The sequence below is a fragment of the Mycobacterium shimoidei genome (genome assembly GCF_900417275.1).
Taxonomy (GTDB): Bacteria; Actinomycetota; Actinomycetes; order Mycobacteriales; family Mycobacteriaceae; genus Mycobacterium; species Mycobacterium shimoidei.
This window is the reverse complement of sequence record NZ_UEGW01000001.1, coordinates 3,700,905-3,758,575: the sequence shown is the minus strand read 5'-3', so window position 1 is coordinate 3,758,575 and position 57,671 is coordinate 3,700,905. Positions and strand designations below refer to the sequence as shown.

52 protein-coding genes and 1 tRNA gene (2 of these 53 cut by a window edge) are annotated in these 57,671 nt (G+C 66.0%); 33 read left to right on the top strand and 20 right to left on the bottom strand.

The window, feature by feature from the left end; translation table 11 throughout:
• The 6 genes from MSP7336_RS18125 to MSP7336_RS18100 form a co-directional block, all read left to right on the top strand.
• Positions 1-1,005 carry the 3' portion of a prolipoprotein diacylglyceryl transferase gene (locus MSP7336_RS18125; RefSeq protein WP_113964268.1) on the top strand. 789 nt of this gene lie to the left of the window's left edge, so only the last 1,005 of its 1,794 coding nucleotides appear in the window; the start codon falls outside the window, past its left edge; its stop codon occupies positions 1,003-1,005.
• A gap of 36 nt (positions 1,006-1,041) precedes the next feature.
• On the top strand, positions 1,042-1,374 hold the full coding sequence (locus MSP7336_RS18120; RefSeq protein WP_069396792.1) for an NINE protein: 333 nt from the start codon (positions 1,042-1,044) through the stop codon (positions 1,372-1,374).
• Positions 1,364-1,777: a DUF2752 domain-containing protein gene (locus MSP7336_RS18115; RefSeq protein WP_069396859.1), complete on the top strand. Its 414-nt coding sequence runs from the start codon at positions 1,364-1,366 to the stop codon at positions 1,775-1,777. Before MSP7336_RS18120 ends, MSP7336_RS18115 begins: the two co-directional genes overlap by 11 nt.
• Before the next feature lie 29 nt (positions 1,778-1,806).
• The gene (gene pyk / locus MSP7336_RS18110; protein ID WP_069396791.1) at positions 1,807-3,225 is read left to right on the top strand and encodes a pyruvate kinase; all 1,419 of its coding nucleotides are present in this window, start codon (positions 1,807-1,809) and stop codon (positions 3,223-3,225) included.
• A 26-nt stretch (positions 3,226-3,251) separates the two neighbouring features.
• A complete protein-coding gene (locus MSP7336_RS18105; protein ID WP_113965048.1) occupies positions 3,252-4,094 on the top strand; it encodes an acyl-CoA thioesterase II in 843 nt (280 codons plus the stop codon).
• Between the two features lie 138 nt (positions 4,095-4,232).
• Positions 4,233-5,624: a bifunctional lysylphosphatidylglycerol flippase/synthetase MprF gene (locus tag MSP7336_RS18100; RefSeq protein WP_244917489.1), complete on the top strand. Its 1,392-nt coding sequence runs from the start codon at positions 4,233-4,235 to the stop codon at positions 5,622-5,624.
• 4 nt (positions 5,625-5,628) lie between these two features.
• On the opposite strand, the gene MSP7336_RS18095 is transcribed toward MSP7336_RS18100, so the two are convergent.
• The 6 genes from MSP7336_RS18095 to MSP7336_RS18070 form a co-directional block, all read right to left on the bottom strand.
• Complete coding sequence (locus MSP7336_RS18095) at positions 5,629-6,189, bottom strand: DUF4190 domain-containing protein (protein WP_069396857.1); 561 nt, start codon at positions 6,187-6,189, stop codon at positions 5,629-5,631.
• A 66-nt stretch (positions 6,190-6,255) separates the two neighbouring features.
• Positions 6,256-6,852: an HdeD family acid-resistance protein gene (locus MSP7336_RS18090; RefSeq protein ID WP_069396789.1), complete on the bottom strand. Its 597-nt coding sequence runs from the start codon at positions 6,850-6,852 to the stop codon at positions 6,256-6,258.
• Between the two features lie 101 nt (positions 6,853-6,953).
• A complete protein-coding gene (locus MSP7336_RS18085; protein ID WP_069396788.1) occupies positions 6,954-8,279 on the bottom strand; it encodes an adenylate/guanylate cyclase domain-containing protein in 1,326 nt (441 codons plus the stop codon).
• 9 nt (positions 8,280-8,288) lie between these two features.
• Positions 8,289-8,792: a DUF488 domain-containing protein gene (locus tag MSP7336_RS18080; RefSeq protein ID WP_113964266.1), complete on the bottom strand. Its 504-nt coding sequence runs from the start codon at positions 8,790-8,792 to the stop codon at positions 8,289-8,291.
• Positions 8,793-8,848: 56 nt separating this feature from the next.
• Positions 8,849-9,211 carry a hypothetical protein gene (locus tag MSP7336_RS18075; protein ID WP_372507674.1) on the bottom strand — a complete coding sequence of 121 codons (363 nt, stop codon included), beginning with the start codon at positions 9,209-9,211 and terminating at the stop codon, positions 8,849-8,851.
• A 122-nt stretch (positions 9,212-9,333) separates the two neighbouring features.
• Positions 9,334-9,407: transfer RNA gene (locus tag MSP7336_RS18070), tRNA-Leu, on the bottom strand.
• Between the two features lie 100 nt (positions 9,408-9,507).
• On the opposite strand from MSP7336_RS18070, the gene MSP7336_RS18065 reads away from it, so the two are divergent.
• Positions 9,508-10,113, top strand: coding sequence for an ANTAR domain-containing response regulator (locus tag MSP7336_RS18065; protein ID WP_069397668.1), 606 nt, complete (start codon positions 9,508-9,510; stop codon positions 10,111-10,113).
• A 119-nt stretch (positions 10,114-10,232) separates the two neighbouring features.
• On the opposite strand, the gene MSP7336_RS18060 is transcribed toward MSP7336_RS18065, so the two are convergent.
• Positions 10,233-11,435 (bottom strand): lipid-transfer protein, encoded by a 1,203-nt coding sequence (locus tag MSP7336_RS18060; protein WP_113964265.1) that lies wholly within the window; start codon positions 11,433-11,435, stop codon positions 10,233-10,235.
• A complete protein-coding gene (locus MSP7336_RS18055) occupies positions 11,432-11,872 on the bottom strand; it encodes a Zn-ribbon domain-containing OB-fold protein (RefSeq protein WP_113964264.1) in 441 nt (146 codons plus the stop codon). Before MSP7336_RS18055 ends, MSP7336_RS18060 begins: the two co-directional genes overlap by 4 nt.
• 85 nt (positions 11,873-11,957) lie before the next feature.
• Here MSP7336_RS18055 and MSP7336_RS18050 point away from each other — a divergent pair, with 85 nt between their 5' ends.
• The 4 genes from MSP7336_RS18050 to coaE all read left to right on the top strand — a co-directional run bounded on the left by MSP7336_RS18050 (position 11,958) and on the right by coaE (position 18,649).
• The gene (locus MSP7336_RS18050; protein ID WP_069397665.1) at positions 11,958-12,818 is read left to right on the top strand and encodes an MBL fold metallo-hydrolase; all 861 of its coding nucleotides are present in this window, start codon (positions 11,958-11,960) and stop codon (positions 12,816-12,818) included.
• 79 nt (positions 12,819-12,897) lie between these two features.
• A complete protein-coding gene (polA, locus tag MSP7336_RS18045) occupies positions 12,898-15,561 on the top strand; it encodes a DNA polymerase I (RefSeq protein WP_113965045.1) in 2,664 nt (887 codons plus the stop codon).
• Positions 15,562-16,093: 532 nt separating this feature from the next.
• Positions 16,094-17,536: a 30S ribosomal protein S1 gene (rpsA, locus tag MSP7336_RS18035; RefSeq protein WP_069397664.1), complete on the top strand. Its 1,443-nt coding sequence runs from the start codon at positions 16,094-16,096 to the stop codon at positions 17,534-17,536.
• Positions 17,537-17,548: 12 nt separating this feature from the next.
• Positions 17,549-18,649 (top strand): dephospho-CoA kinase, encoded by a 1,101-nt coding sequence (gene coaE, locus MSP7336_RS18030; RefSeq protein ID WP_113964263.1) that lies wholly within the window; start codon positions 17,549-17,551, stop codon positions 18,647-18,649.
• Between the two features lie 4 nt (positions 18,650-18,653).
• On the opposite strand, the gene MSP7336_RS18025 is transcribed toward coaE, so the two are convergent.
• From MSP7336_RS18025 to MSP7336_RS18010, 4 genes are read right to left on the bottom strand one after another with little or no spacing between them, the layout of a single operon-like run.
• The gene (locus MSP7336_RS18025; RefSeq protein ID WP_069397662.1) at positions 18,654-19,058 is read right to left on the bottom strand and encodes a hypothetical protein; all 405 of its coding nucleotides are present in this window, start codon (positions 19,056-19,058) and stop codon (positions 18,654-18,656) included.
• A 47-nt stretch (positions 19,059-19,105) separates the two neighbouring features.
• Positions 19,106-19,882 carry an Fpg/Nei family DNA glycosylase gene (locus MSP7336_RS18020; RefSeq protein ID WP_113964262.1) on the bottom strand — a complete coding sequence of 259 codons (777 nt, stop codon included), beginning with the start codon at positions 19,880-19,882 and terminating at the stop codon, positions 19,106-19,108.
• Complete coding sequence (gene ligD / locus MSP7336_RS18015; protein WP_113965043.1) at positions 19,882-20,853, bottom strand: non-homologous end-joining DNA ligase; 972 nt, start codon at positions 20,851-20,853, stop codon at positions 19,882-19,884. Before ligD ends, MSP7336_RS18020 begins: the two co-directional genes overlap by 1 nt.
• A gap of 29 nt (positions 20,854-20,882) precedes the next feature.
• Complete coding sequence (locus MSP7336_RS18010) at positions 20,883-21,323, bottom strand: ribonuclease FAU-1 family protein (RefSeq protein WP_181787002.1); 441 nt, start codon at positions 21,321-21,323, stop codon at positions 20,883-20,885.
• Positions 21,324-21,536: 213 nt separating this feature from the next.
• Here MSP7336_RS18010 and uvrB point away from each other — a divergent pair, with 213 nt between their 5' ends.
• From uvrB to MSP7336_RS17995, 3 genes are read left to right on the top strand one after another with little or no spacing between them, the layout of a single operon-like run.
• Entirely contained in the window at positions 21,537-23,705 is a 2,169-nt protein-coding gene (gene uvrB / locus MSP7336_RS18005; RefSeq protein ID WP_113964261.1) for an excinuclease ABC subunit UvrB, read from the top strand.
• 54 nt (positions 23,706-23,759) lie between these two features.
• Positions 23,760-25,175 carry an MFS transporter gene (locus MSP7336_RS18000; RefSeq protein WP_113965038.1) on the top strand — a complete coding sequence of 472 codons (1,416 nt, stop codon included), beginning with the start codon at positions 23,760-23,762 and terminating at the stop codon, positions 25,173-25,175.
• A gap of 10 nt (positions 25,176-25,185) precedes the next feature.
• Positions 25,186-26,052 (top strand): SCO6745 family protein, encoded by an 867-nt coding sequence (locus MSP7336_RS17995; protein ID WP_069397657.1) that lies wholly within the window; start codon positions 25,186-25,188, stop codon positions 26,050-26,052.
• On the opposite strand, the gene MSP7336_RS17990 is transcribed toward MSP7336_RS17995, so the two are convergent.
• On the bottom strand, positions 26,049-27,614 hold the full coding sequence (locus tag MSP7336_RS17990; protein WP_069397656.1) for a mannosyltransferase: 1,566 nt from the start codon (positions 27,612-27,614) through the stop codon (positions 26,049-26,051). The two genes, MSP7336_RS17995 and MSP7336_RS17990, sit on opposite strands and share 4 nt — an antisense overlap.
• 321 nt (positions 27,615-27,935) lie before the next feature.
• On the opposite strand from MSP7336_RS17990, the gene MSP7336_RS17985 reads away from it, so the two are divergent.
• On the top strand, positions 27,936-28,379 hold the full coding sequence (locus MSP7336_RS17985; RefSeq protein WP_069397655.1) for a universal stress protein: 444 nt from the start codon (positions 27,936-27,938) through the stop codon (positions 28,377-28,379).
• Positions 28,380-28,412: 33 nt separating this feature from the next.
• Here MSP7336_RS17985 and MSP7336_RS17980 read toward each other — a convergent pair whose 3' ends face one another.
• Together MSP7336_RS17980 and MSP7336_RS17975 are read right to left on the bottom strand one after the other, a co-directional pair.
• Positions 28,413-29,912, bottom strand: coding sequence for an Hsp70 family protein (locus MSP7336_RS17980; protein ID WP_113964260.1), 1,500 nt, complete (start codon positions 29,910-29,912; stop codon positions 28,413-28,415).
• Positions 29,913-29,953: 41 nt separating this feature from the next.
• Positions 29,954-30,634 carry an MBL fold metallo-hydrolase gene (locus MSP7336_RS17975; protein ID WP_069397673.1) on the bottom strand — a complete coding sequence of 227 codons (681 nt, stop codon included), beginning with the start codon at positions 30,632-30,634 and terminating at the stop codon, positions 29,954-29,956.
• 90 nt (positions 30,635-30,724) lie between these two features.
• Between MSP7336_RS17975 and uvrA the strand changes: the two genes are divergently transcribed.
• Positions 30,725-33,628: an excinuclease ABC subunit UvrA gene (gene uvrA, locus MSP7336_RS17970; RefSeq protein WP_069397653.1), complete on the top strand. Its 2,904-nt coding sequence runs from the start codon at positions 30,725-30,727 to the stop codon at positions 33,626-33,628.
• A gap of 6 nt (positions 33,629-33,634) precedes the next feature.
• On the opposite strand, the gene MSP7336_RS17965 is transcribed toward uvrA, so the two are convergent.
• Genes MSP7336_RS17965 through lysX form a run of 3 tightly spaced genes read right to left on the bottom strand, consistent with a single transcriptional unit; the run spans position 33,635 to position 37,600 of the window.
• Positions 33,635-33,856 carry a hypothetical protein gene (locus MSP7336_RS17965; protein WP_069397652.1) on the bottom strand — a complete coding sequence of 74 codons (222 nt, stop codon included), beginning with the start codon at positions 33,854-33,856 and terminating at the stop codon, positions 33,635-33,637.
• Positions 33,857-33,865: 9 nt separating this feature from the next.
• A complete protein-coding gene (locus MSP7336_RS17960) occupies positions 33,866-34,294 on the bottom strand; it encodes a DUF6653 family protein (protein WP_276003204.1) in 429 nt (142 codons plus the stop codon).
• 36 nt (positions 34,295-34,330) lie between these two features.
• A complete protein-coding gene (lysX, locus tag MSP7336_RS17955; protein WP_069397651.1) occupies positions 34,331-37,600 on the bottom strand; it encodes a bifunctional lysylphosphatidylglycerol synthetase/lysine--tRNA ligase LysX in 3,270 nt (1,089 codons plus the stop codon).
• Between the two features lie 409 nt (positions 37,601-38,009).
• Between lysX and infC the strand changes: the two genes are divergently transcribed.
• Genes infC through MSP7336_RS17935 form a run of 4 tightly spaced genes read left to right on the top strand, consistent with a single transcriptional unit; the run spans position 38,010 to position 40,036 of the window.
• Entirely contained in the window at positions 38,010-38,600 is a 591-nt protein-coding gene (gene infC, locus MSP7336_RS17950) for a translation initiation factor IF-3 (protein ID WP_113965036.1), read from the top strand.
• 28 nt (positions 38,601-38,628) lie between these two features.
• A complete protein-coding gene (rpmI, locus tag MSP7336_RS17945; protein WP_069397649.1) occupies positions 38,629-38,823 on the top strand; it encodes a 50S ribosomal protein L35 in 195 nt (64 codons plus the stop codon).
• Between the two features lie 32 nt (positions 38,824-38,855).
• Entirely contained in the window at positions 38,856-39,245 is a 390-nt protein-coding gene (gene rplT / locus MSP7336_RS17940; protein ID WP_069397648.1) for a 50S ribosomal protein L20, read from the top strand.
• Positions 39,246-39,265: 20 nt separating this feature from the next.
• The gene (locus MSP7336_RS17935) at positions 39,266-40,036 is read left to right on the top strand and encodes a TrmH family RNA methyltransferase (protein ID WP_113964258.1); all 771 of its coding nucleotides are present in this window, start codon (positions 39,266-39,268) and stop codon (positions 40,034-40,036) included.
• Between the two features lie 57 nt (positions 40,037-40,093).
• On the opposite strand, the gene MSP7336_RS17930 is transcribed toward MSP7336_RS17935, so the two are convergent.
• On the bottom strand, positions 40,094-41,173 hold the full coding sequence (locus MSP7336_RS17930) for an oxygenase MpaB family protein (protein ID WP_113964257.1): 1,080 nt from the start codon (positions 41,171-41,173) through the stop codon (positions 40,094-40,096).
• 205 nt (positions 41,174-41,378) lie between these two features.
• Between MSP7336_RS17930 and MSP7336_RS17925 the strand changes: the two genes are divergently transcribed.
• From MSP7336_RS17925 to argH, 12 genes are all read left to right on the top strand, one after another.
• Entirely contained in the window at positions 41,379-42,305 is a 927-nt protein-coding gene (locus tag MSP7336_RS17925) for an adenylate/guanylate cyclase domain-containing protein (protein ID WP_220178576.1), read from the top strand.
• A gap of 9 nt (positions 42,306-42,314) precedes the next feature.
• Entirely contained in the window at positions 42,315-43,109 is a 795-nt protein-coding gene (locus MSP7336_RS17920; protein WP_113964256.1) for a rhomboid-like protein, read from the top strand.
• A 264-nt stretch (positions 43,110-43,373) separates the two neighbouring features.
• Positions 43,374-44,417 carry a phenylalanine--tRNA ligase subunit alpha gene (pheS, locus tag MSP7336_RS17915; protein WP_069397644.1) on the top strand — a complete coding sequence of 348 codons (1,044 nt, stop codon included), beginning with the start codon at positions 43,374-43,376 and terminating at the stop codon, positions 44,415-44,417.
• On the top strand, positions 44,417-46,900 hold the full coding sequence (gene pheT / locus MSP7336_RS17910; RefSeq protein WP_113964255.1) for a phenylalanine--tRNA ligase subunit beta: 2,484 nt from the start codon (positions 44,417-44,419) through the stop codon (positions 46,898-46,900). Before pheS ends, pheT begins: the two co-directional genes overlap by 1 nt.
• 117 nt (positions 46,901-47,017) lie before the next feature.
• Positions 47,018-48,076, top strand: a complete 1,059-nt coding sequence (argC, locus tag MSP7336_RS17905) for an N-acetyl-gamma-glutamyl-phosphate reductase (protein WP_113964254.1) — start codon at positions 47,018-47,020, stop codon at positions 48,074-48,076.
• The gene (gene argJ / locus MSP7336_RS17900; RefSeq protein ID WP_113964253.1) at positions 48,073-49,287 is read left to right on the top strand and encodes a bifunctional glutamate N-acetyltransferase/amino-acid acetyltransferase ArgJ; all 1,215 of its coding nucleotides are present in this window, start codon (positions 48,073-48,075) and stop codon (positions 49,285-49,287) included. The genes argC and argJ overlap by 4 nt, the downstream gene beginning before the upstream one ends.
• Complete coding sequence (gene argB, locus MSP7336_RS17895) at positions 49,284-50,171, top strand: acetylglutamate kinase (protein WP_069397640.1); 888 nt, start codon at positions 49,284-49,286, stop codon at positions 50,169-50,171. The genes argJ and argB overlap by 4 nt, the downstream gene beginning before the upstream one ends.
• Complete coding sequence (locus MSP7336_RS17890; RefSeq protein WP_425325753.1) at positions 50,168-51,361, top strand: acetylornithine transaminase; 1,194 nt, start codon at positions 50,168-50,170, stop codon at positions 51,359-51,361. The genes argB and MSP7336_RS17890 overlap by 4 nt, the downstream gene beginning before the upstream one ends.
• A gap of 38 nt (positions 51,362-51,399) precedes the next feature.
• Positions 51,400-52,326, top strand: coding sequence for an ornithine carbamoyltransferase (gene argF / locus MSP7336_RS17885; RefSeq protein ID WP_113964252.1), 927 nt, complete (start codon positions 51,400-51,402; stop codon positions 52,324-52,326).
• Complete coding sequence (locus MSP7336_RS17880; RefSeq protein WP_069397638.1) at positions 52,323-52,817, top strand: arginine repressor; 495 nt, start codon at positions 52,323-52,325, stop codon at positions 52,815-52,817. The genes argF and MSP7336_RS17880 overlap by 4 nt, the downstream gene beginning before the upstream one ends.
• 17 nt (positions 52,818-52,834) lie before the next feature.
• Positions 52,835-54,043 carry an argininosuccinate synthase gene (locus MSP7336_RS17875; RefSeq protein ID WP_069397637.1) on the top strand — a complete coding sequence of 403 codons (1,209 nt, stop codon included), beginning with the start codon at positions 52,835-52,837 and terminating at the stop codon, positions 54,041-54,043.
• Positions 54,040-55,452 carry an argininosuccinate lyase gene (gene argH, locus MSP7336_RS17870; RefSeq protein WP_113964251.1) on the top strand — a complete coding sequence of 471 codons (1,413 nt, stop codon included), beginning with the start codon at positions 54,040-54,042 and terminating at the stop codon, positions 55,450-55,452. Before MSP7336_RS17875 ends, argH begins: the two co-directional genes overlap by 4 nt.
• Here argH and MSP7336_RS17865 read toward each other — a convergent pair.
• Complete coding sequence (locus MSP7336_RS17865; protein WP_113964250.1) at positions 55,443-57,215, bottom strand: ABC-F family ATP-binding cassette domain-containing protein; 1,773 nt, start codon at positions 57,213-57,215, stop codon at positions 55,443-55,445. The two genes, argH and MSP7336_RS17865, sit on opposite strands and share 10 nt — an antisense overlap.
• A gap of 81 nt (positions 57,216-57,296) precedes the next feature.
• Between MSP7336_RS17865 and MSP7336_RS17860 the strand changes: the two genes are divergently transcribed.
• Positions 57,297-57,671, top strand: partial view of an acyl-CoA synthetase gene (locus tag MSP7336_RS17860; RefSeq protein WP_113965029.1) — the 5' end (the start) only. It continues 2,604 nt past the right edge of the window; the window shows 375 of its 2,979 coding nt (coding positions 1-375); it begins with the start codon at positions 57,297-57,299; its stop codon lies off the right edge, out of view.

The following is a 57,671-nucleotide window of genomic DNA, read 5'->3' as shown; positions in this document are numbered from 1 at the left end:
TTCGTCTTGATTGGCGCGGTGGTCTACCTCATTTTGGCTCCCAAGGGCCGAGAGGATCCGGCGACGCTCGGCGGCAAGGCCGCGCCGAAACGCGAGGCGGTGGCGGCTCGCGAGTTGGTTGGTGTCGCTGCAACATCCGGCGCGGCCCAGGGCGCAGAAGTCGACGAGGAGGCTGATTCTCCAGCGGCGACGCCAGCGGCTGAAGACGAAGCAGTCGACGTAGACACGGTCGACGCGGCGGACAGCGCACCGAAGACGGCAACTGCCGAGGAGGCCGAAGAGACCGAAGCTGAGGCCGTCGCCGAGGAGGCTGAGGAAGTCGAGGCCGAGGCCGTCGCGGAGGAGGCCGAGGGAGCCGAGACCGACGAAGCCGCGCAGGAGCCTGAGGAAGTCGAGGCCGAGGCCGTCGCGGAGGGGGCCGAACAAGCCGAAGCGGAGGAAGCGGCGGAGGAACCCGAGGAAGTCGAGTCCGAGGCCGTCGCCGCGGACCCCGAGGAAATCGAAGCCGAGGAAGCGGCGGCGGAGCCTGAGCAAGTCGAGCCCGAGGAAGTCGCGGAGGAGGCTGAGGAAGCGGCGGAGGAGCCTGAGGAAGCAGAGCTCGAGGCCGTCGCGGAGGACCCCGAGGAAATCGAAGCCGAGGAAGTCGCGGAGGAGGTTGAGGAAGCCGAACCCGAGGAAGCCGAGACCGAAAAACGCGTGGAGGAACCCGCAGTCGCAGAAGCCGACGAAACAGAAGCTGAGGCTGAACCGGAGGCTGAGGCTGAGCAGCCGGAAATCCCGGTCACCGAGCCTGAGGAGCCCGAAGCTGAACAGGCCGACGAGCCCGAGCCCGAGGTGACCGAGCAATCAGTGGCCGCCGAAGGAGAACCGGCCGAGGCCGGCGCTGCGGCGCAAGGCCAAGACCAAGACCAAAAACCGGCGCCACAGGTGACTGAGTCGACCACCGCAACAATGCCGCGATGGAGGTCGCGACTGAACCGGCTGACCCGCAGGTTGGGTCGATAGCGGTGCAGGGCCGCACAAAACTGGCATGCTGATAACGTGACCGATCCTTATCAGGCGCAGCCACCGAGTTACCCACCGGGCAGCCTTCCAGACCCGACGGCACCATACGGTCGGCACCCGGTGACCGGCGAGCCGTTCTCGGACAAATCCAAGATCGTGGCCGGCCTGCTCCAGCTGATCGGCCTGCTCGGAATCGTCGGCATCGGCCGCATCTACCTCGGTCAGGTCGGGTTGGGAATCGCCCAGATGATTGTGGGCTTCATCACCGTGGGTGTCGGAGCGGTGGTCTGGGGATTGGTCGACGCCGTCTTGATACTCACCGATAAAGTCCGCGACCCGCAGGGCCGTCCACTGCGTGATGGAACGTAGCCCGGTAGGAGGCCAACGCCGCGGGTTGTACGCCGTGCTGAGCGCGGGCGCGCTGTTAGCAGGGGCGTTCATCGCCGTCGGATTCGTCGACCCCCATAACCAGAACTCCATGTTCCCGATCTGCCCGTTCCGCCTCCTCACCGGCTGGAACTGCCCCTTCTGCGGTGGGCTTCGGATGACACACGACGTGCTGCACGGTGACCTCATGGCGGCGGTAACCGACAACGTGTTCCTGCTCGTGGGTCTCCCGATGCTCGCGGCATGGCTCCTGCTGCGGCGCCACCGGCGAAAGGCCGCGCTGCCCTTGCCCGTGCTGATGACCATCCTCACCGTCACCCTTGCCTGGACGGTGCTGCGGAACCTGCCTGGGTTTCCGTTGATTCCGACGCTGTATACCGGGTAATTCGTCGACCCCGACTATGCTGTGTCGTCGTGGCGAGGCGCGGAAAGATTGTCTGTACCCTCGGCCCGGCCAGCAACTCTGATGAAGTAGTCAGAGCGCTGGTCGAGGCCGGAATGGACGTCGCCAGAATGAACTTCAGCCACGGCGACTACAGCGATCACAAAGCCGCCTATGAACGGGTTCGGGTTGCCTCGGACGCCACCGGTCGCGCCGTCGGCGTGCTCGCCGATCTGCAGGGGCCCAAGATCAGGTTGGGCCGCTTCGCGGAGGGCTCGACGTACTGGGCGAGCGGCGAAACGGTTCGGATCACCGTCGCCGACTGCATCGGAACTCACGACCGCGTGTCGACGGCCTACAAGCAGCTAGCCCGCGACGCCATGCCCGGCGACCGGGTGCTGATCGACGACGGCAACGTCGGTCTGGTGGTGGAAGACATCGACGGCGACGACGTGGTCTGCACGGTCACCGAAGGAGGCCCGGTCAGCAACAACAAGGGAATGTCGTTGCCGGGGATGAACGTTTCGGCTCCCGCCTTGTCAGAGAAGGACGTCCAGGACCTGCAGTTCGCGCTCGACCTGGGCGTGGACATGGTGGCACTGTCGTTCGTACGCTCACCGTCCGATGTCGAGCTGGTCCACGATGTGATGGACCGGGTCGGGCGCCGGGTTCCAGTGATCGCCAAGCTCGAAAAGCCAGAAGCCATAGACAATCTCGAGGCCGTCGTATTGGCTTTCGACGCAGTGATGGTGGCCCGCGGTGACCTGGGCGTCGAGCTGCCGCTCGAAGAAGTTCCGCTGGTGCAGAAGCGGGCCATCCAAATGGCAAGGGAGAACGCAAAACCCGTTATCGTGGCGACACAGATGCTTGACTCGATGATCGAAAACCCGCGTCCTACCCGCGCTGAAGCCTCTGATGTCGCGAACGCGGTGCTCGACGGCGCGGACGCCCTGATGTTGTCCGGGGAAACAGCGGTCGGAAAGCACGCGCTCGCTGCTGTGCAAACAATGTCCCGGATTATCTGTGCAGTCGAAGAGAATTCGACAGAGGCGCCGCCGCTGACACATGTGCCGCGAACTAAGCGCGGGGTGATTTCCTACGCCGCCCGCGACATCGGCGAGCGGCTGGACGCTAAGGCCCTGGTCGCGTTCACCCAGTCTGGCGACACCGTCCGCCGACTGGCCCGGCTGCACACACCATTGCCGTTGCTGGCGTTCACCGATCTGCCCGAGGTGCGTAGCCAGCTCGCGATGACTTGGGGCACAGAAACATTCATTGTTCCGCACATGCAATCCACCGACGGCATGATCCGGCAAGTCGACAAGTCGCTGCTGGAGCTGGGCCGCTACAAGCGCGGTGATCTCGTCGTCATTGTGGCCGGCGCACCGCCGGGCACCGTCGGGTCCACTAATTTGATCCACGTGCACCGCATCGGCGAAGAAGACGTCTGAGGCCAGTGTCCGATTTCGACGAGCTGATGGCGGTATTGGACCTCAATCCTGTCGGCGACGACGTCTTCATCGGATCCCATCCCAGCAAGAACCCGCCGCGAACATTCGGCGGTCTGTTGATGGCGCAATCGTTCGTCGCCGCCAGTCGCACGCGGACCCGCGACCTGCCGCCCAACGCGCTTTCGGTGCACTTCATCAACGGGGGCGACACCGCCAAAGACATCGAGTTCCGGGTGACCCGGCTGCGCGACGAGCGCCGGTTCGCCAACCGGCGCATCGATATGACGCAGGACGGCACACTACTGGCGACCGGGATGATTTCCTATTTGTCGGGCGGTCGCGGCCTCGAGCACAACATCGAACCACCCGACGTCGCCGATCCCGAGACGTTGCCCCCCGTCAAAGAACTCCTACGCGGATACGAGGACACCGTCCCGCTGTTCGTCAACGCGCTGCAACCCATCGAATGGCGCTACACCAACGACCCGTCGTGGGTGATGCGGGACAAAGGCGAACGACTGGACTTCAACCGCGTCTGGGTGAAAGCCGACGGGGTGCTGCCCGACGACCCGGTGCTGCACACGGCCACCATGCTCTACTGCTCGGACACCACCGTGCTCGACTCGATCATCACCAGGCACGGATTGTCGTGGGGGTTCGACCGCATTTTCGCCGCGACCGTCAACCACTCGGTGTGGTTTCACCGGCAGGTCAACTTCGACGACTGGGTGCTGTACTCCACGACATCGCCGGTTGCCGCCGATTCGCGGGGGCTGGGCAGCGGGCATTTCTTCGACCGTTCCGGGCATCCGGTCGCCACCGTGGTGCAGGAGGGCATCGTGAAGTATTTCCCGGGATCGCGCCCCTAGCGGGCGCGCCTGTCGGGCAGCAACGATCCGGTTGCGAGCTGCGTTCGAATGCCACCGGCGCAGGGGTCGAGGCGTAACGTTTCCGGTACGCGACAATGCCAACAGAAACGGCGGTTCCAGCAACAACCGGAGGTGCGCGTGAACGAATCGTCAGTTGCAGTCGCCCCCCGGACAGCGGAAAGAGTTGTCGTTCGCGTAAATTCACCGGCGGCCCGCTGGGTCGGGGGATTGGCGCTGCTCAGCGCCGCCTGCTGGCTGATCGCCATCGTGGTCCGGGAGCATACCCAGGGCCACGGGGAACCTCCGGGTCGGCTGGCCTGGTCGCTCACCGTCCTGGCGGCCGTGGCGTTGGTCGCGCGCGGCATCTTCCTGGGCCGTCCGGTGACCGCCAAGCACGCCGCCGTCGCCAGTCTCATCCTCTTCATCGGGATCGCCGCACACGTGTTGTCCTTCGACTTCCTCGGCTACGTGCTGATCGGCGGCACGGGTCTGGCGCTGATGTGGCCGACGTCAGCGCGCTGCCGACCGGGGGATTTGCCGCGCGTGTGGCAACTGGTCAACGCCACCAGTGGCGATCCGCTCGCGCCGTTCGCCATGCAAGCGAACAAGTGCTACCACTTCAGCGCCGACGGAACCGCGGCGCTGGCATACCGAACCCGGATTGGGTATGCGGTCGTCAGCGGCGATCCCATCGGCGACGAAACGCAATTCCCGCAACTGGTGGCCGATTTCGCGGCGATGTGTCACACCCGCGGCTGGCGGATTGTGGTAGTGGCGTGCAGCGAACGACGACTTGGGTTGTGGACTGACCCGGTGGTGCTCGGCCAATCGCTGCGACCCGTGCCGATTGGTCGCGACGTCGTGATCGACGTCGCCAATTTCGAGATGGTGGGCCGCAAATTCCGCAACCTCCGCCAAGCCGTCAAACGCACGCACAACTTCGGTATCACCACTGAGATCGTCGCCGAGCAAGAGCTCGACGAGAAGCTGCTGGCCGAGCTGACCGATGTGCTGAAAGCATCGCCCAGCGGGGCGCACACCGAACGCGGCTTCTCGATGAATCTCGATGGCGCGTTGGAGGGCCGCTACCCGGGGATACAACTGATCATCGCCAGGGACGCCAACGGTCGGGTACAGGGCTTTCACCGCTACGCGCTGGCCGGCGGCGGAAGCGATGTCACACTCGACGCACCCTGGCGGCGCCGGGGGGCGCCTAACGGCATCGACGAGCGGTTAAGCGTGGACATGATTACAGCAGCTAAAGAGGCTGGTGCACAACGGCTTTCGCTGGCTTTCGCGGCGTTCCCGGAGATCTTTGACGACAAGAACCGGGGACGGATGCAGAGCTTGTTCTATCACTTGATACATCTGTTGGATCCGCTCATCGCGCTGGAGTCGCTCTATCGCTACCTGCGTAAGTTCCGCTCACTCGGTGAGCGACGTTATGCGCTGGTGTCGATGACGCGGGTGCTTCCGCTGGCGTTCGTGTTGTTGACCTTGGAATTCATGCCGCGCCGGCGCCGCCTTTGAGGTGTTACCGGATCGGCGAGCGCGGTGTGCCGGTGACGCCGAAGCGGTCCTGAACTTTCTCGCGGAACTGGTCGACGCAGTGCTGCTGACGATCGCGGTCGGCACCGGCGCGCTGCAAACAGTCGAAGTAGTTGTCACCGCCGGCGTCCTTCCAAAGCGCCACCCATACTCCGATGAAGGCTAATCCGACGACTATCCCAAGAGCTCCCAAGGCGATGCCGGCGATCGCGACGCCGCCATTGTTGGCCTGGCGCTGCCTGACGCGACTCCACCCGAGGAACCCGGTCACCACGGCCGCGATTCCAAGTACGACACCGCCGAACACCGACCACACAGTCACCAGCGCCACGATGGCCAACACCAACGACGCGATGCCCAGGCCGTTCCTGGGCGCCGCGGGCGGTGAGTAGCCGAAGTAGGGCTGCTGTGGCGGTAGCGGGTAGCTCGGCGGGTAGGGGTAGGGAGCCTGCTGATACTGATAGGTGCGAGCGGATCCCGATGCTTCCTCGGGGTTTTCGCGCTGCCCGGGTGACGGGTTGGGCGGCTTGTCCGAGGCTTCAGTCATGTGTTCGCTCTCCATATGGGCAGCGTGGACGACTGCTTGCCAGGGTACTCGCCGGCGCCGAAGCTCTCAGACGGCGCTGGACGCCTCGCCGGATGCTTGGCCGATGCTGCGGTCAAGCGCTTTGGACGCTCTGCGGATGCCCAACGACGACGCTATCTCGAACACACCGATGACAACGAGCCAGATGCCGACGACCAGTGCCAGGATCTCGATGGACTCGAAGGGCGACGCGATCAGAACGATGCCGGCGAGCAGGCTGATCACACCGAGAAAGATCTGCCAGGCGCGACCCGGCAATACCGGGTCGCTGATCGCTGAAACCGTTGTCGCCACACCGCGGAAGATGAACCCTACGCCGATCCAGATCGCCAGCAGGAGCACGGAATTGTAGAGACTGCGGAAGCACAGCACCGCCAAAACGAGGGCTGCCGCGCCGCTGATGAACAACAACACGCGTCCGCTGGCCGAGACGTGCAGACTGAACGCGAAGATCACTTGGGCGATTCCGGTGATCAGCAGGTAGGCGCCGAATACGATGGCTGCGGCCAAGACGCTGATCGCCGGCCAGACCAGCGTCAGAATGCCGAGAGCCAGCGCCAGAATGCCCGATATCAAAGTGGACTTCCAAAGGTGCGGCAGCAAGCGTGGGACAGTGGGTTGCATACCCGGAGTTTCCCACAAACTCCGATTCGGATGGAACGTTTCGCGGTGTGCCAGACTCAGCGGTGTGTTGGGCGCCGGCGCGCCGTTCCCAGGGCGTTCGGTTAAACGCCGGCTGTTTGGGAAACCTTGGAGCGCAACCGACTTGAAGCTGCGTCCGGTTTACGGCCAATCAGGTACCAGGTACGCATCCGGCCCTTGCCCTTGACATTGACTTCGCCGCGCTCTTCGAAGACGAAGTCGTTTTTCAGCCGCTCATACACCGTTTCCGGCACTTGGATCCGGCCGATCGAGTCGGTGGATTCCATCCGCGAAGCGACGTTGACTGCGTCGCCCCACACGTCGTAAAAGAACCGGCGCGACCCCACCACGCCGGCCACCACGGGCCCGGTGGCAAGACCGATCCGTAGCGCCACTTGGCGCCCATGGGGGTCTTTGATCGCCGCGGCTGCGTCCTTCATGTCCAGCGCAAGCTGCGCGAGCGCGGCGACATGGTCCCGGCGCGGCCACGGCACTCCGCTGACCACCATGTAGCAGTCACCGCTGACTTTGATTTTCTCCAGCCCGTATTTGTCGACCAGTGCGTCGAATGCGGTGTAAAGCCGGTTCAGGAACTGGATTATCTCCTCCGGGGCGGTGTCGCTGGCCCGCTCGGTGAAATCAGCGATGTCAGCGAACAGAACCGAGGCGTCGTCGTACTTATCGGCAATGATGTTGCGGGCCGGGTCTTTCAGCCGGGCCGCGATGCTCGCCGGCATGATGTTGGCGAGTAGCGCCTCTGAGCGGTCGTACTCGACTTCCATGACGGCCTCAGCGCGCGCGACTCCACGCATGGCGTACCACAACGTCGCGACCACCATCGCGCAGGCTGAGGTGGTTGCGATGACGAAACCCAGCGACGTCGCCCACGCGGGCTGCACCCCGGTGTCGCGGGGGACGAGGAATTCGAGGGTGGTCATCAATCCGGCGCCGACGGCCGCCAGCGTCAGCGCCAGCTTGACGTGCTCGACGCCGAGTTGCAACACCACCACGCAGACCACGACCAGAAAGAAGAATTGCAGGCCAGATCCGGTTCCTATGGTCCAGGTGATAACGAAGATCGACAGATAACCGGCGGAGCAAAGGACCAGCGGTGCAACCAATCCACCGAACCGGTGCAGCAGCGGGACGCTCGCGAAAACCAACGCGCTGACAACGTTGATGATCTGCACGCGCGACGTACCCACGAACAGTCCGACAACTCCAAACGCCACGCACACCAATACCGCCATCCCGGCATTGATGTTGAGCAACCGGAGCCGCCGCGCCACGCTGTCGACGTAGTGCTGGTTGCGGGCGCGCGAGTGAGTCCGCGCTGCGCCGACACAGTCCGGCGTTCGCGACGAACCCGTTGTCCAGACTGATGGCGCGCCACGGTCCTTAACCGCCACAGCAAAAGCCTAGCCGTCGGGCAGCGGGCTGGTAAGCCACTCCGACATGCGGTGCTCAGCTAGCGACCCGTTGGGCATGATGTGCAGCACCGCCTGGCCGTCCCGGGTGGCCAGGTCGGCGATCATCCGACGATGGCAGCGCCACCAGGTCGGTTCCCCGCACATAACTGCGACGTTTCGATTCTCGGCCTCCCGCAAAAGTCGCTGGTAGGCGGCTTGAAATGCGGGTGTGCGGGTGTGGCCCGCGTAGTTGGCGAACTGCGGGTTTTCCCACCATCGGTCCCGCGGAGTCGGGTCGGCCGGGGGCTTGCGCCGTCCTCCGAGGTCAGGCTCATGGCGGTATTCGATTCCGGCGTCCTGTAGCCAGGCTGGCATGACTTCTTTCGACACGTCGGGGTTGCGCCGCGAGCCGGGAAAGCTGCGCACATCGACCAGCAGATCGACCTGGTGCCGTCGAAGCTTGGCGCTGAGCTCCTCGGCGGTCTGGGCGCCGTGGCCGATGGTGAACAGCATTTTTGCTGGATACCCCGCGCGGCGAAGCTAGCGCCAGAAGGTTCGGGGCCGGGCGTCTAGGTTCTGTTCCGCGGCGGCGGGCCACTCACGGTCAGTGGCAGCGAAACAGCTCCCGCAGCGCCAGTCATGGAAACGGTCCAGCGGCCATTCACATTCAAGGTGAGTCGGAACTGGAAGCAGGCAAAGCCGGTGTCCGCGGTCATCAAGTTGGCCGGCAGTTCGCGGTGCAAATGCAGGGGCTGTCCGCCGTTGGGCGGCGAGACCTCTATGACAACCAGCCGGTCTGCATCGCTGTCGTCGCCTTGGGTCAGCACCACAATGTCGAACTGGGCTACCCGGTCGGGGCCGACCTTGTACCTGGATATGACACCGCCCTGCACGTTCAGCTTGTTGTTGACCGCTTCGGTCTTCTCAGCCAAAAACGCCCCGCTTATCCGCATGCCTTTCAGTATGCGTAAACACCGCTGCGTGTTAGTGGGATTGGGGTCAGCTCATCGGGTCGCGGCGCCCGCGGTAGTTCGCGCTTTCAGTGCCCTTTCAGTGCCCTCGGTGGGATTCGAACCCACACTGTCTGGGTTTTGAGTCCAGTTCCTCTGCCAGTTGGGATACGAGGGCTCGTCGGGTATTCGGCCTCCCACCATAGAGGATGCGTACGCCGGCGCGGTGTCACAACCCCGCGGTCGCTGGTGGTCACCGTCCACGACACAATGACGTCATGACCGGCTCCACGACCGACGTCGACGCTGCCCGCCCACGCCGGGTCCTGATCGCCGAGGATGAGGCGCTTATCCGGATGGACTTGGCCGAAATGCTTCGGGAGGAGGGTTACGACCTCGTCGGCGAGGCCGGTGACGGGCAAGAGGCAGTCGAAATGGCCGAGCAGCTTCGCCCCGATCTCGTGATCATGGATGTGAAGATGCCGCGCCGCGACGGCATCGACGCGGCGTCGGAGATTGCCGGCAAGCGCATAGCGCCGATCGTGGTGCTGACCGCGTTCAGCCAGCGCGACTTGGTGGAGCGAGCACGCGACGCCGGGGCAATGGCCTACCTGGTCAAACCGTTCACCGTCAGCGATCTGATTCCAGCCATCGAACTGGCCATGAGCCGGTTCAGCGAGATCAGCGCGTTGGAACGCGAGGTGGCGACGTTGTCCGAGCGGCTGGAAACCCGCAAGCTTGTCGAACGGGCAAAGGGTTTATTGCAGGCCAAGCAGGGGATGACCGAACCCGAAGCGTTCAAATGGATTCAGCGTGCCGCCATGGACCGGCGCACCACGATGAAGCGAGTCGCCGAAGTCGTGCTCGAGACGCTGGACACCTGACCCGCCGGCCGGCGAGCGTGCGTCTTGGTACGCCGACACGCCGTGAACGACGTACAAACGCGCACCCTCGCGGGAGGGAAGGAGGGGAGCTCGCGGGAAGCGCGGGAAGTGGGTCGGGCCTAGCGCGCGACGATCACCGAGGAGCCGTGACCGAACAGGCCTTGGTTGGCCGTGATCCCGACGGTGGCGCCCTCGACCTGCCGCCCGGTGGCCTGACCGCGCAACTGCCAATTCAACTCACAGACCTGAGCGATCGCCTGTGCCGGGATGGCCTCGCCGAAACAGGCCAGCCCGCCGGACGGGTTGACCGGGATCTTGCCGCCGATCGTCGTCGCGCCGCTGCGCAGCAGCGCTTCCGCGTCGCCCCGGGCGCACAGCCCCAGGTGCTCGTACCAATCGAGCTCGAGTGCGGTGGACAAGTCGTACACCTCGGCCAGGCTCAGGTCCTCTGGCCCGATGCCGGCCTCGGCGTACGCGGCGTCGATGATCTGATCCTTGAAGACACGCTCCGGCGCCGGCACGACAGCGGTGGAATCCGTTGCGATATCCGGCAACTCAGGCAGGTGCTGCGGATAGCGCGGCGTGACCGTGCTCACCGCGCGCACCGACGGCACGCCCGCTACTGAGCCCAGGTGTTTTTCGGCGAAGGACTTACTGGCCACGATCAGCGCCGCCGCCCCGTCGGAGGTTGCGCAGATGTCCAGCAGCCGAAGCGGATCCGAGACCACCGGGCTGGCCAGCACGTCTTCGATCGAGTTCTCCTTACGGTAACGGGCGTTCGGGTTGTTGAGCCCATGCCGGGAGTTCTTGACCTTCACTTGGGCGAAGTCCTCGAGCGTGGCGCCGTAGAGGTCCATCCGCCGCCGTGCCAGCAGTGCAAAGTACACGGTGTTGGTGGCGCCGATGAGGTGGAAGCGCTGCCAATCCGGGTCGTTCTTACGCTCACCGCCGACGGGCGCGAAGAACCCCTTCGGTGTGGTGTCGGCGCCGACCACGAGCGCCACGTCGCAGAAGCCCGCCAGGATCTGGGCCCGAGCACTCTGCAGGGCTTGCGAGCCGCTGGCGCACGCCGCGTAGCTCGAACTGACCGGCACCCCGTTCCAGCCCAGTTTCTGCGCGAACGTCGACCCGGCCACGAAGCCCGGGTAGCCGTTGCGAATGGTGTCGGCTCCGGCCACCAGCTGGATCTGCCGCCACTCCAGCCCGGCCTCCCTCAGGGCAGCCCGGGCGGCCGCCACCCCGTATTCGGTGAAGTCGTTGCCCCACTTACCCCACGGGTGCATCCCGGCACCCAGGATGTAGAGCGGTTCGGGCGTGCTCATGACGCGATCCTCCACGCGTAGACGATCCGCTCCACCCCGTCGTCATCGGTGAACAGGGGCATGGTGGTCAGCTCCATCTGCATGCCGACCTTCAGATCGGCGGCCAGGGTGCCGTCCACGACTTTGCCCAGCACGATCAGGCCCTCGTCGGCCAGTTCGACGGCGGCGATCGCGAACGGCTCGAACGGTTCCGAGGCGGGATAAGGCGGCGGCGGCGCATACCGGTTTTCGGTGTAGCTCCACAGCCGGCCGCGCCGCGACAGCGGCACCTGCTCGAGCTGATCTTCGTCGCAGCCCGGGTTTGGGCAGTTGTTGGCGCGCGGCGGAAAGACATAGGTGCCGCATCGCGGACACTTGGCGCCAATCAGGTGGGTCTGGCCGGACTCGTCAGTGGCGAACCACCCATCGATAGCCGGTTGTACGGATGATGCTGGCACGCGGTTAGCGTACCGACTACGAGATCGAAACTGAAACGTGTTGCAGTTTCGCCGGTCGGTTCCGGCTCACTCAGTATCGTGAGCTGTGGTAACGACGTTCGAGATCACGGTGAGCATGGGCGATTGGTACGCGGTAAAGCCCCTCGAAGAACGGACTTTCGTGATCCATGAACAGCGTTACTGGCAGCGCAACAATCAGTATCTGCTGTTGGGCGAGCAGCGCGCATTGCTCTTCGACTCGGGATCGGGCCGGCGCGACATCGGGGCAGTAATTCGGGGGCTTACCAACCTTCCCCTCACGGTGCTCTGCTCGCATGCTCACTACGACCACATCGGCAACCACCGGCGGTTAGCCCGGCTCGCCAGCGCGCGGATCGCGATGGCGGACCTCGCGGTCAACCGGTCCATGGCGACATCAGAAGAACTCCACCCGCCATTTTCGGTGCGCCTTGCGCCGCTGCCGCGAACTTTCCCGGTCGACGAATGGTGGAAAGTGGGAGACAGCATCGACCTCGGCGGCCGGCAGGTGGAACTGGTGGCGATGCCGGGCCACACGGCGGACTCGGTGGGGGTGCTCGACCGCGGCCGGGGTTTTGTGTTCGTCGGCGATTTTCTCTACGACGCGCCGGGCCCGGCCAGCGGTGTGGTTCTGGCCGGCGCCATCCCGTCGGCCAGCGTGCCCGATTATCTGAGCAGCGCACGGCATCTGGGTGCGATCCGTGACGGGGCGCGCATGATGTCGGGCCACTACCAGCCGGAGGTCGGCCCCAGGAGGTTGGCCGAGCTTGTCGCCGTCCTCGAAAAGGCCCTCCGATCGCGCGCGACATCCGCGCATCCACGACTGACCCCACCCTTCGCCGTCTTCCGGCAGGGCGAAACGACCCTGATTGTCGGAAGGAGAGCACTGCGCCGCGGCGATGAGCGCAGCGTCGGTGCGGGTGCCTAGAGTTAGGGCCGTGAGTCCAGCGAAGACCGCAAGCGCGAAAACGCAAGCCGGCCAGGCCGCTGACGACAGGCCGACGCTGATGCTGCTCGACGGCAATTCCCTGGCATTCCGGGCGTTTTATGCGCTGCCGGCGGAGAACTTCAAGACAGCGGGTGGTCTGACCACCAATGCGGTCTACGGGTTCACCGCGATGCTGATCAACCTGTTGCGCGACGAGTCCCCGACGCACATCGCCGCGGCGTTCGACGTGTCACGCCAGACCTTTCGGTCCGATCGCTATCCCGAATACAAGGCCAACCGAACAACGACCCCCGAAGAATTCCAGGGCCAGATCGACATCACCAAGGAAGTCCTTGCCGCGCTGGGAATCACCGTGCTCGCCGAGCCGGGCTTCGAAGCCGACGACCTGATCGCGACGCTGGCCACCCAGGCCGAATCCGAAGGCTACCGGGTATTGGTGGTCACCGGCGACCGTGACGCGCTGCAACTGGTCAGCGACGACGTGACCGTGCTCTACCCGCGAAAAGGGGTGAGCGAGCTGACCCGCTTCACCCCGGAGGCCGTCTATGACAAATACGGGCTGACCCCCAAGCAGTATCCCGACTTCGCGGCTCTGCGCGGCGATCCCAGCGACAACCTGCCGGGAATCCCCGGCGTGGGGGAGAAGACGGCGGCGAAGTGGATCGCTGAATACGGTTCCCTGCAAGCGCTGGTCGACAACGTCGACACCGTCAAAGGGAAGGTGGGCGATGCGCTGCGCGCAAATCTGGCCAGCGTGGTGCGCAACCGCGAGCTCACCGACCTGGTCAAAGACGTGCCGCTGGCGCAGACTCCCGACACGCTGCGCATGCAGCCGTGGGATCGCGACCAAATCCACCAGCTCTTCGACCAGCTGGAATTCCGGGTGCTGCGGGACCGGCTGTTCGAGACGCTGGCCGCGGTCGAACCAGAGGTCGACGAGGGATTCGACGTGCGAGGCGGTCCGCTGGAACCCGGCACGGTCAAACAGTGGCTGGCCGAGCACGCCGGCGACGGCCGTCGATCCGGTCTGGCGGTGGTCGGCACCCACGTGCCCTACGACGGCGACGCCACCGCATTGGCCGTCGCCGCCGCCGACGGTGAGGGCGGCTACATCGACACCGCCACGCTGACACCGGACGATGACACGGCGCTGGCTACCTGGCTCGCCGACGACGATCTCCCGAAGGCGCTGCACGAGGCGAAGTTGGCCATCCACGACCTCGCCGGGCGCGGCTGGACACTGAACGGCGTTACCTCCGACACCGCGCTGGCCGCCTACCTGGTACGGCCGGGTCAGCGCAGCTTTACCCTTGACGACCTGTCGCTGCGCTATCTGCGTCGCGAGCTGCGTGCGGAAGCACCGGAGCAGCGGCAACTTTCGCTGTTGGACGACACCGACGGCGTCGACGACCAGGCGGTGCAGACCACGATCCTCCGGGCCCGGGCAGTGGCCGACCTGGCCGACGCGCTGGACGCCGAGCTCGCCCGTATCGACTCCACCGCGTTGTTGGCAGAGATGGAGCTACCGGTCCAGAGGGTGCTGGCCGGAATGGAGGCCGCCGGCATCGCCGTCGACCTCGACCGATTGTCCACGCTGCAAAGCCAATTCGGTGATCAGATCCGCGACGCCGCCGAGGCCGCGTATGCGGTTATCGGCAAGCAAATCAATCTCGGCTCTCCCAAACAGCTGCAGGTAGTGCTGTTCGACGAGTTGGATATGCCGAAAACCAAGCGCACCAAGACCGGCTACACCACCGATGCTGATGCGTTGCAGTCGCTCTTCGACAAGACCGGGCATCCGTTCCTGCAGCACCTGCTGACCCACCGCGATGTGACCCGGCTCAAAGTCACCGTAGACGGGTTGCTGAATTCCGTTGCCGCCGACGGGCGTATCCACACGACGTTCAACCAGACCATCGCCGCGACGGGGCGGCTCTCGTCGACCGAGCCCAACTTGCAGAACATTCCGATCCGCACCGACGCCGGCCGCCAGATCCGCGACGCGTTTGTGGTCGGTCCGGGTTACGCCGAGTTGATGACCGCCGACTACAGCCAGATCGAAATGCGGATCATGGCGCACCTTTCCCAAGACGAGGGGCTGGTCGAAGCGTTCCGCACCGGTGAGGATCTGCACTCGTTCGTCGCCTCCCGCGCATTCGGGGTGCCGATCGAAGAGGTGACACCCGAGCTGCGGCGCCGGGTCAAGGCGATGTCCTACGGGTTGGCGTACGGGCTGAGCGCCTACGGGCTGTCTCAGCAGCTGAAGATCTCCACCGAGGAGGCGAAGGTCCAGATGGACGCCTACTTCGCCCGGTTCGGCGGGGTTCGCGATTATCTGCATGCGGTCGTCGAACAGGCTCGCAAGGACGGCTACACCTCCACGGTGCTGGGTCGTCGGCGGTATCTACCCGAGTTGGACAGCAGCAACCGCCAAGTGCGCGAGGCGGCCGAGCGGGCCGCGCTCAACGCCCCGATCCAGGGCAGTGCGGCCGACATCATCAAGGTCGCGATGATCGAGGTCGACAAGGCGCTCAAAAGCACCGGGCTGGGGTCGCGCATGCTGCTGCAGGTGCATGACGAGTTGTTGTTCGAGGTCGCCGACGGGGAGCGGGAGCAACTCGAGGCCCTGGTGCGCGACAAAATGTGTAGCGCCTATCCGCTCGACGTCCCGCTCGAGGTCTCGGTGGGCTACGGTCGCAGCTGGGACGCTGCCGCGCACTGAGGGACATGCCAAGCCGTCCTCTCCGAAGTTGTTGTGGACCAACGGATTGGAGTGAGCGATGGCATCGGCACATCGCGATCCGGGTTCGCAGCTGCGGACCACGGTGACTCGCCCCTGATCGGCGCTACGCGCTGGCCAAGTCGGCTGTGGAATGCCGCACTGCTCGCCGCGCACCTGGCTCCGTTGCTGAATCATCCTGGTCGCCTATGATGTCTTCGTTTCGGCCAACGCCCAGCGCTTGGCGTACACTGTCGCGCTGCTGGTACACATTCCGCTGGCACTGCTGGAGACCTTCGCCTTGGCCTGGAAGGCACCCTTTTTCCGGCTTTTGCGGGCAAAAGGCGACCGCAGGGTAGTCTGATCGGGATCTAGCAGCTGGAAGACCGAGTTTGTCCAGCGTGTGCACCGTCGAGTAGCCTCGATGGATGGCCGGGCGACGACGCAGAGCGCGCAGCGCGATGGGGAGGGGCCCGGCAATCGAACACAACACAACCTGTCCCTACGACCAAACCTGTCCGGAGCAACCCCCCATATGCCGAGTCCCACCGTCACCTCGCCCCAAGTAGCCGTCAACGACATCGGCTCGAGCGAGGATTTTCTCGCCGCCATCGACAAAACAATCAAGTACTTCAACGATGGCGACATCGTGGAAGGGACGATCGTCAAGGTTGACCGTGACGAGGTCCTGCTCGATATCGGGTACAAGACCGAAGGTGTCATTCCGTCCCGCGAGCTGTCCATCAAGCACGACGTCGACCCCAATGAAGTGGTGTCGGTCGGTGACAAGGTCGAGGCGCTGGTTCTCACCAAAGAGGACAAAGAGGGCCGGCTGATCCTGTCCAAGAAGCGCGCACAGTACGAGCGCGCCTGGGGCACGATCGAGCAGCTCAAGGAGAAGGACGAGGCCGTCAAGGGCACCGTCATCGAGGTCGTCAAGGGCGGCCTGATCCTCGACATCGGGCTGCGCGGCTTCCTGCCGGCTTCGCTGGTCGAAATGCGCCGGGTCCGGGATCTGCAGCCCTACATCGGCAAGGAGCTCGAGGCCAAGATCATCGAGCTGGACAAGAACCGCAACAACGTGGTGCTGAGCCGGCGGGCCTGGCTGGAGCAGACGCAGTCCGAGGTGCGCAGCGAGTTCCTCAATCAGCTGCAGAAGGGCGCCATCCGCAAGGGCGTGGTGTCCTCCATCGTCAACTTCGGCGCCTTTGTCGACCTCGGCGGGGTCGACGGTTTGGTGCACGTCTCCGAGCTGAGTTGGAAGCACATCGACCATCCCTCCGAGGTGGTGCAGGTCGGTGACGAGGTCACCGTGGAGGTGCTCGACGTAGACATGGACCGTGAGCGGGTGTCGTTGTCGCTCAAGGCGACTCAGGAAGACCCGTGGCGGCACTTCGCCCGCACTCACGCGATCGGTCAGATCGTGCCGGGTAAGGTCACCAAGCTGGTTCCGTTCGGTGCGTTCGTCCGCGTCGAGGAAGGCATCGAAGGTCTGGTGCACATCTCCGAGCTGGCTGAGCGGCACGTCGAGGTGCCCGACCAGGTGGTCGCCGTCGGTGACGACGCGATGGTCAAGGTCATCGACATCGACTTGGAACGTCGCCGGATTTCGTTGTCGCTCAAGCAGGCCAACGAGGACTACACCGAAGAGTTCGACCCGGCGAAGTACGGCATGGCCGACAGCTACGACGAGCAGGGCAACTACATATTCCCCGAGGGCTTCGACTCCGAAACCAACGAGTGGCTCGAAGGTTTCGAAAAACAGCGCGCCGAGTGGGAGGCCCGCTACGCCGAGGCCGAGCGCCGGCACAAGATGCACACCGCGCAGATGGAGAAGTTCGCGGCCGCCGAGCAAGCCGCCGAGGCCGAACAAGCACCGGCCAATGGGTCGTCAGACGACGATCAGTCCAGCGGCGGCTCGCTGGCCAGCGACGCGCAACTCGCCGCGTTGCGGGAGAAGCTCGCCGGCAGCGCCTAAGCGCAACCGGGAATGCTTCGGATCGGGCTGACCGGAGGGATCGGCGCCGGGAAATCCGCGGTAGCGGCAACGTTTGCACAATGCGGCGGGATCATCGTCGACGGTGATGTCATCGCCCGCGAGGTGGTCGAGCCGGGCACCGAAGGGCTGGCGGCTCTGGTCGAGGCTTTCGGTGAGGACATCTTGCAGCCCGACGGTTCGCTGGACCGACCGGCGTTGGCGGCCAAAGCATTCAGCGACGACGAAAGCCGGAAAACGCTCAACGGGATCGTCCACCCGCTGGTGGGTAAGCGTCGAGCGGAGATCATCGCCGGCGTTCCAGAGGATGCCGTCGTGGTCGAAGACATTCCACTGCTGGTGGAATCGGGTATGGCGCCGCTGTTTCCGCTTGTCGTCGTCGTCCACGCCGATGCCGCCGTGCGGCTGCGACGCGTGGTCGACCAACGCGGCATGGCCGAAGACGACGCCCGCGCCCGCATCGCCGCGCAAGCCAACGACGAGCAGCGGCGCGCCGTCGCCGACGTCTGGTTGGACAACTCCGGTACACCGGAGGCACTGGCCGAGCGTGCGCGTGAGGTGTGGAATCAGCGCATCGCCCCATTTGCGCGCAATCTCAAGGCTCGTCACGTCGTCGCTGGATCACCGCAGGTTGTGCCGGCTGACCCGACCTGGCCCGAGCAGGCACAGCGCATTGTCGCGCGGCTCAAGGCCACCTGCGGCGCAAAAGCGTTGCGGGTCGACCACATCGGTCCGACAGCGGTGCCCGGCATGGACGCCGAGGACATCATCGACATTCAGGTCACCGTCGAGTCGCTGGCGGTTGCCGACGAACTTGCCGGCCCGCTGCTGCCTGCGGGCTATCCACGTATCGACGCCATCACCGCGGACACGCCGCTGACCGATGACACTGCCTTGTGGGACAAGCGGTTTCACGGCTCGGCCGATCCGGGCCGTCCCACGCGTGTTCACCTGCGGGTCGACGGCTGGCCGAATCAGCGGTACGCGCTGTTGTTGGTGGACTGGCTCACCGCCGTTCCCGGTGCGCGGGCCGACGCCAAGGACGCCTACCGCCAGGCGTTTGAGTGGGCCGATGCGACGGGCTGGCGGCCGTAACGCCTTAGGTGAGCGGGGCGCCGCAGGACACCACCCGGTTGGGGTCGCTGTTGCCCAGCGTCAGTGCCACCGACCGGTCTACTTGTGCGGCGACATTGTCGTCGACGTGGATCTCGCAATGCACGGTCGCCGCATAGGGCCAGGGGACTACTACTTGCATGCCGGCCCTGGCGGGATCGGATAGCACCTCATTGGCTTGGAAAGTGTTGCCCGGTATCGAGCTCAGCGTTGTGGTGCTGGTCTCGTCGTCGTTGACCCGGAAGGTGGCCTGCGTGCCGGGGGCTACCCCGTCGACTCGAGCGATGTAAGTGATGTTGTGCAGTTCGGCCTGGGCGATCGCCGGAGTTGACTGCACGGCGACGACAGCACCTGCCACGGCGGTGATCGCCATCCATCTGGTGAAGCTCATGTCCTAAAGATTACGCTGTGCCCGCGCATCGGCGATGCTATTGGGGGCTAGCGCTTTTGACAGCGCGGGCACCACATGGTGGTTCTGCCTGCGACACGGGTCTTGTTGAGTCGTGTGCCGCACCTGGGGCAGCTGGGGTCGGGCTCGTCGCGAGCGCCCGTAAGCCAGCGCGGCAGGCCTGGAACGCAGCCATGGCGCACCGCCGTCCGCAGCACACGTCTCACGACGGCGTGCAACCGCTTGAGCTCGTCGGCGTCCAGGCCGGCGGTCGAGCGAGTGGGATGCAGTCCAGCCTGCCAGCATATTTCGTCGATCAGCAGGTTGCCGAGACCGGCGATCACCGACTGGTTCAGCAGTGTGGCCTTCAGGCCGCCGCGGCGGCCGGACAGTAGATCCCGAAACGCCGGCCAGTCGATGTCGAGGGCGTCCGGGCCCTGCGGGCCCATCACGCCGGCAGTGTCTTCGTCATCGGCCAACCAGACGCCACGCAGCTTGCGCTGATCGAGATAGTGGAGCTCACCGCGATCCAATGCCACCACGAGCCGCACCGGACCGTCGGTTTGCGCATCGTCGGGTGCGTAGTAAGGATGGCCCGTCATCCCGCTGTGCACCAACAACGTTGGGCCATCGGTCGGCAAAATCAGCCATTTCCCGTGCCGGCGCGGGGTGCGGAAACGATGTCCAGTCAAACGTCGGCGCAGGGTATGGGCACTGGTGTTGCGCAGGATCCCGGTGTCGCGCACGTCCACATCGCGGACCCGCCGGCCGGGCAGGCTGTTCGCCAGTTCCCGCCGGAACCCCTCCACATCCGGCAGTTCGGGCATCAGCGCGTCTCCCGCACCACGTCTTTGGGATCCTTGTCGGTGCGTAGCCCGCTGTAGCGCGGATGGCGCAACTTGCCGTCGCGTGTCCACTCGCTGAATCCGACTTGTGCGACCATTTCCGGTCGTACCCATCGGGTTCCGGCCTCGCGAACCAACCCGCGGGTGAACGGTGGCTTGTCTTGCTCAATGGCCGACAAGCGGTTGTGCAGACTGCGCAGCGTGGCCTCGTCGAATCCGGTGCCCACCTTGCCCGCATAGACCAGATCGCGCCCGTCGTAGTAGCCCACTAGCAGCGCGCCGAGTTCCATGCGGCTGCCTTTGGGTGCGGTGTATCCGCCGATCACGAACTCCTGATCTCGAACACACTTGAACTTCAGCCAGTTCGGCGATCGTCGCCCTGTATAGGGCGCGTCGACTCGTTTGGCGATCACGCCCTCATCGCCGCGAGCACACGCGGCGCGGTAGGCCTCCTCACCGTGCTCCAGTCGATGCGGGGTGTATCGCAGCGGGACAGTGAATTGAAACGATTTGCGTAACAGTTTCTTTCGCTGCAGCAGCGGCAGTTCTGTGGTGCACTTTCCGTCCAGGTGCAGCAAGTCGAAAATGTAATAGAAGACCGGGATGCCGGTTGCCCGGGCCTGTTTGGGGTCGGTGATTCCCAGACGGCCCTGTAGCCGGGCGAAGCTGGTGCGGCGGCCTCGAAACGCCACAACCTCCCCGTCCACGACGAACCGGGAGACCGGTTGCGCGGCCAAAGCATCGACGAGTTCCGGGTAGGTCCCGTTGAGCGGTTGATGGTTACGGGAGAACAACCGCACGCGTTTACCGTCGCGGAACGCCAGGCATCGCTCGCCGTCGAACTTCCGCTCGAAGATCCAGTGTGGATCGGAGAACCGGCGGTCGGTCAAGGTGGCCAGCATCGGAGGTCGCCAGTCGGGCACCGGCTCGTCGTGCAGGTCGTCCAACGTCATGTGCACCGCATACCCGTCGCTGCTTGGCACTACGCACCGCGCCAGGTCAGCTCCATCCCTTCCGCAGCCAGCCACCGTGTCAGGTCGTAGTCGTGGCGGGCCAGCCCGTCGATGGCGGGGGCGGCCCGCCGTATCGCCCGCTCGGCCACGTCGGCGCTGAGCAGGTGGTGCCGGACGGCGACGAGTAACTCGTCGACATCGCTGAGCCTCGCCCCGGCGTGGGTGCTGACCTCGATGTCGAGGTAGTGGTCCTCGGAGCGCCACACCGTCGCACCGGGCGTGTACTCACCGACGTCGAGGTAGTAGTCGTGGTCGCGTTCGTGGCCCGGGTTGAAGTGGAAGACCGTCGCCCGCAGGCCCAGCGACGGCAGCAGCCACGACTCGAGGTAGTGAAACTGCAGTCGGCCGGGGGCCGGACGCGCCAGGTACAGGCCCCAGGGGCGCAGCGTGTAGTCGTCGACGGCCCGCACGATGCCCTTGGGATCGGTGTTGGTACGGGCGACCAGGTCGAACGTCTCGTGCTTCGGGGGATGGATAGCGCCAGCGTAGCCCGGCGCCGATGCAGAGCGCGGAGCGCGATGAGGTGGGGGCACCCCCAGCCGCGTAGCGGCAAGGGGGCAAGCCGGGCCATTTATGTAGTCGCGGGAAGACTGGGTGTCGGTGGCTGGTTCTACCCTGGTGAAATGGCCTTCGCTACCGAACACCCAGTGGTCGCCCACTCGGAGTACCGCCCGGCCGGGGAGGCCGTGGAAGGGCTGGTGCGTACCGGCGGTCGCTTCGAGGTGGTCAGCCCGCATGAGCCGGCAGGTGACCAGCCGGCCGCCATCGACGAGCTGGAGCGTCGCATCAAGGCCGGGGAACGCGACGTGGTGCTGCTCGGCGCTACCGGCACCGGCAAATCGGCAACCACGGCGTGGCTCATCGAACGCTTGCAGCGGCCCACCCTGGTGATGGAGCCGAACAAGACGCTGGCCGCCCAGATGGCCAACGAACTGCGAGAGATGTTGCCGCACAACGCAGTCGAGTATTTCGTCTCGTACTACGACTACTACCAGCCTGAGGCGTACATCGCGCAGACCGATACCTACATCGAAAAAGACAGCTCGATCAACGACGACGTCGAGCGACTGCGGCACTCTGCGACGTCGGCACTGCTGTCGCGGCGCGACGTGGTGGTGGTGGCCTCCGTGTCGTGCATCTACGGCCTGGGCACCCCGCAGTCTTATCTGGACCGCTCCGTCGAGTTGCGGGTGGGCACCGAGGTGCCCCGCGACGGGCTGCTGCGGCTGCTGGTCGACGTGCAGTACACCCGCAATGACCTGGCGTTCACCCGCGGATCGTTCCGGGTACGCGGCGACACCGTCGAGATCATTCCGTCGTATGAAGAGCTGGCCGTTCGAATCGAGTTCTTCGGCGACGAGATCGAGGCGCTGTACTACCTGCACCCGTTGACCGGCGAGGTCATCCGCAAGGTCGACTCGCTGCGGATCTTCCCCGCTACTCACTATGTGGCCGGGCCCGAGCGGATGGCGCACGCCATTTCGACGATCGAGGAGGAGCTGGCCGAGCGGCTGGCCGAACTGGAAGGCCAGGGCAAGCTGCTGGAAGCGCAACGGCTGCGGATGCGCACCAACTACGACATCGAGATGATGCGCCAGGTCGGGTTCTGCTCGGGGATCGAGAACTACTCGCGCCACATCGACGGCCGGGGGCCCGGGTCGCCGCCGGCGACGTTGCTCGACTATTTCCCGGAGGACTTTCTGCTGGTCATCGACGAGTCGCACGTCACCGTGCCGCAGATCGGCGGCATGTACGAGGGCGACATGTCCCGCAAACGCAACCTGGTGGAGTACGGGTTCCGGCTGCCGTCGGCGTGCGACAACCGCCCACTGACCTGGGAAGAGTTCGCTTCGCGGATCGGGCAGACCGTGTACCTGTCGGCCACGCCGGGCCCCTACGAGCTCAGCCAGACCGGCGGCGAGTTCGTCGAGCAGGTGATCCGGCCCACCGGCCTGGTGGACCCCAAGGTTGTGGTCAAGCCGACCAAAGGCCAGATCGACGATCTGATCGGCGAGATCCGCAAACGCGCTGAGGCCGACGAGCGGGTGCTGGTGACCACGCTGACCAAGAAGATGGCCGAGGATCTCACCGACTACCTGCTGGAAATGGGCATCCGGGTGCGTTACCTGCACTCCGAGGTCGACACCCTGCGCCGGGTCGAGCTGCTGCGTCAGCTGCGGCTCGGCGAGTTCGACGTGTTGGTCGGCATCAACCTGCTGCGCGAGGGCCTGGACCTGCCCGAGGTGTCGCTGGTGTCGATTCTCGACGCCGACAAGGAAGGGTTCCTGCGCTCGACGCGCAGCCTGATTCAGACCATCGGCCGGGCCGCTCGCAACGTCTCCGGCGAGGTGCATCTGTACGCCGACACGATCACCGATTCGATGCGGGAGGCCATCGACGAGACCGAACGGCGGCGGGCCAAGCAAATCGCCTACAACGAGGCCAACGGCATTGACCCGAAGCCGCTGCGCAAGAAGATCGCCGACATCCTCGACCGGGTCTACACCGAAGCCGACGACAGCGAGACCGTCGAGATGGGCTCGGGGCGCAGCATTTCCCGCGGCCGGCGAGCCCAGGGCGAGCCCGGCAGGGTGGTCAGTGCGGGCATCTTCGAAGGAAGGGACACCACCAACATGCCGCGCGCCGAGCTGGCCGACCTGATCAAGGACCTCACCGCGCAGATGATGGCCGCGGCCCGCGACTTGCAGTTCGAACTGGCCGCCCGGTTCCGCGACGAGATCGCCGACCTGAAGAAGGAACTGCGCGGGATGGACGCCGCCGGGCTGAAGTGATCCCGCGCGCCGCGCATTGATCTCAACCATGGTTGAGGCCATACCGTGGTGGGCGTGACCCAAACGAGCAGCACCACCACGGGTGGTTGGCGTGCGCTGCTCGGCCGCGAATATCTGGGCACCGCCACACTGCTGGCCGGTGGCGTCGCGCTGTATGCCACCAACGAGTTTCTGACCATCAGCCTGCTGCCCAGCACGGTCGCCGAGATCGGCGGTGAGCGGCTGTACGCGTGGGTGACGACGCTGTATCTCGTCGGATCGGTGGTCGCGGCCAGCACCGTGTATGCCCTGCTGCAGCGCATCGGGGCCCGCTCGTCGTATCTGCTCGGTTTGACCGTGTTCGCCGCTGGGAGCCTGGTCTGCGCGGCCGCTCCGAGCATGGAGATCCTGCTGGCCGGCCGCACATTGCAGGGCGCGGGCGGGGGTCTGCTCGCCGGGCTGGGTTATGCCGTCATCAACGCCGCGCTGCCGCGCACCTTGTGGACGCGGGCATCGGCGCTGGTGTCGGCGATGTGGGGGGTGGCGACGGTGCTGGGACCGGCGACGGGTGGCTTGTTCGCCCAGTTCGGGTTGTGGCGGTGGGCGTTCGGCGCGATGACAATGCTGACCGCGGCGATGGGACTGCTGGTCCCGGCGGTGCTGACAAGAGGGCGGGTCAATCACGGCGAACCGCCGTTGCCGCTCAAGGTGCCGGTGTGGTCGCTGCTGCTGCTCGGCACCGCCGCGCTGGCGGTCAGTGTCGCGGAGGTGCCCCATAACACCATCGCCACCGCTGGGCTGCTCGCCGTCAGTGTGCTGTTGCTCGCGGTCTTCCTGCTGGTCGACCGGCTGATGTCGGCGGCGGTGTTGCCGCCCAGCGCATTTGGATCCGGACCGCTGAAGTGGATTTACCTGACCATGGCGCTGCTGATGGTCGCGGCGATGGTCGACATGTATGTGCCGCTGTTCGGCCAACGGCTGGCGCACCTGCTCCCGGTGGTTGCCGGCTTTTTGGGCGCGGCTTTGGCCATCGGGTGGACGGTCAGCGAGATCGTCAGCGCATCACTGCGCAGCAGTCTGGTGATCGCTCGCGTCGTCCTGGCCGCGCCGCTGATCGTTGCGGTAGGTCTGGCCTTGGGGGCTGTAACCCAGGTCGACAATGCGCCGATCGGGGTCGTCCTGCTGTGGGCGGTGGCGTTGCTGATCACCGGGACCGGCATCGGGATGGCGTGGCCGCACCTGGCCGCCTGGGCGATGGCCTGCGTCGACGATCCGGCCGAGGGCAGCGAGGCGGCCGCTGCGATCAACGTGGTCCAACTGATTTCCGGGGCGTTCGGCGCCGGACTGGCCGGCGTGGTGGTCAACACCGCCGCCGGCGGCGCCGTGATGGCGGCCCGCTGGTTGTTCGCGGTCTTCACGGTCTTGGCGGCCATAGGTGTCCTCGCCTCATACCGCGCCACCCGCGCCAGCCACCTCTCCGTTGCGGATTAATGTCACCGACGTGGATGCTTTTACTGCGGGCCGGCTGACCCGATCCCTGGACGCGCTGCACTCGGCGGTGTATTTCGTGCCCGAGGCCAACGAGAAGTTCGGCCAACTCGGCATGGATTTTCGGACCCATTACTTCGCCGGCCGGTCGGCCGCAATGGGCGCGGTGTCGGCGAACGTCGTCGCGGCAACCTTCTACAACTTCAATCCGCGGTTGGTTGCCAGCGCGATACCGGCGGCCTGGGAGTTGGCACCGCCGGCCACGGTGACCCGGGTGCGTTACGAGATCGTCGAGACGGCTCTACCGCGGATTCTTGGTGAAAAGCTCACGCAATCAACGGAATTAGCTCATGCAGCGGAGCTGCTGCGACGAGTCGCGGAGTCGGTACCCGAGGCTGCCGGGCGCCCGCTGTATGCCGGTCACGCCGAATTGCCTTGGCCGACAACGCCAATCGCCCAACTGTGGCACGCGATCACTTTGCTGCGCGAATACCGCGGCGACGGGCACATCGCGGCGCTGGTGTGCAACGGACTCAGCGGTCTCGAGGCCTTGATCACCCACACCGCAACCGGAATCGGCTTCAATGCCGAGTATGCGCGACGGATGCGCGGATGGAGCCGGGACGAATGGGATTCGGCCACCAAGACCCTCATGTCGCGCGGCATTCTCGGTGAGAGCGGACTGACAGCGGCCGGAAACGAACTGCGCTCCAGGATCGAAGACCTCACCGACGACCTGGGGTATCCACCGTGGCGAGGCTTGCCTGCGAGCCAAGCCGACGAACTGATTCGCTTCGCTGCGGTGATCCGCGATGCCGTGCAGGCTGCGGGTGTGTTCCCCTCCGGAGCCTTCGGGCCGCGGTACGGCCAGCCCCGCTAGCCCCGGGTCGATTTGGTGACCTGGGAGTAGTGGAATTGCCAGCGTTCGACGATGTGGAATCCGAGCTCGCCGGCGAACTGATACACAGGCGCATGCCCCAGTAGCGGGCCCGGCGGTAGCGACGCGCCGCTTTGGTGATCCGGCAGCGTCTTGTCTCGGCTCGAGATCGTCCACACCGTGCTGCACTTGTCCAGTCGCGGCAGCACCAGCCACACCGCGACGTGGCCGTTCCACAACGTGCCGTGGTCGGGTCCGTATGCTCCGCGCTCGATGTCGGCCAGCGGCGCGAAGGCCGCCGGCCGCGTGGCCAGCAGCGCGCGAATCGGCCCGGGCCGCCAGCGCACCGTGTTGTCGACCAGCAGGCAGTCACCGGGCATCGCTTGAGCAGAGACGACGTCAGCCACCTGGCTGTAGTCCCAGCCCTCCTTCGCGTACGGACCGCGTTGTTTCACAAGGTAATTCGGAAACGCTGCCACCGCGAACAGGATCAGCACACCGGCGATCGCCCGGGGTTTGCGCACGAGTGTGACAATGCACAGCGCCAACACGATGGCCATTGCCGGCGCGGTGAGAATCAGGTAGCGCGGGTAGTAGATCGGCTCACCGATCGCGGAGTAGGTGAGGATGACCACGGTCGGCAGGACGATCCAGGCCACGCAGCTGATCAGCAGAGGACGCAGATCACCTGCGGGCGCTGGCCGACCGGCGCGCCGAACCGCGATCGCGGCAACAATGGTCAGGCCGCTGAGAATGGCGAACGGAACGCTGTGGTCGAAGTACTGCCGGTGCACCACGTCGAGAAACAGGTTGCGCCGCAGCGTCGAGATCCACCCGACCTGCCACACTTGCTGGTGCGCGAACACGAAAAACGGCGTCATGAGCGCCAGCGCGGCGGCCGATGTGGCCAGCCCCCAGATGACGGCAGACCCGGCCCGCGGCAGCACCCTGAGCATCACGGCGTAGACCAGCACCAACAAGCCCAGGTTGACGCTCAACAGAATGGCCAGCATCAGCGCCAGGCAGTAAAGCAGCCACAGCGACCGCCGGTTGCGGCGCACCGCGGTTGCGAACAACACCGTCAGCCAGACGGCGGTAGCCGCTTCCAGCGCGTAGGGGCGGGCCTCAATCCCGGCCCATGTGACGCGCGGCAGGATGGCGAAAAGGATGCCCGCGCACGCGGCGGTGCCGCGCGGCGTGAAACGTCTGGTGAACACGACCACACCGGCCGCGGCGGCGCCTACTGCGATCGCGCTCGGTAGCCGTGACCAGAATTCCGTCGGCGGGAAGATGGTGAACCAACCGTGCATCAGCAGGTAATACAGCCCGTGCACGGCATCGATTCGCCCCAGCAATTGCCAGAGCTGTGACAATGATCGGCTTGCCGACGCCGATATGGTCGCGCCCTCGTCGAACCACAGCGACGGCCGGTTGGCGGCTGCGGCGCTGACCCCGGCGGCCAGCACCGCAACCGCGATCGGGTCGAGCAGTTTGCCAGTGCGCCGGGGGCGCGGACTGCCGGCAATGACCGCGGTTGTGGGTTTGTCGACGATGGGGGCAGCCATTATGTCCGTCACTGTAAGGGCTCTGTGGTGAACCTGATCACCGATGGTGGTGGGTTCGTTTATCGGCCGCGCACCGGAATTCAAAGCCACGTCCGGCCGATCAACTTTGTAGCCAGTTAATCAAACTGGCGCGCACTATATTTCACTCGCACTTTGCATTCGCCGATTATGTCAGGGCCGAGAAGCCCTACAGCGGCTATGCTCTGATTGCTCGAGGCTAATTAACGCCACGCTCTGCGGTGTGGCGCAAATCCAACCCTCGGTATCGGGCAACGCGTTACTGTCATGGGTTGGCGTAGCAACCGACACCTGGGAGGGTAAATGAGCGCCTATCGAACCGTGGTGGTAGGAACCGACGGCTCGGACTCGTCGCTGCGCGCGGTAGATAAGGCAGGCACCATCGCTGGGGCTGACGCGAAGCTGATCATCGCCACGGCGTATCTGCCTCAGCATGAGGACCCGCGGGCCGCCGACGTCTTGAAGGACGAGAGCTACAAGGTGTCGGGCAGCGCCCCGATCTACGCGATTCTGCGGGAAGCCAAGGAGCGGGCCCAGGCCGCGGGCGCGAAAAACATCGAGGAACGTTCGGTGGTCGGGGCCCCGGTCGACGCATTGGTCGGACTTGCCGAGGAGGTCGACGCCGATCTGTTGGTGGTCGGCAACGTCGGCTTGAACACCATCGCGGGCCGCCTGCTGGGCTCGGTGCCGGCCAACGTTTCACGCCGGGCCAAGGTCGACGTCCTGATCGTGCACACCACCCCCTGAACCGCCTCCGGAATCGCCCGGCCCGCTGGGCGATTACGTGCTGGCGACAGTGTGGCGAGCCAGCCGGAAAGTCCGGGTCAGCGGGTCCGGACCGGCCGTCAAGGTCACCTCGACCGTTCCGCGTGCGGTGACGACGTAGCGCTCCTCGACGTCGGGTCCGTCGTCGCGTCGACTGACCGGCCGGCACCCCAGGTCCTGGTCGTCGCGCAGCGCGGGGTCGAACGGGAAGAACACCGGGTCGTAGGGTGTCACGTCCCCATCGGGCTGGCCGTCGCGCAGCCGGCTGCACTCGACGAACCGGAAATGGCCGATGTTGTGCGCCGCCCGGTAGTTCCGCGTGACAACCAGCGGAGCCTGGCCGTCCGTGGGCAGCTGTACATCCTTGGACACGATCGGGTCGAAGCTGACGTCTTCGCCCGCATGGGCTTCGCGGAAGACTCCGAAATGCCGCGACAGCCGGTCCGACAGGGCGTAGCCGGCTTCTCTGTCGAGGAAGACAGCCAGGCCGATCGCGGTCGCCGCAAACGGATGCGGTGAGCGTTTGACGCGTTTCTCGTCGAACACGGTACGCAGGATCCGGCCGATCAGCGGAAAACTGCCCGCGCCGCCCACCACGTAGATGCCCGCGACCTCCGACCAGTCCAGCCCCCGCCGGACCTGCGAGAGCGCCATGACGGTCTGGTCGACGAGCGGTTCACAGGCCGTGTAGACGTCGTCGATCGGGCAGCAGAACGGGGGCTTGCCGACCGCCTCAAGGTCGACGAGGAAGCGGCGGGTGTTCGGCCCGACGGCTTCCTTGCGGGTGGTGCACTCCTCGAGCAGCAACGCCCTGGCGGCGGCATCGAGGTTGGGCAGCTCGGCGCCGTTGCGCACGAGGGTGAAAATCGCCTCGTCGAAGTCGTCACCGCCGAGGCGTTTGATGCCCTCGCTGGTGACGACCTCGTTGAGTCGCCCGGTCATCTTGAGCAGTGACGCGTCGAACGTGCCACCGCCGAGGTCGTAGATGAGCACATACTCGCGCTTGGCGGTGGCCGTCGAGCGGTAGCGGTGGGCGTACTCGAAGCCGGCCGCCGACGGCTCGTTGAGCAACGCGATGACTTCGAAGCCGGCCCGGGCAAATGCATCCAGGGTCAGGAAACGTTGCGCGCTGGACGCGTTGGCGGGCGTGCTGATGGCTGCCTCCACACGCTCACCGGGCGCCAGCTCGACGTTGGAGCGCTGCTCGAGGTCGCTTTTGAACTGGGCCAGAAGCCCGGTGAACAAGTCGGCCAACGAGTAGCGTCGCCCTGCCAGCTCGACCGTGGTGCGGGGGCCGGCCTCACCGAGCAGGCGCTTGAAGGAGCGCAGCACCGACCAGCCCGGATCGCGGCGCACCGCGGCGGCGTCCAAGCCGAACCGGAGCTCACCGGCCGCGTTGCCGGCGATGAGCGACGGCCAGGTGTCCGCGCCTTCGAACGACGCCACGGGGTAGTTGCCGCGGTCGACGACTGCCGCGACCGTATGCGTCGTACCGAAGTCGATACCGACCCTCACCGAGCGTAAGTGTAGGCGTTGCAGCGGGTTTCGCGGCGTTTTTACCAGCCGCGCTCGCGCCAGGCACCCAAATTGGGCCGCTCCGCCCCGAGTGTGGTGTCGTCGCCGTGGCCGGGATAGACGACGGTGGAGTCGTCGTAGACATCGAAGACCCGGGTGATGACGTCGTCGAGGAGCTGCGTGAAATCCCCGGGCTGCCACGTTTTGCCGACCCCGCCCGGGAACAGGCAGTCGCCGGTGAACAACTGCGTGACGCCGCCGGTGGCCGGGCCGTCGAGCGCCAGCGCGATCGATCCGGGCGTGTGGCCCCGCAGGTGGAGAACATCGAACGTCAGCTCGCCGATCTGTACCGTGTCGCCGTGAGCCAGCAGACGATCCGGCTTGACCGGCAACGGCCCGGCGTCGATCTCATGCGCCGCGGTGGGCGCGCCGGTGGCCTCGGCAAGTGCTTGCAGCGCCTGCCAGTGATCCCAGTGCTGGTGGCTGGTGACAATCAGCGACAGCTTGGGCGCGTAGCGTCGCACCAGCTCGGTCAGGACGTCGGCGTCGTTGGCGGCGTCGATCAGCAGGGTTTCTCCAGTCGCGGAACACGTCACCAGGTAGGCGTTGTTGTCCATGGGGCCTACCGACGCCTTCAGGATCGTGGCGCCCGGCAGAGTGCGGAGGGCGGCGCTGCCCGGGTCAACATGGCCGGTGTAGTTGTCGTCGACGAGAGTCGTCATACCGGCCACCGTACTGGTCCAGACTTGCTTGTCGGTACCGGCACATAGCATGGAAACGACTTGTGTGCTCACTCATGAGGAAGGACCGCGTTGGCTGACCGCCTAGTCATCAAGGGTGCGCGTGAGCACAACCTGCGCAGCGTCGATCTTGATTTGCCGCGCGACGCATTGATCGTCTTCACCGGCCTATCTGGCTCGGGAAAGTCTTCGCTGGCGTTTGACACCATCTTCGCAGAAGGCCAGCGGCGCTATGTGGAGTCGCTGTCGGCCTACGCGCGCCAATTCCTCGGCCAGATGGACAAGCCCGACGTCGACTTCATCGAGGGGCTTTCCCCAGCGGTGTCCATCGACCAGAAGTCGACCAACCGCAACCCGCGCTCGACGGTCGGCACCATCACCGAGGTCTACGACTACCTGCGGCTGCTGTACGCCCGCGCCGGCACCCCGCACTGCCCGGTGTGCGGGCACCGGATCGCCCGGCAGACCCCGCAGCAAATCGTCGACCAAGTGCTGGCGATGCCCGAGGGCACCCGTTTCCAGGTGCTGGCGCCGGTGGTGCGCACCCGCAAGGGAGAGTTCGTCGACCTTTTCGAAAAGCTCAACTCCCAGGGCTACAGCCGGGTCCGGGTCGACGGCGTGGTACATCCGCTGACCGACCCGCCGAAGCTGAAGAAACAGGAAAAACACGACATAGAGGTGGTCGTCGACCGCCTCACTGTCAAAGCCAGCGCCAAGCAGCGACTCACCGATTCGGTGGAAACCGCGCTGAATTTGGCCGACGGCATCGTCGTGCTCGAATTCGTCGACCATGACCACGACGCGCACAACCGCGAGCAGCGGTTCTCCGAGAAGCTGGCTTGCCCCAACGGCCACTCGCTGGCCGTGGATGACCTTGAGCCCCGGTCGTTTTCGTTCAACTCGCCGTACGGGGCCTGCCCGGAATGCGCCGGTCTGGGCATTCGCAAAGAGGTCGACCCGGACCTGGTGGTGCCCGACCCAGAGCTCACCCTGGCCGAGGGCGCGGTGGCGCCGTGGTCGATGGGCCACACCGCCGAGTACTTCACCCGGATGATGGCCGGCCTCGGCGAGTCGATGGGTTTCGACGTCGATACACCGTGGCGCAAGCTGCCTGCCAAGGCCCGCAAGGCGATCCTGGAGGGCTGTGACGAGCAGGTGCATGTGCGGTACCGCAACCGTTACGGTCGCACCCGCTCCTACTACGCCGACTTCGAAGGCGTGATGGCGTTCCTGCAGCGCAAGATGGAACAAACCGAGTCTGAGATGATGAAGGAACGCTACGAGGGCTTCATGCGCGACGTGCCGTGCCCGGAGTGCAAGGGAACACGGCTCAAGCCGGAGATCCTGGCGGTGACACTGGCAGCGGGGGAGCGCGGCAAGAAGTCCATCGCCGAAGTGTGTGAGCTGTCGATCTCGGACTGCGCGGACTTCCTCAACGCTCTCACGCTCGGCCCGCGCGAACAGGCGATCGCCGGGCAGGTACTCAAGGAGATCCAGTCCAGGCTGGGCTTTCTGCTCGACGTCGGACTGGAATACCTGTCCTTATCCCGGGCCGCCGCGACCCTGTCCGGCGGTGAGGCACAACGCATCCGGCTGGCCACCCAGATCGGCTCGGGGCTGGTCGGCGTGCTGTATGTGCTCGATGAGCCGTCGATCGGCCTGCACCAGCGCGACAATCGTCGCCTCATCGAAACCCTAACCCGGCTAAGGGATTTGGGTAACACACTGATCGTGGTCGAACATGACCAGGACACCATCGCGCACGCAGACTGGATTGTGGACATCGGCCCGGCGGCCGGTGAGCACGGCGGGCAGATCGTACACAGCGGGCCCTATGACGAGCTGCTGCGCAATAAGGAGTCGATTACCGGAAAGTACCTATCCGGTGCGGAAAGCATTGAGACACCGGCGATCCGGCGTCCGGTCGACAAGCGTCGCCGGCTGACGGTAGTCGGCGCGCGGGAGCACAACCTGCGCGAGATCGATGTGGCATTTCCGCTCGGCGTGCTCACCGCGGTGACAGGGGTTTCGGGCTCCGGAAAGTCGACGCTGGTCAACGACATCTTGGCCGCGGTGCTGGCCAACAAGCTCAACGGCGCTCGCCAGGTGCCGGGCCGGCATACCCGGGTCACCGGCCTCGATCATGTGGACAAGCTGGTGCGAGTGGACCAGTCGCCGATCGGGCGCACACCACGGTCGAACCCGGCCACCTACACCGGGGTGTTCGACAAGATCCGCACACTGTTCGCCGCCACCACCGAGGCCAAGGTCCGCGGGTACCAGCCCGGCCGATTCTCGTTCAACGTCAAAGGTGGGCGCTGCGAAGCGTGTTCGGGTGACGGCACCATCAAGATCGAGATGAACTTCCTGCCGGACGTGTACGTGCCGTGCGAGGTCTGCCACGGCGCCCGCTACAACCGGGAAACCCTCGAAGTCCACTACAAGGGCAAGACCATTTCCGAAGTACTCGACATGTCCATCGAGGAAGCGGCGAAGTTCTTCGAGCCGATCACCGGTATCCACCGGTATCTGCGCACGCTGGTCGACGTCGGCTTGGGCTATGTGCGGCTCGGTCAGCCCGCGCCGACCCTGTCCGGAGGCGAGGCGCAGCGAGTGAAGCTGGCGTCGGAACTGCAGAAGCGTTCGACCGGGCGCACGGTCTACATCTTGGACGAGCCCACCACCGGTTTGCATTTCGACGACATCCGCAAGCTACTGAATGTGCTCAACGGCCTTGTGGACAAAGGCAATACGGTGATCGTTATCGAACACAACCTCGACGTGATCAAGACATCGGACTGGATCATCGACATGGGGCCGGAGGGCGGCGCCGAAGGCGGCACCGTGGTCGCCGAAGGGACCCCGGAGGACATCGCCGCGGTGCCGGAAAGCTACACCGGCAAGTTCCTCGCCGACACGCTCAATGTGCCGGTTACCAAGCCGCGCAAGTCCAGCCGGCGGCGGGTCAGCGCCTGACCGCGATCACTCCTCGGAATCCCCCTGGTGCATCGATTCGCGAATCTGCGCCAACCGGTCGGCAGCCGCTTGCTGGTGTTTCTGATATTGCTCCTCGACGCTGCGACCCTCTGCGGTTTCGGCGTCCAGTTCGGAGGCGCCGACAGCGGTTTGGTAGCGAGTCTCGATCTTGTCGCGAACAGAGTCGAAAGTCGGTACACCAGAGCTGTCATATTCCTGGTCAGCCATGGCTTCACGCTACCTTTCGCGTTTGAAATACCGCACCATCTGTTGCCAGTACACCAACGTCAGGGCCATCTGCACCGCGGTCGCCGCTGCTGTCAGGCCCAGCCGGCGGCGACGCGCTGTGACGACGGCGGCGACGGCGGCGGCTGATGCCGCTGCGCTCACCGCGGCGGCGGAGTCTTTCGGCCGGTTGGTAATCCACGCTTCCTCACCCAGCATCGCGCGGGTGGCCCAGTTCCGGTTGTTGGCAGGCTCCGGGAAAACCACGGGGTTCACTGCAAACCACAATCCGATCAGCGCGGCGTGGCTCCAGCGCCGCGTCCACACCGGCACCAGCACCAGCGGGGTGGTTGCCCAGCGTGTCCATGCACTCCACGGATTGGAGTGGCGGGCGAAGATCGCGCGACGAATGCGTGCAACCGGCAGCGGCGCGGCACTCATGTACTCGATTGTCGCCGACACCGGCTCAATGCCGGGTTAACGGGGCTTGGCCAGCGGGAACGGCAAAGTCTCGCGGATGCTGCGCCCGGTGACGAGCATGACGACACGATCCACGCCCATGCCCAGCCCGCCGGTGGGTGGCATCGCATACTCCATCGCCTCCAGGAAATCCTCGTCGAGCTCCATCGCTTCCGGATCGCCGCCGGCGGCGAGCAATGACTGGTACTGCAGGCGGCGGCGCTGTTCGATTGGGTCGGTCAGCTCGCTGTAAGCGGTACCCAGCTCCACGCCCCAGGCGACCAGGTCCCAACGTTCGGCTACGCCGGGCTTACTGCGATGCGGTCGGGTCAACGGCGACACCGATGTCGGAAAGTCGATATAGAAGGTCGGTTGTTCGGTTTTCGCCTCGACTAAGTGCTCGTAGAGTTCGAGCACCACCGCACCGGCATCCCATCGAGCCAGATAGGGGATCGCCGCGGCATCGCACAGCTTGCGCAGCGCGGCCAAATCGGTGCTGGCATCGATGTGTTCGCCAAGCGCCTCCGAAACGGCGTCGTGCACTGTCTTCACCGGCCATGCGCCGGAGATGTCGACCGGTTCTAGTCCGGTGTCGTCGCCGTCCGGCCGGGGCCGCATCACCACCGGCGCGCCGTTGGCCGCCGTCGCCGCGTTCTGGATCAGTTCCCGGCAACCGTCAATCCACACCAGGTAGTCGGCGTGAGCCTGATAGGCCTCGAGCAAAGTGAATTCCGGGTTATGGCTGAAGTCGACTCCCTCGTTGCGAAACGCCCTGCCCAGCTCGAAGACTCGCTCCACACCGCCGACGCAAAGCCGCTTCAGGTACAGCTCGGGGGCGATGCGCAGGTACAGGTCCAGGTCATAGGTATTGATGTGGGTGATGAACGGACGGGCGGTAGCACCGCCGTGGATCCGCTGCAGCATCGGAGTTTCAACTTCAAGGAATCCCTTGGCGGTCAATGTTTCCCGGATGGCGCGCAGCACATTGCTGCGCGCTGCGATCAGCTTACGGGATTCGGCGTTGATCGCTAGGTCCACGTAACGGCTGCGCACCCGTGCCTCCGGGTCGGTGAGTCCCTTCCATTTGTTGGGCAGCGGACGCAGACACTTTCCGACCAGCCGCCAGTTGAGCACGATTAGTGACCGGGTTCCGGTCTTGCTGAATCCCATGTGCCCGCCCACTTCGACGAGATCACCGAGATCGATGGCTTTGGTGAAATCGGAGATGCTGCCCCGCTGCAGAACCGAACTGTCCATCAGCAGCTGCATTTCGCCTGACCAGTCACGTAGGTGGGCGAACAGCACGCCGCCGAAATCACGGATGCGCAGCACTCGTCCGGACACCGATACGGCCGTTTCGTCGTCGGCTTCCAATGCGTCGGCGATCGTGTGACTCGGCGGATGCCCCACCGGATAAGCGTCAATACCTTTGTCCTGCAGTGCTTTCAACTTCTCCAGTCGCACCCGCACCTGCTCGGGAAGTCGGCGTCGCGGGTCGCCGACGGCTGGCAACTCGTCTCGCCGCAAGCTCGACACATCCGGCGCCGAGCCGTCGTGGTGTAAAAGCCCGGTTTCCACCAAGACTGACGGGACCGAGGGATGATGCCCGGTGTGCTGTTCGTTGCGGCGCGAAAACGGCAGCACCAGAAAACCCTCGGCGATCACCGAAGCCACACCGACTCGGGGAATCAGCCTGGCGTCCTCGTAACAGGCGTACCGCGGCAGCCATTCGGGCTGGTACTTCATGTTCGAGCGATACAGCGTCTCCAACTGCCACCAGCGTGAGAAGAACACCAGCAGGCCGCGCCACATCCGGGCCACGGGGCCGGCGCCGAGCTGGGCACCCTGCTCGAAGGCCGAGCGGAACATGGCGAAATTCAGGGAAATCCGGGTGATGCCAAGGTGGTCAGCGCCCAGGGCCAATTCGCTGACCATCAGCTCGATGGTGCCGTTGGGTGACTCGGGGGATCGCCGCATCAAATCCAGTGAGACGCCGTGTTGTCCCCACGGCACCAGTGACAACATCGCCACCACCTGGTTGTCTCGGCGTAGCGCTTCGACCAGCAGACAATCGGCGTCCGCGGGGTCGCCGAGCCGGCCCAGCGCCATGGAGAAGCCCCGCTCGGTCTCGGTGTCCCGCCAGGCATCCGCGTACCGGATCAGCCGGGCCATCTCGTCGGCACCGATGTCGCGGTGCCGGCGGATGCGCACCGAAAGCCCGGCACGGCGGGCCCGGGTCACCGCCTGGCGCACAGCCCGCATATCGGGACCGGACAATTTGAACTCGCCGGTGTGCAGGATGGCCTCGTCGCCCAACTCCAGGGCGTTGAGGCCGGCCGCGCGGAACGCCTTGGCGCCCTGCGAACTCGCGCCCATGACGCCGGGCGCCCAGCCATAGGCCTGGCACAGCCGAAGCCAGGTGTCGATGGCGTGCGGCCATGCGCGGGGGTCGCCTACCGGGTCGCCGCTGGCCAGACAGACACCGACCTCGACGCGGTAGGTGATCGCCGCGCGACCACTGGGCGCGAATACCACCGATTTGTCCCGGCGGGTGGCGAAGTAGCCCAGCGAGTCGTTTTGGCCGTACAGCTCGAGCAGCCCGCGGATGGCCGATTCGTCCTCTCCGGTCAGCGCGTTCTCGGCGCGCTGGGACTGGAAGAGCACGATGGCGGCCAGGATCAGCGCCAGACCACCGAATAGACCCAACAGGTCGTTGACAAAAAAATGCGGCCGGCCTGCGAACGAAGCTTGGTCGGCCAAGGCAAATCCGACCACGCGGTCGACCACATAGAAGACCCGTTCGTCGCGGTGCAGCGACCCGGGGAACACAGCGACCAGTCCCCAGCCCAACAGGATGCCCGCCGCCCAGCCGGCGAGCAGCACGGCGACCGACTTGTACAGTGCTCCGCGGCGGACCTTGGCCCAGAACTCCCGGTACGCCAACAACAGCAAGACGATCGCGGCCAAATGCAAAGCGAGGCCGATCGTTCCGCCCAAGATCTGGACCAGGCTCTTGACCGGTGCCGCCAGATCGACGACGTTCCACCCGGCGGCGGTCACGAGGTTGGCAAGCAGCGCCCACCACGCGATGCGTTTGCGCGCGGTCAGCGCTCCGGCCAGCAGGGCCAGGACGAATGACCAGGAAAAACTTGTGTCGGGGAAGTTGAACAGGTAGTCGTTGATGAACTCGCGCGGCACTTTGATGATCCACCGCACCAGCGGCGAGACGCTGGCCAGCAGCGATAGTGTCGCGATGACCCCGACCGTCCAGCCGGCGACGGCGGGCATCCAGTGATATCGCGAGGCCGGTCGGCTCTGCTGGCGGCGCGCAGTCACGGTCACAGAGCGCGAGGATATTCTCTCCAGCCGGGAATCGCCTGTACAAGCGGCTGCTGGTGGGCGGTCGCCGCGCACCCACTGCTAGACTTGACGGCGCGACCGTCCCGGCTAAGGCCAGGGACAGCAAGTGGAGTCCCACTCCCACCGTTGGCCAGGCAAGGCTCAACGGTCCGGTCATCGGCACTTCGAGTGCTTATTCTGCGGTCAACGCAGGCGGCTCCGGCAACGGGCCGCGACCGGTCGGCACAGGACCCTGCTTATGCAGGGTTTTTTGCTGATGGCGTGGTATTCGACCGCTGATCCTGACAGTGCAGGGCCCCGGCCGCGCCCGCAAAAACCTACGAGCCCAGGAGGCCCCATCAGCACTGAGACCCGCGTCAACGAACGCATCCGCGTACCTGAAGTCCGATTGATCGGCCCGGGAGGGGAGCAGGTAGGCATCGTGCGTATCGAAGATGCACTGCGCGTCGCCGCAGACGCCGACCTCGACCTCGTCGAAGTTGCCCCCAACGCCAGACCACCGGTCTGCAAGATCATGGACTACGGCAAGTTCAAATACGAGGCGGCGCAAAAGGCACGCGAGTCTCGCAGGAACCAGCAACAAACCGTCGTCAAGGAACAAAAGCTCCGTCCCAAGATCGACGATCACGACTACGAGACCAAGAAGGGCCACGTCATCCGCTTCTTGGAAGCGGGGTCGAAGGTGAAGGTGACGATCATGTTTCGCGGCCGCGAGCAGTCCCGCCCCGAGCTGGGTTACCGACTGCTGCAGCGCCTCGCCGCCGATGTCGCCGATTACGGCTTCGTCGAGACGGCGGCTAAGCAAGACGGGCGGAATATGACGATGGTGCTGGCACCGCACCGCGGCGCGAAGACTCGCGCCAGGGCGGCGCAACAAGCGGGTGGAGCCGCCGGTCCACCCCCCCAAAACGGCGATACCGAGACCTAAACCGACACGACAGCAGAACTGAGGAAACATGCCCAAGGCCAAGACCCATAGCGGGGCGTCGAAGCGGTTCCGGCGCACCGGCACCGGAAAGATCGTGCGACAGAAAGCGAATCGCCGGCATTTGTTCGAGCACAAGCCGACCACCCGCACCCGCCGATTGGAGGGACGCACCGAGGTGTCGCGACACGACACCAAACGGGTCAACAAGATGCTCAACGGCTGACCGGTACAACCACCCGACGATAGGAACACCCAATGGCACGCGTGAAGCGGGCAGTCAACGCCCATAAGAAGCGTCGCACCGTCTTGAAGGCCTCGAAAGGCTATCGCGGCCAGCGCTCTCGGCTCTACCGCAAAGCCAAAGAGCAGCAACTACATTCGCTGAACTACGCCTTCCGTGACCGTCGCGCCCGCAAGGGCGAATTCCGCAAACTGTGGATTTCGCGGATCAACGCAGCGGCCCGCGCGAATGACATCACCTACAACCGGCTGATTCAGGGCCTGAAGGCCGCCGGTGTCGAGGTGGACCGCAAGAACCTCGCCGAGATCGCGGTGAGCGACCCGGCGGCGTTCACCGCACTTGTCGACGTGGCGCGCGCCGCTCTGCCCCAGGACGTGAACGCCCCGTCCGGAGAGGCCGCCTAAGCCGCGCGGGATTCGACCCGGTGCTCACCGAACGCTCGACCCGGGTGGTCGCGGCGGTCAAGCTGCACCGGCATGTCGCCCGGCGTCGTACCCAGCGCTTCCTGGTGGAGGGCGCCCATCTGGTCGAGGCGGCCTCGCGGCGTGGCCTGGTCCGGGAGATCTTTGCCACCGAGTCGGCGGCGCAGCGCTACGCCGGGCTGCTGGCCGGGCAGCGTGCTCCGGTGTGCCTGGTGTCGGAGCGAGCCGCAAAGGCCTTGTCGGACACGGTAACTCCAGCGGGCATCGTCGCGGTCTGCGACATGCCCGCCGCCACCGTCGAGGACGTGCTGGCTGACGCGCCCCGGCTGGTCGCGGTGGCGGTCGGAATCAGCGAACCCGGCAACGCGGGCACCATGATCCGCATCGCCGACGCGATGGGCGCCGCGGCGGTGGTCCTCGCCGGACACAGCGTGGATCCCTACAACGGCAAGTGCCTGCGAGCCTCCGCCGGAAGCATCTTTTCCATCCCGGTGATCGTCGCGCCCGAACTGGAGACCACCGTGGCGGCGTTACGCGCCGCGGGCTTGCAGGTGCTGGCCACCACCGTCGACGGGGAATTGCGGCTCGATGACGCCGATCTCGCTAAACCCACCGCGTGGCTGTTCGGAGCGGAGTCGCACGGCCTATCCGCAGAGGTGGCCGCACAGGCCGATCACCGGGTGCGAATACCGATGAGAGGTGACGCGCAGAGCCTCAATGTGGCTGCGGCCGCGGCGATTTGCCTTTACCAAAGCGCACAGGCACTCGGCTAGCGGCGATCGCAAGCGCGGCGAATGCCGGGCGCAGCGGGTCGCCGCCCTCGGCTAGCCTCAGGCGGCCTTGCCGCCCCGGGCCGGTCGCAGACCCGCCAGCGAGAACGTGGTGTGCACCAACGAGCCTGCTCGTTCGATGAGGTTCTTGGGACGGGGCGGGACGTAATGCATCGGCAGCCCGCGGCGATCCTTCGGCGGCGCCATGAACCGGGGGGCCTCCACCAACGGCGCATCGGCGGGAATTCGGCCCTGCGCTCTGCGGTAGGCGGCCAGCGCCCGCGGATGCAGCCGGATCTCGTCGGGAACGGCCAGAAACGCGAGCTCGACAGCCTTGCCGAACAGCCTCAGCAAGATCTCGTCGCCGGGCGTCCAGCGCATCCCCGCCTTCTCGCGGACCGGCGGATCGAATAGTCCGGCGGCGATCCAACGTTGCCCGGCCGCTAACGGCTTGAACAACTGATCCCAGATCGGCGTCGGCACCATCACGAACTTCGGCTTGGGAATACGAATGTTGAAGATGTCGAGAGTGGCCTGGTTGATCTCCAGCTCCTCGCGACATACGCGGTCCCAGTACTCGCAGAACTCCTCCCACGACTTGGGCACCGGCCGCATGCTCATTCCGTACATCCGGTACCACTGCACGTGTTCGTCGAACAGCTGGCGCTTCTCGGCCTCGGTCAGACCGCCGCAGAAGTATTCCGCCACTTTGATCACCAGCATGAAAAACGTTGCGTGCGCCCAGTAGAACGTCTCGGGATTGAGCGCGTGATAGCGACGGCCGGACGCGTCGACGCCCTTGATGGTGTGGTGATACTGCTTGATCTGCTCGGCGGTCTGTGCCGCGCGTTCGCCGTCGTACACCACGCCCATGATCGGATATACCGATCGAGCCACTCGCTGCAGCGGTTCGCGCAGCAGGATCGAGTGCTCCTCGACACCAGCGCCGAGCTCGGGATACATGTTCTGAATCGCGCCGATCCAGATGCCCATCATCCCGGTGCGCAGGTCGCCGAAGTACTTCCAAGTCAGCGAATCCGGCCCCAGCGGCTCGGGCGGCGCTGCCTCACTTGCCGGCTGTTCGGACGCAGCCCGCGTGTCTGAAGAAGTCTCTGAAGAAGTCTCTGACGTGATAGTCATGGCGGCCTCCTGGAGTCTGTGTCCCTCACCATAAAGGTGACAACATATGTTGTCTACGATTTCCCCGGTGCGCCGCACGGCTGTGTTACCGAGCGTCGATCCCGCTGACGCAGGCCTGTGATCAGGCGGTTTTGCTGCGCACAGTGGCGCACACCACGCGCACGGTGATTGCCCCTTCGACGCGACAACGCCTAACCTGGGCGGCGTGGAACTCGGGCGCTATCCGGAGTCCGGCGAGCCCGAGCAAACGGCGACCACGCCGGAACCTCCCACATCGAACCGCCGCCCTGCGATGTCAGTGCAAAGCGTGGCGGAATGGTTGCGCAGCCGAAACGAAAACCCACGCGTCGTCGAGCTTGTCCGACGGGCCCGGCGCGCATTGCCCGGCGACCCTGAGTTCGGGGATCCGCTGTCTACTGCGGGCGAGGGCGGCCCACGCGCGGCCGCGCGAGCCGCGAGCCGGCTACTGGGCGAGCGCGACCGCGCTTCCCGTGAGGTCAGTCTGGGCGCACTGCAGGTGTGGCAGGCGTTGACCGAAGCGGTTTCGCGGCGTCCCGCCAATCCCGAAGTGACCCTGGTCTTCACGGATCTGGTGGGCTTCTCGTCGTGGTCGTTGAAGGCCGGGGACGAGGCGACGTTGTCGTTGTTACGCCAGGTCGCCAGGGCCGTCGAACCTCCGCTGCTGGACGCCGACGGTCACATCGTCAAGCGCATGGGCGACGGCATCATGGCGGTGTTCGCCGACCCGCTCGTCGCGGTGAAAGCCAGCTGTGCCGCGGTCCAAGCGGTGAAGTCGGTCGACGTCGACGGTTACCACCCGCGGATGCGCGTGGGCATCCACACCGGGCGGCCGCAGCGGCTGGCCTCCGATTGGCTGGGTGTCGACGTCAATATCGCTGCGCGGGTGATGGAGCGCGCCACCCGCGGCGGCGTGGTGGTCTCCGGCGCGACCCTGGACCAGCTCGCGCAGACGGATCTGGATGAACTGGGCGTGGTCGCCAAACGGTTGCACCGGCCGCTGTTCGCGGGCAAAGTGCCTGGGCTTCCGCCGGATCTTGCCATCTACGGACTAAAAACTGCCAGGGACTTGTCAGGTGACGACGACTCGGCCGACGACGAGTCTTCGGCATAGTAGGTGGCAATGTTTCTTCAGATAATGTCCCGGCTGGCCCGGGTCCGGTTCACCGTCGGATATGCGGCAACGCTCGGAGCGGTCAGCATTGTGCTGGTGATTCTGGGCCCGCAAATGCAACAGCAGGTCATCCGCAACGCCAGCACCAACCTGCACAACTTGGCGCACGGTCACTTGGTGAGCTTGCTCGGTAGCGCGTTGGTCTCCGACTCCGGTCCGATCTACGTGTGGCTACCGTGTCTGGTCTGCCTGCTCGCCCTGGCGGAACTGACGTGGCGCACGGTGCGCTTGACGGTTGTCTTCCTGACCGGACACATCGGGGCGACGCTGCTGGTCGCCGCCGGTCTCACCGCGGCCGTCAAGTTGGGTTGGCTGCCGCTGTCGATCTCGCGAGCCAGCGACGTGGGAATGAGCTACGGCGCGGTCGCGGTGCTGGGCGCGCTGAGCGCTGCCATTCCGCCGCGGTGGCGTCCGGTGTGGATCGGTTTCTGGATCCCGGCCGCTGCGGCGGCCGCAGCAGTGGGCGCCGAGTTCACCGACGCCGGCCATGCCGTCGCCTTGCTGCTGGGCATGCTGGTGGCGAGCCGTTTCGGGCGGCCGGCCCCATGGACGCCAGTGCGGTACGCACTGTTGGCGGTGTCGGCAGTGTTCGGGTTCCTGATGCTGGCGCACACCGAGTGGTCGACGCTGGCCGGCGCGGGAGTGGGCGTGCTGGGCGCGCTGGGGACAGACGCGGTCGTCCGGTACCAGCGCGCACGTCGGCCGCTGTCGGTGGTCACGCCGCAGCCCACACTGAACGGTTGAGCGCCCGGCCGGCGCTCCCGGTCACATCATTTCGCTCTTGATGTAGCGGATCACGGCCGGCAGTTCGCGCCAAAATGAACGCCAGTACGTCCGGGCCGATCAGGATCAACACGACACAGAGCACAGTCAGGGGGTCTTCGCCCGCAGACCATGGTTGATACGAGATCCGGGGCGGACACCGCGAGGCCACGGCGAGGTGCGTCCCTATAAGATCTGCACTTGCGTCACACCCGTGTCGTAGCCATCCCTGAGGAGTGTCGCCGCATGGGTGACCAGCCCGTCGATCTTTCGCCGGAGGCGTTGACCGAAGCCGTCAATGCGGCTCGGCAAGCATTCACCACGGCAGCTGATCTCGACGCCTTGGCTCGGGCCAAAACCGAGCATCTCGGCGACCGCTCGTTCCTGGCGTTGGCGCGACAGGCACTCGCCAAACTTCCCAAGGACGACCGCGCCGACGCTGGCAAGCGCGTCAACAGCGCCCGGGGCGACGCTCAGCGCAGTTACGACGAGCGGCTGGCGCAGCTGCGAGCGGAGCGGGACGCGGCGGTGCTCGTCGCCGAGCGCATCGACGTGACGCTGCCGTCGACCCGGCAGCCGACCGGTGCCCGGCATCCGATCACGATTCTGGCCGAACACATCGCCGACACCTTCATCGCGATGGGCTGGGAATTGGTCGAGGGGCCGGAGGTCGAGACCGAGCAGTTCAACTTCGATGCGCTGAACTTCCCCGCCGACCATCCCGCCCGCAGCGAGCAGGACACCTTTTACATCGCGCCGGACGGCTCCCGCCAGGTGCTGCGCACCCACACCTCCCCGGTGCAGGTACGCACGCTGCTCGAGCGCGAGCTGCCGGTGTACGTCATCTCCATCGGTCGCGCTTTCCGCACCGACGAGATCGACGCCACCCACACGCCGGTGTTCCATCAGGTCGAGGGGTTGGCGGTGGACCGCGGGCTGTCGATGGCCCATCTGCGCGGCACGCTGGATGCGTTCGCCCGCGCCGAGTTCGGTCCGTCTGCCCGCACCCGGATCCGGCCGCATTTCTTCCCGTTCACCGAGCCGTCAGCTGAGGTCGACGTGTGGTTCGCCAACAAGAAGGGCGGTGCCGGCTGGGTGGAGTGGGGCGGCTGCGGCATGGTCAACCCAAACGTGCTGCGCGCGGCCGGAATTGACCCGCAACAGTATTCCGGCTTCGCGTTCGGCATGGGGCTGGAACGCACGCTGCAGTTCCGCAACGGGATTCCCGATATGCGTGACATGGTCGAGGGCGACGTGCGGTTCTCGCTGCCGTTCGGGGTGGGCGTCTGATGCGCCTGCCGTACAGCTGGCTTCACGAGGTTGTCGCCGTCGGGGCCCCGGACTGGGATGTGTCTCCCGAGGAGCTCGAACAGACGCTGCTGCGCATCGGTCACGAGGTCGAGGAGGTGATCCGGCTCGGTCCGGTCAGCGGACCGCTGACCATCGGGCGGGTAACCGACATCGACGAGCTCACCGAATTCAAGAAACCGATCCGCGCCTGTCGGGTCGACGTCGGCGAATCTGAGCCCCGCGAAATCATCTGTGGCGCAACGAACTTTACCGTCGGCGACCTGGTCGTCGTCGCGCTACCCGGCACTGTGCTACCCGGTGACTTCACCATCACCGCGCGCAAGACATACGGCCGCACATCCGATGGGATGATCTGCTCGACAGCCGAATTAGGTTTGGGCGCAGATCACTCCGGCATCCTGGTGCTGCCCTCCGACACAGCGGACCCCGGGGCTGACGCTGCGGCGGTCCTGGGGTTCGACGATGTGGTTTTTCACCTGGCCATCACCCCGGACCGCGGCTACTGCATGTCGGTGCGCGGGCTGGCGCGCGAGGTCGCGTGCGCCTACGACCTGGACTTCGTCGACCCCGCCGCGGTGCCGCCCTTGCCGGTGCAGGGTGAGGCCTGGCGGTTGACCGTGCAACCCGACACCGGGGTGCGACGGTTCGCGCTGCGACCGGTGACCGGGATCGACCCGGGCGCGGTGTCGCCGTGGTGGCTGCAGCGGCGCTTGCTGCTCAGCGGGATCCGGGCCATTTCGCCGGCCGTCGACGCCACCAACTACGTGATGCTCGAACTCGGTCATCCGATGCATGCCCATGACCTCAAGCGCATTACCGGCGGCTTCGACGTGCGCTTCGCCCGCCCCAACGAGACCGTCGTCACGCTCGACGACATCGAGCGCCGGCTGGACCCGGCCGATGTGCTCATCGTCGACGAGGTCGCCACCGCCGCGATCGGGGGCGTGATGGGGTCGGGCAGCACCGAGATGCGCGAGGACTCCACCGACGTGCTGCTGGAGGCCGCGGTATGGGATCCCGCGGCGGTGTCGCGCACCCAGCGACGCCTGCACCTGCCCAGCGAGGCGGCCCGCCGCTACGAACGCTCGGTCGACCCGGCCATCTCGGTGGCAGCGCTCGACCGCTGCGCGACGCTGCTGGCCGACATCGCCGGCGGTGAGGTGGCTCCGACGTTGACCGACTGGCGCGGGGACCCGCCGGTCGACGACTGGTCGTTGCCCGCGATTCGGATCGCCGCCGACCTGCCCGACCAGACGGCCGGGGTCCGTTATCCCGTCGGAACCACCGCCCGCCGGCTGAGGCAGATCGGGGCCACGGTGGTGGGGGACGACGTGTTGGAGGTGACCCCGCCAAGCTGGCGCCCCGACCTGCTCCAGCCCGCCGACCTGGTCGAGGAGGTGCTGCGGCTGGAGGGGTTGGAGGTCATCCCTTCGGTCCTGCCGGCGGCGCCGGCCGGCCACGGACTGACCGCTGTGCAGAAGCGCCGCCGCGCCATCGGCAAATCGCTGGCGCTGTCCGGCTACATCGAAGTGCTGCCGACGCCGTTTCTGCCCGCCGGTGTCTTCGACGCGTGGGCACTACCCGCCGACGACCCACGACGTAGAACCACACAGGTGCTCAATCCGCTGGAGGCCGACCGACCGCACCTGGCCACCACGCTGCTGCCCGGCCTGTTGGAAGCCTTGGCGCGCAACGTGTCCCGCGGCATCATCGACGTTGCGCTGTACACTATCGCGCAGGTCGTGCAGCCCACCGACCAGACCCGCGGTGTTGACCTCATCCCCGTCGACCGTCGTCCCACCGACGCCGAGATCGCTGCGTTGGATGCGTCGCTGCCGCGGCAGCCGCAGCACGTGGCCGCGGTGCTGGCCGGTTTGCGTGAACCGCGCGGCCCATGGGGCAACGGGCGTCCGGTGGAAGCCGCCGACGCGTTCGAAGCGGTCCGCACCATTGGCCGGGCCAGCGGCGTCGAGGTGGAGTTGCGCGCCGCCCAGTATCTGCCGTGGCATCCGGGACGGTGCGCCGAGGTGCTGGTCGACGGCGCGGTCGTCGGCCATGCCGGTCAGCTGCACCCGGCGGTGATCGAGCGCTCTGGTCTGCCCAAGGGCACCTGCGCGGTCGAGCTGAATCTGGATGCCATGCCCATCGTCGCGACGTTGCCCGCGCCGCGGGTGTCGCCGTTCCCGGCGGTATTCCAGGACGTCAGCTTGGTGGTCGGCGAGGATGTGCCGGCGCAGGCGGTGCTGGACGCCATCCGGGCGGGAGCCGGTGAGCTGTTGGAGGACGTCCGGCTGTTCGACGTCTATACCGGCCCGCAGGTCGGAGCGCAGCGCAAGTCGCTGACGTTCGCGCTGCGGTTCCGCGCGCCGGACCGCACCCTGACCGAGGACGAGGCCAGCGCCGCCCGCGACGACGCCGTGCGCTGCGCGGCGGAGCGGCTGGGCGCCGAACTGCGGGGTTGACCCACCCGCCAGCTGTGCGAGCGGGCGCAAAACCACGTTTCCGCGCGGCGTGTCGGCCGGAAACACGCCCGCTCGCGGAAGAAGGCAGAGAATGAATTTGCAAGGTTGTGCATATTCATGCACAATCGTCGGGTGGCCGAGGTGACAAGGGTAGCGGTGGCCGGTGCCAGCGGATATGCCGGCGGCGAGATCCTGCGGCTGCTGCTGGGACATCCGGCCTACACCGACGGCCGGCTGGCGATCGGCGCACTGACCGCCGCCGCCAGCGCCGGCAGCGCGCTGGCCGAACACCATCCACACCTGACTCCGCTGGCCACCCGGACCCTGGAACCGACCGAGCCCGAGGTGCTCGACGGTCACGACGTGGTGTTCCTCGCGCTGCCGCACGGCCATTCGGCGGCGCTGGCTGAAAAGCTCGGCGCCGACACGCTGGTCGTGGACTGCGGCGCGGATTTCCGGCTGACCGACGCCACCGCGTGGGAGCGGTATTACGGTTCCCCGCATGCCGGGAGCTGGCCGTACGGATTGCCCGAGCTGCCCGGCGCACGCGAGCGGTTGCGTGACGCGCGCCGCATCGCGGTACCGGGCTGCTATCCGACCGCGGCGCTGCTGGCGCTGCTTCCCGCGATCGCCGAGGACCTCGTCGATCCCGCCGTCACCGTGGTCGCGGTGAGTGGGACATCCGGCGCGGGTCGCGCCGCCAAGACCGAGCTGCTCGGCTCCGAGGTCATCGGATCCGCGCGGGCGTACAACATCGCCGGCGCCCACCGGCATACACCGGAGATCGTGCAGGGGCTCAAGACGGTCACCGACCGCGATGTCACCGTGTCGTTCACTCCGGTGCTCATGCCTGCCTCCCGGGGCATCCTGGCCACCTGCACGGCTCGCACCGAATCATCGGTGTCACAAGTGCGGGCCGCCTACGAGAAGGCCTATGACGGCGAACCTTTCATTCACCTGCTGCCCGAAGGCCAGCTGCCGCGCACCGGCGCGGTGATCGGCAGCAACGCCGCGCACATCGCGGTCGCGGTCGACCAGGACGCCGCCACCTTCGTCGGGATCGCCGCGATCGACAACCTGGTCAAAGGCACCGGCGGTGCGGCGGTGCAGTCGATGAACTTGGCGCTCGGCTGGCCCGAGAACGAGGGCCTGCCGGTGGTCGGGGTGGCGCCGTGACCGACCTTGCCGCCACGGCGCGGTTGGTACGCGCGCAGGGTGTAACGGCGCCGGAAGGCTTCCGAGCCGCCGGTATCGCCGCCGGTATCAAGGCGTCGGGCGGCTTGGATCTGGCGCTGATTTTCAACGAGGGCCCCGACTATGCGGCGGCCGGGGTGTTCACCCGCAACCAGGTCAAGGCCGCACCGGTGTTGTGGACGCAGCAAGTGCTGACCACCGGCCAGCTGCGGGCGGTGATCCTCAACTCCGGCGGCGCCAACGCATGCACCGGGCCGGCCGGTTTCCAGGACACCCACGCCACCGCCGAGGCCGTCGCCGCGGCGTTGTCGGACTGGGGAACCGAAACCGGGGCGATCGAGGTCGCGGTGTGCTCGACCGGGCTGATCGGCGACCGGCTCCCGATGGACAAGGTGCTCGCCGGGGTCACCGACATCGTGCACGAGATGGCCGGCGGGCTGACCGGCGGTGAAGCAGCCGCCCGCGCCATCATGACGACCGACACCGTGCCCAAGCAGGTCGCGCTGCATCACCAGGACAATTGGACCGTTGGTGGAATGGCCAAGGGCGCCGGGATGATCGCACCCTCGCTGGCCACCATGCTGTGCGTGCTGACCACCGACGCCGTGGCTGATGCCGCGCAGCTCGACCAATCGCTGCGCCGCGCCACCGCGGTCACCTTCGACCGCCTCGACATCGACGGCAGCTGCTCCACCAACGACACCGTGCTGCTGCTGGCGTCGGGCGCCAGCGAAATTGCGCCCAGCCAAGCCGATCTCGACGAGGCCGTGATGCGGGTCTGTGACGACCTGTGCGCGCAGCTGCAGGCCGACGCCGAAGGTGTCACCAAACGCATCACTGTGACGGTGACGGGCGCCGCCAGCGAAGACGACGCGGTGACCGTCGCCCGGATCATTGCCCGGGACAGTCTGGTCAAGACGGCGTTGTTCGGGTCCGACCCGAACTGGGGCCGGGTCCTGGCAGCCGTCGGCATGGCACCGTTCCCCATCGACCCGGATCGAATTGTGGTGTCGTTCAACGGGTCTACCGTGTACGCCGACGGCATGGGAACGCCGGGCGCCCGTGACGTCGATTTGTCGGGCGCTGACATCGAGGTCACCGTCGACTTGGCCGCAGGCAACCACCGGGCCGCGATCCGCACCACCGATCTGTCGCACGGCTACGTCGAAGAGAACTCGGCCTACAGCTCATGACGGCAAAGACCGATGGGTTGTCCACCCAAGTCAAGGCCCAGGTATTGGCCGAAGCGCTGCCCTGGCTCAAGCAGCTGCACGGCAAGATCGTCGTCATCAAATACGGCGGCAACGCGATGACCGACGACACCTTACGGCGTGCGTTCGCCGCGGACATGGCGTTCCTGCGTAACTGCGGCATCCACCCCGTCGTGGTACACGGCGGCGGTCCGCAGGTCAGCGCGATGCTCAAGCGGTTGGGCATTCCCGGGGACTTCAAGGGCGGATTCCGGGTCACCACACCCGAAGTGCTCGACGTGGCGCGAATGGTGCTGTTCGGCCAGGTCGGCCGGGAACTGGTCAACCTGATCAACGCGCACGGCCCGTATGCGGTCGGCATCACCGGGGAGGATGCGCAGCTGTTCACCGCTGTGCGACGCAGTGTCACCGTCGACGGCGTGACCACCGACATCGGGCTGGTGGGCAACGTTGATCGCGTGAACGCCGCCGCGGTGCTCGATCTCATTGCAGCGCGGCGTATCCCCGTGGTGTCGACGCTGGCGCCGGATAGCGACGGCGTGGTGCACAACATCAACGCCGACACCGCTGCGGCGGCGCTGGCCGAAGCGCTGGGCGCCGAGAAGCTGTTGATGCTCACCGACGTCGAAGGGCTTTACACCCGCTGGCCGGACCGCGATTCGCTGGTCAGCGAAATCGACACCGACGCCTTGGCGAAGCTGCTGCCGGATCTGGAAACCGGCATGATTCCCAAGGTCGAAGCCTGCCTGCGGGCGGTCGGCGGCGGCGTGCCCAGCGCGCATGTCATCGACGGCCGCGTCGAACATTGCGTGTTGGTCGAACTATTCACCGACGCGGGGACCGGTACCAAGGTGGTCAGCGCATGAGGAGCGCCATGACTAACACCGAAACCATGCAGCAGCGGTGGTCTGCGGTGATGATGAACAACTACGGCGTCCCGCCGGTGGTGTTGGCCAGCGGCGATGGCGCGGTAGTCACCGACGTGGACGGCAACTCTTATTTGGACCTGCTCGGCGGCATCGCGGTCAATATCCTCGGTCACCGCCACCCCGCCGTCATCGAAGCTGTTACCCGGCAGATGTCCACGCTGGGCCATACCTCGAACCTGTATGCCGCCGAGCCCGGTATTGCGTTGGCCGAGGCGCTGGTCGGCCTGCTCGGTGTGCAAGCCCGGGTGTTCTTCTGTAACTCCGGCACCGAAGCCAACGAGCTGGCGTTCAAGCTGTCCCGGCTGACTGGGCGCACGAAACTCGTTGCCGCCCAAGAGGCGTTCCACGGGCGGACAATGGGTTCGCTGGCCTTGACCGGCCAACCGGCCAAGCAGGCACCGTTCGCGCCGCTGCCCGGCGACGTCACGCACATCCCGTACGGCGACACCGAGGCGCTGGCCGGCGCCGTCACCGACGAGACCGCCGCGGTGTTCCTCGAGCCGATCATGGGGGAGAGCGGTGTGGTGGTCCCACCCGACGGTTATCTTGTTGCCGCCCGGGAGATCACCGCACAGCACGGCGCGCTGCTGGTGCTCGACGAAATTCAGACCGGGATGGGCCGCACCGGAACGTTTTTCGCTCACCAACGCGACGGCATCACCCCGGATGTCGTGACGCTGGCCAAAGGTCTGGGCGGCGGACTGCCGATCGGGGCGTGCCTGGCGATCGGGGATGCCGCGCAGCTGCTCACGCCCGGCCTGCATGGCAGCACGTTCGGCGGCAACCCGATCTGCGCGGCTGCGGCGCTGGCCGTGTTGCGGGTGCTGGCCTCCGAGGGGCTGGTGCATCGTGCCGAGGTGCTCGGAAAGTCGTTGCGGCACAGCATAGAAGCGCTCGGACACCCACTGATCGACCACGTGCGGGGCCGCGGTCTGCTGTGTGGAATCGTGCTGGCCGCCGCGAAGGCCAAAGACATCGAGGCCGCCGCGCGCGCCGCCGGGTTCCTGGTCAATGCCGCAGCGCCGGACGTCATCCGGCTGGCGCCGCCGCTGATCATCACCGAGCACCAGATCGACGCGTTCGTCACCGCGTTGCCGAGCATTCTCGAAACCACGGGGCAACCATGACGCGATGCAGAGCGAAGCGATGAGGAGGAGTGGCGCAGATGACTAGACATTTTCTGCGCGACGACGACCTGTCACCCGACGAGCAGGCCGAAGTCCTCGAGCTGGCAGCCGAGTTGAAGAAGGACCCCTTGAGCCGGCGGCCGCTGCAGGGGCCGCGCGGCGTCGCGGTGCTCTTCGACAAGAACTCCACCCGCACCCGCTTCTCGTTCGAAATGGGCATCGCCCAGCTAGGTGGGCACGCCGTCGTCGTCGACGCTCGCAGCACCCAGCTCGGCCGCGACGAGACATTGGCAGACACCGCAAGAGTGCTGTCCCGCTATGTGGATGCGATCGTGTGGCGCACCTTCGGTCAGGACCGGCTCGACGCGATGGCGGCCGCAGCGACGGTGCCGGTCGTCAACGCCCTCTCCGATCAGTTTCATCCCTGCCAGGTACTGGCCGATCTCCAGACGATCGGCGAGCGTAAAGGCACGCTGGCGGGTCTGCGGCTGTCCTACTTCGGCGACGGCGCCAACAACATGGCACATTCGCTGCTGCTGGGCGGCGCTACCGCCGGGATGTCCGTGACCATCGCGGCCCCAAACCAATTCGCGCCCGACCCGGCGGTGCTGGCCGCCGCCGAGCAACGGGCCGCATTCAACGGCGCATCGGTGGCGGTGACCTCCGACCCGCAAAAGGCGGCTCGAGGCGCCGACGTGCTGGTCACCGACACGTGGACGTCGATGGGTCAGGAGGACGACGGCCTGGACCGGGTGGGGCCGTTCCGGCCGTTCCAGGTCAACAGCGCGCTGCTGGCGCTCGCCGACCCGGAAGCCATTGTGCTGCACTGTCTTCCCGCGCATCGCGGTGAAGAGATCACCGACGAGGTGATGGACGGGGCGCACAGCGCGGTGTGGGACGAGGCCGAGAATCGGTTGCACGCGCAAAAGGCGCTGCTGGTCTGGTTATTGGAGCGGTCGCGATGACACGGTCGAAGACGACACCGGAAATCACCCGCGCCGGCCGGCAGGCCCGCATCGTGGCGATCCTGTCCTCGGCATCGGTGCGCAGCCAAAGCGAACTGGCCGAGCGGCTGGCCGCCGAGGGTATCGAGGTCACGCAGGCCACGCTGTCGCGGGACCTGGAGGAACTGGGTGCGGTGAAGCTGCGCGGCGCCGACGGCGGCGTCGGCGTGTACGTCGTCCCGGAGGACGGTAGTCCGGTACGCGGAGTCTCTGGGGGCACCGGCAGGCTGTCGCGGCTGCTCGGCGAGTTGCTAGTGTCCACCGACGCCACCGGAAACCTCGCAGTGCTGCGCACTCCGCCGGGGGCAGCCGACTATCTGGCCAGCGCCATCGACCGGGCGGCGCTACCCTACGTCGTCGGCACTATCGCCGGTGACGACACTATTTTCGTGGCGGCCCGCGAGCCGATGACCGGCGCAGAGCTGGCAGCCGCCCTCGAGAGCATCAAGTGACATAAGGAGATTGGTTCATGTCCGAGCGCGTCATCCTGGCGTATTCCGGCGGTTTGGACACCTCCGTGGCGATCAGCTGGATCGGCAAGGAGACCGGCCGGGAGGTCGTCGCGGTCGCGATAGACCTTGGCCAGGGCGGAGAGGACATGGAGGTGGTGCGTCAGCGGGCCCTGGACTGCGGCGCCGTCGAAGCGGTCGTCGTCGATGCCCGCGACGAGTTCGCAGACGACTATTGCCTGCCCACCATCCAGTCCAACGGGCTTTACATGGACCGCTATCCACTAGTGTCGGCGATCAGCCGACCACTGATCGTCAAACATCTGGTTGCCGCGGCGCGTGAGCACGGCGGCGGCATCGTCGCGCACGGCTGCACCGGCAAGGGCAACGACCAGGTCCGGTTCGAGGTCGGCTTCGCCTCGCTGGCACCGGATCTGCAGGTGCTCGCACCGGTCCGCGATTACGCCTGGACGCGGGAGAAGGCCATCGCGTTCGCCGAGGAGAACGCGATTCCGATCAACGTCACCAAGCGTTCCCCGTTCTCCATCGACCAGAACGTTTGGGGCCGCGCAGTGGAAACCGGCTTCCTGGAACACCTCTGGAACGCGCCCACCAAAGACGTCTACGACTACACCGAAGATCCGACCGTCAACTGGAACACGCCCGACGAGGTGATTGTGGGATTCGAGCGGGGCGTGCCGGTGTCCATCGACGGCAAGCCGGTTTCGGTGCTGCAGGCCATCCAGGAACTCAACGATCGGGCCGGCGCGCAGGGTGTCGGCCGGCTGGACGTCGTCGAGGACCGGCTGGTGGGTATCAAGAGCCGCGAAATCTATGAGGCGCCAGGGGCAATGGTGCTCATCACCGCGCACACCGAACTCGAGCACGTCACGCTCGAACGCGAGCTCGGCCGCTTCAAACGGCTGACCGACCAGCGCTGGGCCGAACTGGTGTACGACGGGCTCTGGTACTCGCCGCTGAAGACGGCGCTGGAAAGCTTCGTGGCCAAGACCCAAGAGCATGTGTCGGGAGAAGTGCGGATGGTGTTGCACGGCGGCCACATTGCCGTCAACGGCCGGCGCAGCGCCGAGTCGCTGTATGACTTCAACCTGGCCACCTACGACGAAGGCGACAGCTTCGACCAGTCGAAAGCCAAGGGCTTCGTGTACGTGCACGGGCTGTCGTCGAAGATAGCCGCCCGGCGAGATCTGGCCGCGGACGGAGCATGAGCACCCGCGAAGGATCACTGTGGGGCGGACGGTTCGCCGACGGCCCGTCCGACGCGCTGAGGGCGTTGAGCAGGTCCACTCATTTCGACTGGGTGCTGGCCCCTTACGACATCATCGCGTCGCGAGCCCACACGATAATTCTTTTCCGGGCCGGGCTGCTCACCGCCGAACAGCGCGACGACCTTCTGGTCGGGCTGGACAGCCTGGCTGAGGATGTGGCCAACGGAAGTTTCGTGCCGCTGGTCACCGACGAGGACGTACACGCGGCGCTGGAGCGCGGGCTGATCGACCGGGTCGGTCCCGACCTGGGTGGTCGGCTGCGTGCCGGCCGGTCGCGAAACGATCAGATCGCCACCCTGTTTCGGATGTGGCTGCGCGACGCGTCGCGTCGCGTCGCTGCCGGTGCCCTCGACGTGGTCGACGCGCTGGCCGCCCAGGCCGGCGCGCATCCCAGCGCCATCATGCCCGGCAAGACACATTTGCAGTCCGCGCAGCCGGTGCTGCTGGCGCACCATCTGCTGGCCCATGCGCACCCGCTGCTGCGCGACGTCGACCGGATCGTCGATCTCGATAAGCGCACCGCGGTGTCGCCATACGGGTCCGGGGCGCTGGCCGGCTCGTCGCTGGGGCTCGACCCGGACTCCATCGCCGAAGAGCTGGGCTTCGCGACGGCCGCCGACAACTCCATCGACGCCACCGCCGCACGGGATTTCGCGGCCGAAGCAGCGTTCATCTTCACCATGATCGCGGTGGACTTGTCGCGGCTGGCCGAGGACATCATCATCTGGAGCTCGACGGAATTCGGCTACGTCACCTTGCACGACTCGTGGTCGACGGGCAGCTCGATCATGCCGCAGAAGAAAAACCCCGACATCGCCGAACTGGCCCGCGGCAAATCCGGCCGGTTGATCGGCAACCTGGCGGGGCTGCTGGCCACGCTGAAGGCACAGCCGCTGGCCTACAACCGCGACCTACAGGAAGACAAGGAGCCGGTGTTCGACTCGGTACAGCAGCTCGAGCTGCTGCTGCCCGCGATGGCAGGTCTGGTGGGCAGCCTGACATTCGATGTCGAGCGAATGGCGGAGCTGGCCCCGGCCGGCTACACGTTAGCCACTGATATCGCGGAATGGTTGGTGCGCCAAGGTGTTCCATTCCGGCGCGCACACGAGGCGGCCGGGGCGGCGGTGCGGGCAGCCGAGGAGCGCGGCGTCGGGCTGGATGAGTTGACCGACGACGAGCTGGCCGCGATCAACCCCGAGCTCACACCGCATGTCCGCGACGTGCTGACCATCGAAGGCTCGGTGTCCTCGCGTGACGCTCGCGGTGGCACCGCGCCGATCCAAGTCGCCAAACAGCTCGACGGGGTCCTTGACGCCGCCGCCCGATTACGCGAGCGGATTCAGCCGTAATCGTCGAGCCGCTCGGAGAGCTCCAGCCAACGGTTCTCCAACACCGCCACCTCGTCCTGCAGTCGGCGCAACTCCTGCGTCAGGCGGCTCAACCCGACATGGTCGGACTGGTCATGCTCGGCGATGTCAGCATGTTTGGCGGCAATCCGGTCGGACAGACGCGCCAGGCGTCGTTCGGTGGCGGCGATCTCCTTTTGCACGGCGCGCAGTTCGGCGCCCGCCGTCGATTTGCGCTCGGCGGCCGGCGCGGATGTGGCCCGCGACGCCGCGGACAGTCGCAGATATTCGTCGACGCCGCCGGGCAGATGGCGCAGCCGGCCATCCAGGATCGCGTACTGCTGGTCGGTCACCCGCTCCAGCAGATAGCGGTCGTGCGAGACGACGATCAGCGTGCCCGGCCAAGAGTCCAGCAGGTCCTCGGTGGCGGTCAGCATGTCGGTGTCAACATCGTTGGTGGGCTCGTCGAGCAGCAGCACATTCGGCTCTGCGAACAGCGTCAGCATCAGCTGCAGCCGGCGGCGCTGACCCCCGGAGAGATCACCGACCCGGGCCGAGAGCTGCTCACGGGCAAAGCCCAGTCGCTCCAATACCTGCGCCGGCGTCAGCTCGCGGCCATCGACCTGATATCCGCCGCGCAGGCGGCTCAGCATGTCGATCACCCGATCGCCGCTCAGCGACGCCAGCTCGGTCCCTTGCTGGTCGAGCATCGCCAGCTGAACCGTCTTGCCGCGCTTGACCTTTCCAGTGTCCGGCTGTATCAAGCCGGCGATCAGTGCCAACAGGGTGGACTTGCCCGCACCGTTTGCCCCGACAATGCCGGTACGCTCCCCGGGCCCGATCCGCCATTCGACGTCGCGCAACACCGGGCGACCGTCGAATGTGACGGACACGTCGAGCAAGTCGATGACGTCCTTGCCCAATCGTGCGGTCGCCAGCTTCGCCAACTCGACGGTATTGCGCAGCGGTGGCACGTCGGCGATCAATTGGTTGGCCGCCTCGATACGGAATTTCGGCTTCGACGTTCGTGCCGGTGGCCCGCGGCGCAGCCAGGCGAGCTCCTTGCGCATAAGGTTCTGCCGCTTGGCCTCAGCCATGGCGGCGCGCCGATCCCGCTCGACGCGCTGCAGCACGTACGCCGCGTACCCGCCTTCGAAGGGTTCGACGATCCCGTCGTGCACCTCCCAGGTTGTGGTGGCGACCTCGTCGAGGAACCAGCGGTCGTGCGTCACGAGCAGCAGGCCCCCGGCATTGCGTCCCCAGCGCTGACGCAGGTGGCCGGCCAGCCAGCTGATCCCTTCGATGTCAAGATGGTTGGTGGGCTCGTCGAGTGCGATCACGTCCCAGTCACCGACCAGCAGAGCCGCGAGCTGCACCCGTCGACGCTGGCCGCCAGATAGAGTGGAAAGTGCTGCATCCCAACTGATGTCGGATACCATGCCACTGATCACGTCGCGGATACGCGGATCCGTAGCCCATTCGTGCTCGGGGCGATCGCCCACGAGTGCGCGCCCGACGGTGCCGTGTGTCCCGAGCGTGTCCGCCTGGCTCAGCCCGGCCACTCGCAAGCCGCTGCGGCGGGTAACCCGGCCGGCGTTGGGGCGTACCGAACCGGTGAGCAATCCCAGCAAGCTGGATTTGCCGTCCCCGTTGCGGCCCACGATGCCGATACGGTCGCCGTCGCTGACACCAACGGTCAATGATTCGAATACAACCCCGGTCGGGTACTGCAGGTGCACGGCTTCGGCCCCGAGCAGGTGCGCCACCGGCCCGAGACTAGCCGCACAGTGGCTAAAGAGGCCGGCCAGGTCGGCGTGATGTGCGAGAATGTGCTGGTCAAGGGAGCAATGGTGGATCTACATCTTTCAGCGGTCACCCGGCCGATCGAACGTCTGATGGCGACGGCGCAGAACGGTCTGGAGGTGCTGCGACTCGGCGGATTAGAAACCGGGACTGCTCCGTCGCCGTTCCAGGTCATCGAAAGCGTGCCGATGTACAAACTTCGGCGGTACTTTCCACCGGACAACCGGCCCGGTCAGCCGCCCGTGGGCCCGCCGGTGTTACTGGTGCATCCGATGATGATGTCGGCGAACATGTGGGACGTCACCCGGGCCGACGGCGCGGTGGGGATTCTGCATGCCGCGGGCCTGGACCCCTGGGTCATCGACTTCGGCTCACCGGACAAGGTCGAAGGCGGCATGCAGCGAAACCTGGCCGATCAC

Coding starts and splice junctions, on each gene's coding strand:
- MSP7336_RS18115 (WP_069396859.1), top strand. CDS start 1,364: ATGGAACGTAGCCCGGTAGGAGGCCAACGCCGCGGGTTGTACGCCGTG.
- MSP7336_RS18105 (WP_113965048.1), top strand. CDS start 3,252: ATGGCGGTATTGGACCTCAATCCTGTCGGCGACGACGTCTTCATCGGA.
- MSP7336_RS18095 (WP_069396857.1), bottom strand. CDS start 6,189: ATGACTGAAGCCTCGGACAAGCCGCCCAACCCGTCACCCGGGCAGCGC.
- MSP7336_RS18090 (WP_069396789.1), bottom strand. CDS start 6,852: ATGCAACCCACTGTCCCACGCTTGCTGCCGCACCTTTGGAAGTCCACT.
- MSP7336_RS18080 (WP_113964266.1), bottom strand. CDS start 8,792: ATGCTGTTCACCATCGGCCACGGCGCCCAGACCGCCGAGGAGCTCAGC.
- MSP7336_RS18065 (WP_069397668.1), top strand. CDS start 9,508: ATGACCGGCTCCACGACCGACGTCGACGCTGCCCGCCCACGCCGGGTC.
- MSP7336_RS18060 (WP_113964265.1), bottom strand. CDS start 11,435: ATGAGCACGCCCGAACCGCTCTACATCCTGGGTGCCGGGATGCACCCG.
- polA (WP_113965045.1), top strand. CDS start 12,898: ATGCTGCTCGACGGCAATTCCCTGGCATTCCGGGCGTTTTATGCGCTG.
- rpsA (WP_069397664.1), top strand. CDS start 16,094: ATGCCGAGTCCCACCGTCACCTCGCCCCAAGTAGCCGTCAACGACATC.
- coaE (WP_113964263.1), top strand. CDS start 17,549: ATGCTTCGGATCGGGCTGACCGGAGGGATCGGCGCCGGGAAATCCGCG.
- MSP7336_RS18025 (WP_069397662.1), bottom strand. CDS start 19,058: ATGAGCTTCACCAGATGGATGGCGATCACCGCCGTGGCAGGTGCTGTC.
- MSP7336_RS18020 (WP_113964262.1), bottom strand. CDS start 19,882: ATGCCCGAACTGCCGGATGTGGAGGGGTTCCGGCGGGAACTGGCGAAC.
- ligD (WP_113965043.1), bottom strand. CDS start 20,853: ATGACGTTGGACGACCTGCACGACGAGCCGGTGCCCGACTGGCGACCT.
- uvrB (WP_113964261.1), top strand. CDS start 21,537: ATGGCCTTCGCTACCGAACACCCAGTGGTCGCCCACTCGGAGTACCGC.
- MSP7336_RS17990 (WP_069397656.1), bottom strand. CDS start 27,614: ATGGCTGCCCCCATCGTCGACAAACCCACAACCGCGGTCATTGCCGGC.
- MSP7336_RS17985 (WP_069397655.1), top strand. CDS start 27,936: ATGAGCGCCTATCGAACCGTGGTGGTAGGAACCGACGGCTCGGACTCG.
- MSP7336_RS17975 (WP_069397673.1), bottom strand. CDS start 30,634: ATGACGACTCTCGTCGACGACAACTACACCGGCCATGTTGACCCGGGC.
- MSP7336_RS17965 (WP_069397652.1), bottom strand. CDS start 33,856: ATGGCTGACCAGGAATATGACAGCTCTGGTGTACCGACTTTCGACTCT.
- MSP7336_RS17960 (WP_276003204.1), bottom strand. CDS start 34,294: ATGAGTGCCGCGCCGCTGCCGGTTGCACGCATTCGTCGCGCGATCTTC.
- lysX (WP_069397651.1), bottom strand. CDS start 37,600: ATGCCCGCCGTCGCCGGCTGGACGGTCGGGGTCATCGCGACACTATCG.
- rpmI (WP_069397649.1), top strand. CDS start 38,629: ATGCCCAAGGCCAAGACCCATAGCGGGGCGTCGAAGCGGTTCCGGCGC.
- rplT (WP_069397648.1), top strand. CDS start 38,856: ATGGCACGCGTGAAGCGGGCAGTCAACGCCCATAAGAAGCGTCGCACC.
- MSP7336_RS17930 (WP_113964257.1), bottom strand. CDS start 41,173: ATGACTATCACGTCAGAGACTTCTTCAGAGACTTCTTCAGACACGCGG.
- MSP7336_RS17920 (WP_113964256.1), top strand. CDS start 42,315: ATGTTTCTTCAGATAATGTCCCGGCTGGCCCGGGTCCGGTTCACCGTC.
- pheS (WP_069397644.1), top strand. CDS start 43,374: ATGGGTGACCAGCCCGTCGATCTTTCGCCGGAGGCGTTGACCGAAGCC.
- pheT (WP_113964255.1), top strand. CDS start 44,417: ATGCGCCTGCCGTACAGCTGGCTTCACGAGGTTGTCGCCGTCGGGGCC.
- argC (WP_113964254.1), top strand. CDS start 47,018: ATGCACAATCGTCGGGTGGCCGAGGTGACAAGGGTAGCGGTGGCCGGT.
- argB (WP_069397640.1), top strand. CDS start 49,284: ATGACGGCAAAGACCGATGGGTTGTCCACCCAAGTCAAGGCCCAGGTA.
- MSP7336_RS17890 (WP_425325753.1), top strand. CDS start 50,168: ATGAGGAGCGCCATGACTAACACCGAAACCATGCAGCAGCGGTGGTCT.
- argF (WP_113964252.1), top strand. CDS start 51,400: ATGACTAGACATTTTCTGCGCGACGACGACCTGTCACCCGACGAGCAG.
- MSP7336_RS17880 (WP_069397638.1), top strand. CDS start 52,323: ATGACACGGTCGAAGACGACACCGGAAATCACCCGCGCCGGCCGGCAG.
- MSP7336_RS17875 (WP_069397637.1), top strand. CDS start 52,835: ATGTCCGAGCGCGTCATCCTGGCGTATTCCGGCGGTTTGGACACCTCC.
- argH (WP_113964251.1), top strand. CDS start 54,040: ATGAGCACCCGCGAAGGATCACTGTGGGGCGGACGGTTCGCCGACGGC.